This is a genomic window from Burkholderia sp. KCJ3K979 (genome assembly GCF_016759955.1).
GTDB classification, from domain to species: Bacteria; Pseudomonadota; Gammaproteobacteria; order Burkholderiales; family Burkholderiaceae; genus Burkholderia; species Burkholderia orbicola.
In genome coordinates this window covers 1-44,922 of record NZ_JACFYV010000032.1, presented here as the reverse complement: position 1 = coordinate 44,922, position 44,922 = coordinate 1, and the positions used below count along the sequence as shown (strand labels likewise).

40 protein-coding genes are annotated in these 44,922 nt (G+C 64.1%); 14 read left to right on the top strand and 26 right to left on the bottom strand.

Going from position 1 to position 44,922, the window contains the following annotated elements; translation table 11 throughout:
* Together H3O04_RS10450 and H3O04_RS10445 are read left to right on the top strand one after the other, a co-directional pair.
* Positions 1–1,347, top strand: a 1,347-nt coding sequence (locus H3O04_RS10450) for an aminotransferase-like domain-containing protein (protein ID WP_237666242.1), incomplete at its 5' end; no start/stop codon positions are given.
* 377 nt (positions 1,348–1,724) lie between these two features.
* Positions 1,725–2,357 carry a hypothetical protein gene (locus H3O04_RS10445; RefSeq protein WP_202587640.1) on the top strand — a complete coding sequence of 211 codons (633 nt, stop codon included), beginning with the start codon at positions 1,725–1,727 and terminating at the stop codon, positions 2,355–2,357.
* A gap of 46 nt (positions 2,358–2,403) precedes the next feature.
* On the opposite strand, the gene H3O04_RS10440 is transcribed toward H3O04_RS10445, so the two are convergent.
* The 7 genes from H3O04_RS10440 to fdhD all read right to left on the bottom strand — a co-directional run bounded on the left by H3O04_RS10440 (position 2,404) and on the right by fdhD (position 8,518).
* The gene (locus H3O04_RS10440) at positions 2,404–2,946 is read right to left on the bottom strand and encodes a hypothetical protein (RefSeq protein WP_202587639.1); all 543 of its coding nucleotides are present in this window, start codon (positions 2,944–2,946) and stop codon (positions 2,404–2,406) included.
* Positions 2,947–3,314: 368 nt separating this feature from the next.
* Entirely contained in the window at positions 3,315–3,881 is a 567-nt protein-coding gene (locus tag H3O04_RS10435) for a nucleotidyltransferase family protein (protein ID WP_080289195.1), read from the bottom strand.
* A 224-nt stretch (positions 3,882–4,105) separates the two neighbouring features.
* Entirely contained in the window at positions 4,106–4,363 is a 258-nt protein-coding gene (moaD, locus tag H3O04_RS10430; protein WP_006498429.1) for a molybdopterin converting factor subunit 1, read from the bottom strand.
* Positions 4,364–4,421: 58 nt separating this feature from the next.
* Positions 4,422–4,994: a molybdenum cofactor biosynthesis protein MoaE gene (locus H3O04_RS10425; protein ID WP_202587638.1), complete on the bottom strand. Its 573-nt coding sequence runs from the start codon at positions 4,992–4,994 to the stop codon at positions 4,422–4,424.
* A gap of 47 nt (positions 4,995–5,041) precedes the next feature.
* Positions 5,042–6,166, bottom strand: a complete 1,125-nt coding sequence (gene moaA, locus H3O04_RS10420) for a GTP 3',8-cyclase MoaA (protein ID WP_202587637.1) — start codon at positions 6,164–6,166, stop codon at positions 5,042–5,044.
* Positions 6,167–6,419: 253 nt separating this feature from the next.
* Positions 6,420–7,634 (bottom strand): molybdopterin molybdotransferase MoeA, encoded by a 1,215-nt coding sequence (locus H3O04_RS10415; protein WP_202587636.1) that lies wholly within the window; start codon positions 7,632–7,634, stop codon positions 6,420–6,422.
* Complete coding sequence (gene fdhD, locus H3O04_RS10410; protein WP_124478285.1) at positions 7,631–8,518, bottom strand: formate dehydrogenase accessory sulfurtransferase FdhD; 888 nt, start codon at positions 8,516–8,518, stop codon at positions 7,631–7,633. The genes H3O04_RS10415 and fdhD overlap by 4 nt, the downstream gene beginning before the upstream one ends.
* 422 nt (positions 8,519–8,940) lie before the next feature.
* Here fdhD and H3O04_RS10405 point away from each other — a divergent pair, with 422 nt between their 5' ends.
* From H3O04_RS10405 to H3O04_RS10390, 4 genes are all read left to right on the top strand, one after another.
* Positions 8,941–10,341 carry a cytochrome ubiquinol oxidase subunit I gene (locus H3O04_RS10405; RefSeq protein WP_027807757.1) on the top strand — a complete coding sequence of 467 codons (1,401 nt, stop codon included), beginning with the start codon at positions 8,941–8,943 and terminating at the stop codon, positions 10,339–10,341.
* Positions 10,342–10,343: 2 nt separating this feature from the next.
* Positions 10,344–11,351: a cytochrome d ubiquinol oxidase subunit II gene (cydB, locus tag H3O04_RS10400; RefSeq protein ID WP_027807756.1), complete on the top strand. Its 1,008-nt coding sequence runs from the start codon at positions 10,344–10,346 to the stop codon at positions 11,349–11,351.
* Positions 11,352–11,511: 160 nt separating this feature from the next.
* Positions 11,512–12,432 carry a bestrophin family protein gene (locus tag H3O04_RS10395; RefSeq protein WP_011545621.1) on the top strand — a complete coding sequence of 307 codons (921 nt, stop codon included), beginning with the start codon at positions 11,512–11,514 and terminating at the stop codon, positions 12,430–12,432.
* Between the two features lie 93 nt (positions 12,433–12,525).
* The gene (locus H3O04_RS10390; RefSeq protein ID WP_202587635.1) at positions 12,526–12,933 is read left to right on the top strand and encodes a VOC family protein; all 408 of its coding nucleotides are present in this window, start codon (positions 12,526–12,528) and stop codon (positions 12,931–12,933) included.
* A 65-nt stretch (positions 12,934–12,998) separates the two neighbouring features.
* Here the strand turns inward: H3O04_RS10390 and H3O04_RS10385 are convergent, their stop codons facing one another.
* The 13 genes from H3O04_RS10385 to H3O04_RS10325 form a co-directional block, all read right to left on the bottom strand.
* Positions 12,999–13,721 (bottom strand): class II aldolase and adducin N-terminal domain-containing protein, encoded by a 723-nt coding sequence (locus H3O04_RS10385; protein WP_201317338.1) that lies wholly within the window; start codon positions 13,719–13,721, stop codon positions 12,999–13,001.
* Between the two features lie 156 nt (positions 13,722–13,877).
* The gene (locus H3O04_RS10380; protein ID WP_249192343.1) at positions 13,878–14,756 is read right to left on the bottom strand and encodes an amino acid ABC transporter ATP-binding protein; all 879 of its coding nucleotides are present in this window, start codon (positions 14,754–14,756) and stop codon (positions 13,878–13,880) included.
* A 186-nt stretch (positions 14,757–14,942) separates the two neighbouring features.
* Positions 14,943–16,127, bottom strand: a complete 1,185-nt coding sequence (gene argE, locus H3O04_RS10375) for an acetylornithine deacetylase (protein WP_202587634.1) — start codon at positions 16,125–16,127, stop codon at positions 14,943–14,945.
* Positions 16,120–16,797, bottom strand: a complete 678-nt coding sequence (locus H3O04_RS10370; RefSeq protein ID WP_202587633.1) for a DUF1028 domain-containing protein — start codon at positions 16,795–16,797, stop codon at positions 16,120–16,122. Before H3O04_RS10370 ends, argE begins: the two co-directional genes overlap by 8 nt.
* 1 nt (position 16,798) lies before the next feature.
* Positions 16,799–17,245 (bottom strand): RidA family protein, encoded by a 447-nt coding sequence (locus H3O04_RS10365; RefSeq protein WP_202587632.1) that lies wholly within the window; start codon positions 17,243–17,245, stop codon positions 16,799–16,801.
* A gap of 58 nt (positions 17,246–17,303) precedes the next feature.
* Entirely contained in the window at positions 17,304–18,656 is a 1,353-nt protein-coding gene (locus H3O04_RS10360) for a flavin-containing monooxygenase (RefSeq protein ID WP_202587631.1), read from the bottom strand.
* Between the two features lie 405 nt (positions 18,657–19,061).
* Positions 19,062–19,895: an ABC transporter permease gene (locus H3O04_RS10355; protein ID WP_077180490.1), complete on the bottom strand. Its 834-nt coding sequence runs from the start codon at positions 19,893–19,895 to the stop codon at positions 19,062–19,064.
* 25 nt (positions 19,896–19,920) lie between these two features.
* Positions 19,921–21,168 carry an ABC transporter permease gene (locus H3O04_RS10350; RefSeq protein WP_237666243.1) on the bottom strand — a complete coding sequence of 416 codons (1,248 nt, stop codon included), beginning with the start codon at positions 21,166–21,168 and terminating at the stop codon, positions 19,921–19,923.
* Between the two features lie 87 nt (positions 21,169–21,255).
* Positions 21,256–22,320, bottom strand: coding sequence for an ABC transporter substrate-binding protein (locus H3O04_RS10345; protein WP_202587629.1), 1,065 nt, complete (start codon positions 22,318–22,320; stop codon positions 21,256–21,258).
* A gap of 2 nt (positions 22,321–22,322) precedes the next feature.
* Positions 22,323–23,501 carry an ABC transporter ATP-binding protein gene (locus tag H3O04_RS10340; RefSeq protein WP_027812227.1) on the bottom strand — a complete coding sequence of 393 codons (1,179 nt, stop codon included), beginning with the start codon at positions 23,499–23,501 and terminating at the stop codon, positions 22,323–22,325.
* A gap of 49 nt (positions 23,502–23,550) precedes the next feature.
* A complete protein-coding gene (locus H3O04_RS10335) occupies positions 23,551–24,699 on the bottom strand; it encodes an SRPBCC family protein (protein WP_202587628.1) in 1,149 nt (382 codons plus the stop codon).
* Between the two features lie 102 nt (positions 24,700–24,801).
* Complete coding sequence (locus H3O04_RS10330; RefSeq protein WP_027812229.1) at positions 24,802–25,740, bottom strand: LysR family transcriptional regulator; 939 nt, start codon at positions 25,738–25,740, stop codon at positions 24,802–24,804.
* 81 nt (positions 25,741–25,821) lie between these two features.
* The gene (locus tag H3O04_RS10325) at positions 25,822–26,172 is read right to left on the bottom strand and encodes a hypothetical protein (RefSeq protein WP_202587627.1); all 351 of its coding nucleotides are present in this window, start codon (positions 26,170–26,172) and stop codon (positions 25,822–25,824) included.
* Between the two features lie 34 nt (positions 26,173–26,206).
* Between H3O04_RS10325 and H3O04_RS10320 the strand changes: the two genes are divergently transcribed.
* The 3 genes from H3O04_RS10320 (at position 26,207) to H3O04_RS10310 (ending at position 28,438) form a co-directional block, all read left to right on the top strand.
* Complete coding sequence (locus H3O04_RS10320) at positions 26,207–27,034, top strand: transporter substrate-binding domain-containing protein (protein WP_006481303.1); 828 nt, start codon at positions 26,207–26,209, stop codon at positions 27,032–27,034.
* A gap of 63 nt (positions 27,035–27,097) precedes the next feature.
* Positions 27,098–27,748: an amino acid ABC transporter permease gene (locus H3O04_RS10315; RefSeq protein ID WP_034175498.1), complete on the top strand. Its 651-nt coding sequence runs from the start codon at positions 27,098–27,100 to the stop codon at positions 27,746–27,748.
* Positions 27,749–27,775: 27 nt separating this feature from the next.
* Positions 27,776–28,438, top strand: a complete 663-nt coding sequence (locus tag H3O04_RS10310; protein ID WP_027812231.1) for an amino acid ABC transporter permease — start codon at positions 27,776–27,778, stop codon at positions 28,436–28,438.
* Between the two features lie 185 nt (positions 28,439–28,623).
* On the opposite strand, the gene trpS is transcribed toward H3O04_RS10310, so the two are convergent.
* Both trpS and H3O04_RS10300 read right to left on the bottom strand, forming a co-directional pair.
* Positions 28,624–29,637: a tryptophan--tRNA ligase gene (trpS, locus tag H3O04_RS10305; protein WP_202587626.1), complete on the bottom strand. Its 1,014-nt coding sequence runs from the start codon at positions 29,635–29,637 to the stop codon at positions 28,624–28,626.
* Positions 29,638–29,845: 208 nt separating this feature from the next.
* Complete coding sequence (locus H3O04_RS10300) at positions 29,846–30,001, bottom strand: hypothetical protein (protein WP_006481299.1); 156 nt, start codon at positions 29,999–30,001, stop codon at positions 29,846–29,848.
* 509 nt (positions 30,002–30,510) lie between these two features.
* Between H3O04_RS10300 and H3O04_RS10295 the strand changes: the two genes are divergently transcribed.
* The 5 genes from H3O04_RS10295 (at position 30,511) to H3O04_RS10275 (ending at position 37,975) form a co-directional block, all read left to right on the top strand.
* Entirely contained in the window at positions 30,511–33,381 is a 2,871-nt protein-coding gene (locus H3O04_RS10295) for a type VI secretion system Vgr family protein (RefSeq protein ID WP_202587641.1), read from the top strand.
* 35 nt (positions 33,382–33,416) lie between these two features.
* Positions 33,417–35,492, top strand: a complete 2,076-nt coding sequence (locus tag H3O04_RS10290) for a phospholipase D-like domain-containing protein (RefSeq protein ID WP_202587625.1) — start codon at positions 33,417–33,419, stop codon at positions 35,490–35,492.
* Between the two features lie 107 nt (positions 35,493–35,599).
* Positions 35,600–37,162: a tetratricopeptide repeat protein gene (locus H3O04_RS10285; protein ID WP_202587624.1), complete on the top strand. Its 1,563-nt coding sequence runs from the start codon at positions 35,600–35,602 to the stop codon at positions 37,160–37,162.
* Between the two features lie 10 nt (positions 37,163–37,172).
* Positions 37,173–37,475: a hypothetical protein gene (locus H3O04_RS10280; RefSeq protein WP_062885687.1), complete on the top strand. Its 303-nt coding sequence runs from the start codon at positions 37,173–37,175 to the stop codon at positions 37,473–37,475.
* Positions 37,472–37,975: a pentapeptide repeat-containing protein gene (locus H3O04_RS10275; RefSeq protein WP_202587623.1), complete on the top strand. Its 504-nt coding sequence runs from the start codon at positions 37,472–37,474 to the stop codon at positions 37,973–37,975. The genes H3O04_RS10280 and H3O04_RS10275 overlap by 4 nt, the downstream gene beginning before the upstream one ends.
* Positions 37,976–38,195: 220 nt before the next feature.
* Here H3O04_RS10275 and H3O04_RS10270 read toward each other — a convergent pair whose 3' ends face one another.
* From H3O04_RS10270 to H3O04_RS10255, 4 genes are all read right to left on the bottom strand, one after another.
* Positions 38,196–40,475 carry an FdhF/YdeP family oxidoreductase gene (locus tag H3O04_RS10270; RefSeq protein WP_202587622.1) on the bottom strand — a complete coding sequence of 760 codons (2,280 nt, stop codon included), beginning with the start codon at positions 40,473–40,475 and terminating at the stop codon, positions 38,196–38,198.
* 124 nt (positions 40,476–40,599) lie between these two features.
* Positions 40,600–43,440: an ATP-dependent Clp protease ATP-binding subunit gene (locus H3O04_RS10265; RefSeq protein ID WP_202587621.1), complete on the bottom strand. Its 2,841-nt coding sequence runs from the start codon at positions 43,438–43,440 to the stop codon at positions 40,600–40,602.
* A gap of 634 nt (positions 43,441–44,074) precedes the next feature.
* Entirely contained in the window at positions 44,075–44,344 is a 270-nt protein-coding gene (locus H3O04_RS10260; protein WP_027812234.1) for a hypothetical protein, read from the bottom strand.
* A 104-nt stretch (positions 44,345–44,448) separates the two neighbouring features.
* Positions 44,449–44,922: family 1 encapsulin nanocompartment shell protein (locus tag H3O04_RS10255; protein WP_202587620.1), on the bottom strand; the 474-nt coding region annotated here is incomplete at its 5' end.

The window sequence follows — 44,922 nt, the reverse complement described above, 5'->3', positions numbered from 1 at the left end:
CCGTCGGTGCGGCAGGCGAGCCAGCAGCACCGGATCAGCATCACGACCGTGCTGCATGCGTATCTGCTGCTGGAAAGCCGCGGGCTGCTCGAAAGCCGGCCGCAGTCGGGCTATTTCGTGAACCTGCGGCGCGACGACAGTCATGCGCCGGTACGCGAGCTGCGGCCGTCGAAGCCGATCGCGATCTCGTCGTCGGTGGACGTGAGCCGGCTCGTGCTGTCGACGCTGCGCTCGATCGGCACGGACGACGCGGTGCCGCTCGGCTCGCCGTACCCGGACCCGAGCCTGTTTCCGTTCGAGAAGCTGAACCGCTACGCGTACGCGGCTGGCCGCGACAAGTCGCTGTGGGGCGTGACCGACGGGCTGCCGCCGGGCCATCCGCGGCTGATCCGGCAGATCGCGCGGCGCTACCTGGAAAACGGGATGTCGGTGGACCCGAACGAGATCATCGTGACGGTCGGCGCGACGGAGGCGATCAACCTGTGCCTGCAGGCGGTCGCGAAGCCGGGCGACACGATCGCGGTGGAGTCGCCGACGTTCTACGCGATGCTGCACGCGATCGAGCGGATGGGGATGAAGGCGATCGAGGTGGCGACGCACCCGGAATATGGAATCGACATCGCGGCGCTGGCCGCGATCGCGAAATCGCAGCCGATCGCCGCGTGCATGGTGATGCCGAACTTCCAGAACCCACTGGGTTTCCAGATGCCGGATGAGCGCAAGCGCGAACTGGTTGAGTTCGCAACGAAGGCCGCCATACCGATCATCGAGAACGGTGTGTATAACGAACTGTATTTCGGCGATACGCATCCGAGTTCGCTGAAATCCTACGACCGGACCGGGATCGTGCTGCATTGTTCGTCGTTCTCGAAGAGCCTGACGGCCGCGTACCGGATCGGCTGGGCGCTGCCGGGCCGCTATCGCGATCAGGTGGAGAAGTTGAAGTTCCTGAATACGCTCGCGACGCCGTCGTTGCCGCAACTGGCGATCGCGGAGTTTCTCGAACGCGACGGCTACGAGCATCACCTGCGGCGCCTGCGCAAGGCGTATGCGCAGCAGGCGAACCTGATGCGCGCGATGGTGTCGCGGTTCTTTCCCGAGGGCACGCGCATTTCGAGCCCGGCAGGCGGGTACGTGCTGTGGGTCGAGCTGCCCGCGCAGGTCGATGCGATGCGGCTGTACCAGCTCGCGCTGGAGCAGGGGATCACGATCGGGCCCGGCTACATGTTTTCGATCGCGGATACTTACCGGAACTTCATCCGGTTGAACTACAGCAGCCCGTGGTCGCCGGAGATCGAGCAGGCGGTGATCACGGTCGGGAAGCTGGCCGCGGCGTGCATGCGGTGAACGGGTGCACGGTACGTTGCGCGTCGATGACGAAGCCGGCCTCGCGCCGGCTTTGTTTGGGTTCTTCGTGGATTTCGTGGGTGTCGCTGGCCGACCCACAACTGCTCCTCGATCCGCATACACCTTACGGCGGCTTCCTAGATACAACGGCCGTTCTAGTATCGTGTCAGTCTCGACGTCCGGCTCCGCCTTGGCGTCGACACCGCCGTGCGACCGGTTCGGAGGTGCGACGCAATCCGCAATGATCCGATCGAAATTGGATCCATTAGTAAATTCGGGAAGTAGGTCTGATCTGTTGCCGTCCGATGCCAGACTGCCATGTGGGTCAAAATCTTATAATGGTCGTCCGTCTACTAATTAGCGTTTCGCTACAAGAAATGACGAATCCAATGTTGGCGAACAGGAAACAGTTTGTCCAAGATCCGGCAGGCTACAGCCGTTCCGCGTGGATGCGCTGGGCGATGATCGCGTCGGTGAATGGCGCCGAGCTTGATCCTTTCAAGCAGCCAACTAGTGAAGATCTGAAGAACCCGCTATTGTGGCTGACGCAGGCAGAAGCGATGTCGCAAGCTGCATTCGTTTTAATCAAAGCTGAGCCGTCCTTCGATAACGTGCCGGCGGAAATGCGAGGCATTTGCGACAGCCAATATTGTGCCGTTGCTCTCATGTTGGTGGGCTACAGCCTAGAGGTATGCCTGAAGGCAATGATCATCGTTAAAGAAGGTGTTGAGGCGTATTCGGATGCCGAGCGAAAGTATCTGACCCATGACCTAAAGAAACTCGCAACATTCATTGCCGATCTCAACGCGAAGGATCTCGCGACTCTCGAACTGTTGACACACTTTGTCGCATGGGCCGGACGATACCCTGACCCAGGTAGCAGGTATATCGACAAACACGACAACGTCTTCGATCTCGCCGAACAGAATCAAATTTCGGGACATGACCTCTTCAAGCTCGCCGCAAAGGTAATGCAACACGTAAGCACCCTAACGGAGGCGAAGGGGTAGCGCTTAAGGCCGAATGAGCACTCGTTCGGCGACGCAGCTTGCCGTGCTATTCAATTGGCTTGATTAATTGGCGCGCCAGCTTGACAATATCGTGCGCATCATATTCGGAAAGGTGATCGATAAGCGCTATTTTCTTTCCAATACCGTTCAGCGACGTTCCCATGACAATGCCGACGTTTTTCTCTGCGTCAATCCAAAATCGATCGTGAAATTCGTCGGTTACGACATCATCGATCGAAACCTTTGGTGCGACTTCCTGCAAGACTGAATACATCGCCGACTTCTTGTTCACTTTTCTGCCATTCGTGAAGAAGGTGACGGATCTGAGTTGTTCGGAAAGTGTAGACATCATCTTCGCAAAAAGGGCAACACAGTCCGGATCATCTGAATAGAAGTATGGGTCAATAATGAATAGGTCTTTTACGCCTTTCAATTTTCCGATAAATTGCAGTATGATCTCCGAAATTTCATCGACGTGAATTCCACCATGCATCACCGCGTCGCAAGTCATAGAAAAATTGAATAACGATGAAATTCCGTTCTCAACAATATATTCGCGAAAATATTCTCTAACGTGGATTGCGTCCATCCTTGTGACGAGGAAGTGCGAAAGCTCGGGATGCTTATAGACCTCCTTTATAAAGTCCACAACATCCGATCCTTCCTTATAGATTTTGACGTAAATGATGCCGGAGTCAATAATCGTTTCCTTATTTTTTTTGACGTCGAAGTTTCAATCTGTTCGCAAGACATAGTGCGGAGCCTCGATCGCTCAATCGTTCGCGAGGCTACTCCGACCAGGGCTTCGCTGACTCACGTCCGAAATGTCGCTTAGCGGCATTTCGTCGGCGCTTGGCCCGGTGACCACTTTGGCCGACTTCCTCGCTCGCCGAACGGCAGGTTGAATCCGCAGCCGACTTCGGTCGGTAACACGCCACTTCACTGCCGGCGGCATTTCTAAACGATTATGGTCACACGGGGCCAGCGGTCCTTGTATCTTTTCTGCTGGACTCGCCGAAGATAGGTATCAATGCTGACACGCGCTGGATTGCGTCGTACCACCATGGAAAAAAGATCGTCGAGTCCGTATGGTGCGCAGACCTCTATTGTCCCGTCACTATGCAAAGTCAGTCCTACCGTCGTCGCGTACTCCGGCCACGACGCAACGGCTTGGGCCAGTGAACTGAAGGGGGACACCGGATGCCCAAAGGTGCTCTCAAACCAGAGATGAACAGCGGCCTGATTTGTGACCTCCCATGGAATTTCGGGACATGCCGCCGTGAGGCTGCGTTGGATTTCGGCATCGCGAATCGACGACAAATCGGACGCGTCGAAGTAGGCCAAATCGACATCGGCCAGGCGTGTCGGAGTCACATATCCGTGAAGTGAGTCCCAGACCAAATTGCGAATGGCCCCTGCGCCAATGCACCAGGATTTCAGGCCAAGCGCACCTGCCGCCGACAGCGCAGACATACACCAGGACGACTGTCGGGCAATTTCGATTAATCTTTCGTTGAGATTCATCGCGGATCTACGTGGCCTAAACGAGCAGAACGGCTGAGATTGTCACCAAATCCGGCCGCACCGTCGAGTGACCGGACCTGGCCGCCCGCCGGCGTTCCTCCCTGGCTGTCGCCGAGGAACCCGCGAAGAACCGTTGTTTTTCCAGACTGGCGCCGATGACCGCGTTCACGGTCGATACGCCGATCGAAATGACTGCATCGAGGCGCGCAGCCCCGCGCGTCGCCTCATCCCCCCGTCACCGGCGGAAAGAACGCGACCTCGCTATCCTCCCGCACGACGAATTCCCCGGTCACCATTTCGAGGTTCACGGCCGCCCGCACCGGGCGGTCCATCCGCAACGCGTCCGCGCTGCGCGCGTCGCGCGCGGCCAGCGTGCCGCGCAGCGCGTCGACGGTGAGTTCGCGGGCATCGATCTCGACGGTTTCCTCGTCGAGCGCCAGTTGTTCGCGAATGCTCGCGAAGTATTTGATCGTCAGTTTCATTGGAATGTCTCGAGCAAGAGCGGCAGCGGCGGAATCGGAACACACGAAGCGAACGCGCTCAGCCCCAGCGCCGCATCGCCTGGTCGTCGTGCGCCTTCGCCTCGACCCAGCCGGATTCGCCGTCGTGCCGGATCTCCTTCTTCCAGAACGGCGCGTGGGTCTTCAGGAAATCCATCAGGAATTCGCACGCATCGAACGCGGACGCGCGATGCGCGGCGGCCACCACGACCAGCACCACCGGCTGGCCGAGCGGAATGCGGCCGACCCGGTGCACGATCCTGACCGCTTCGAGCCGCCAGCGCGCGGTGGCCTCCTCGACGATGCTCCATAGCGCCTGTTCGGTCATTGTCGGGTAGTGCTCGACTTCCAGCGCGACGACGTCGTCGACGTCGCCTTCCTTGCGCACGACCCCGAGAAAATTCACCACCGCACCGACATTCGGATTGCGAACGATCGGTGCAAGCTCCGCGCCCGCGTCGATCGGCGCATGCTGCACGCGCACTTCGAAGCCGGCGGCGATCGCGGGCGCCGATTCGGGGTGCGGGTCGGCCGCGTCGACGTGCGGCGGGGCGCTGCCGGCACGCGGCGGATCGTCCGGCAGCCTGGCGCGGGATTCGGTGAAGGTCGTCATGACAGGTTCTCCAGTGGGCGGCGCATCCTGTATCGCGGGGCGGCCCGTCAGCCGCCGACGAGCGACATGCGCACGGTCGGATAGGTCTTGCCCGGCGCGCGGGCCGGCCGTGCGGCCCGGCGCTCGGAATAGCGGTCGTCGCGCTGCGTCCAGCGTGCGCGCACGGCGGCGGCGAGGTCGGCGGTCGACGCGGCGTCGTCGAGCCACGGCCGCAGGTTGGTGCCTTGCGTCGCGAACAGGCACGTATAAAGCTGGCCGTCGGCCGACACGCGGGCGCGCGAGCAGGTGCCGCAGAACGGATGCGACACGCTCGCGATGAAGCCGACCTCGCCTGCACCGTCGATGTGTGCGCAACGGATCGCGGTGGCGTCGTGCCCCGGTTCGCCGACGAGCACGAGCGGATAGTGTTCGTCGATCAGCTCGCGCATCCTCGCGGCCGGGACGACCTTGTCGCCGGACCAGAAGCTGGCGCCGCCGACGTCCATGTATTCGATGAACCGCACGGCCACGCCCGTATGCCGGAAGTGCCGCACGAGCGGCAGGATCTGGTCGTCGTTCGCGCCGCGCTCGATCACCGCGTTGACCTTGACCGGCGCGAGCCCGGCCGCATGCGCGGCTTCGATGCCGGCCAGCACGCGCGCCACCGGCACGTCGGCGTCGCTCATCCGGCGGAATACCGCGTCGTCGAGCGCATCGAGGCTCACGGTCACGCGCGACAGCCCCGCATCGCGCAACGCGCGTGCCTTCGCGGCGAGCAGCGAGCCGTTGGTCGTCAGCGCGATTTCGACGGGCTTGCCGTCGATGGTCGTCAGCGTGGCCAGCCGTTCGATCAGCGCTTCGAGATTGCGGCGCAGCAGCGGCTCGCCACCCGTGATGCGGATCTTCTCGACGCCGAGCGACGTAAAGGCGCGGGCGATCTTTTCCAGTTGCGCGAACGACAATCGCTCGGACGACGGCATGAACGCGTAGTCGGCGCCGAAGCTCTCGCGCGGCATGCAGTAGCCGCAGCGGAAATTGCACTGGTCGATGACGGACAGGCGCAGGTCGCGCAGCGGGCGGCCGAGCGTGTCGGACGGGCGGGGGACAGCGCCGGGCGATGCGTCGCCGGATGAGGCGGCGGCGGCCGGCGCGGCGGAAACGATGGCATTCACGATCGGGTCGTCGGCCTGCATGAAGTAAGCGAAGAGGCGTCGCCGCTCGGCCGTGCGGATGCCGACGTGTCGGCGCACAGGTCGTGACGAGCCTCATCGTGAGCATAGTCCGCGGCGTTTTGTCGGCAGAGACACAATCCCGCCCGAATTGCAGGAATACAGTTCGCCGCGCGGGACGCGCGACAGGCGCGGCGAATCGGGCGACGAACCGGGCGGCGAACCGGGCGGCGAAAAGAGCGAAGGCGCCGCATCGGGCGGCTATCCGGCGTCGCGCTCATGCGAGCCAGCGCGCGAATTCGTAGTACGGAACAGCGTCGCCGCGCGCGATGGTGCGCCCGGCCGGCAGCCGCGCGAGCCCGCTGGCCAGCACGAGCGACTGCAGCGTGCCGGCGCCTTGCTGGCGCAGTGTGTCGAGCACCGGCGCGCCGTCAGCGCCTACCGTACAGCGCACGCGCACGAAGCGCTCGCGCTGGGCATCCGGCTCGAAGCCGGTGTCGATCGGCAGCGACGGCACGACCGCCAGGCACGCGTCGCGCCCCTGCAGCCGGCGGATCAGCGGCGCGACGAACAGCGCGAACGCCGTCATCGCGGCGCCCGGATTGCCGGGCAGCAATACCACGGGCCGCGCATCGAGCGCCGCGAGCGCGACCGGCTTGCCCGGCTTCATGCGCACGCCCGTGACGATGAACGATGCGCCGAGTTCAGTCAGCGCCGGACGCAGCAGGTCCTTGTCGCCGACCGACGCCCCACCGACGCAGATTACGAGATCGCACTGCGCGTGCAGGTCGCGCAACGCCCGATCGATGGCGGCCGCCGTATCGGCCGCGTGCAGGCTCAGCGCGACGTCGGCACCGGTTCCGCCGACCAGCGCGGCGAGCATCGGCGCGTTGCTGTTGTAGATCTGCTGCGGCGCGCGCGGCTGGCCGCATGCGACCAGCTCGTCGCCGGTCGTCAGGATGCCGACGCGCGGCGCCACGCGCACGTCGATCCGCGCGAACCCTTGCGCGGCGGCCACGCCGACGTGCATCGCGCCCAGGCGCACGCCGGCCGGCACGAGCAGGTCGCCGGCGCGTACTTCCTCGCCGCGGCGGCGGATGTGCGACCCGCTGCGCTGGGGTGCGTCGAACGTGACGTCGCCCGCCTGTTCGTGCGCATGCTCCTGCATCACCACCGTGTCGGCGCCGGGCGGAATCAGGCTGCCGGTGAAGATGCGTGCTGCCGTGCGCGGGGCGAGCGGCGCGGGGGTGTCGCCGGCATAGCAGCGTTGCGCGACGCGCAGCGGCTCGCCGTGCGCGAGGTCGGCGTGGCGCACGGCGTAGCCGTCCATCGCGCTCTGGTCCGCCGGCGGCTGGTCGAGCACCGCGGTCAGCGGCGCGGCCAGTACGTGGCCGGTCGCGTGCGCGAGCGGCACGGACGCGGCGGCCTCGAGCGGTGCGAACGCGCCGGCGAATTGCTGCTGCGCGGTGTCGAAATCGAACAGGTGTTTCATGACGAGTGGGCCGGCTGCGCCGGTGCAAGCGGTGGGTCGAGATGAACGGCGGCGGGCGACACGTATTCGACGAAGCCGTCGTTGCGGCAGAAGCCGAGCAGCCGCACGCCGGCTTCGCGGGCGACGTCGATCGCGAGCGACGTCGGCGCCGAGATCGTCGCGATCATCGGGATGCCGACCCGCGCGGCCTTGCGCACCAGTTCGTAGCTCGCGCGGCTCGACAGGAACACGAAGCCCGCGCGCAGGTCGGCGCGGTGGCGTGCGAGCTGCCCGATCAGCTTGTCGAGCGCGTTGTGGCGGCCGACGTCCTCGAACACGTCGAGCACGGCGCCGTCGCGGTCGCACCACGCGGCCGCGTGGATGCCGCCCGTCTCGCGCATCAGCGTCTGCCGGGCCGGCAACGCATGCGCGGCGCGCGCGATCGCGTCGGCGCCGATGCCCGCGGCCGCGCCGGCGGCCGCGATACGCGGCGGGTGCAGGTCGAGCTGCGCGATGCTTTCGATACCGCACACGCCGCAGCCCGTGCGGCCGGCCAGCGCGCGGCGGTGCGCCTTCAGCGCCATGAACGCCTGCTGCGACACGGTGAGCCGCACTTCGGCGCTGCCCGGCCGGTATTCACTTTCGATGTCGAAGACGTCCGACGCGCGCTCGACGATGCCTTCGCTCAGCGCGAAGCCGAGGCCGAACGCGTCGAGGTCGATCGGCGTCGCCATCATGACCGTGTGCGAGATGCCGTTGAACACGAGTGCAACCGGGGTTTCGTCGACGACGCGATCGACGGTGTCGCCGGTGTCGCCGGTGTCGCGCGCGTCGCCGGCACGGTGGCGCGTCACCTGACACGCGGTGCTGCCGGTCGGATCTTCACGGCGAGTGCAGGACTCCATGCGGTTTTCTCCAGGCGGGGCGGCCGGCGGGCCGGCCGGGCTCGGCGCGCACGCCGAACGACGGGAATCGAGGCTGCCGGACGGGCGCCGAAGGGCGCACTACCGCCGCGGGCAGGCGTTGCATAAGATGTTAAGTGGAGTGAACAGTGCGCCGCAGGCACAGCGCCGCCACGCGGAAAGCAGTACAGCTGAGCGTCCCGCCGGCGCCGAATATGTTTTCCGTGCACACATCTTCGGCGGCGCAAGCAGCACAGTTTCAGCGCACGTTCGAGTGATTGCGAGTATCGTTGCAAACGCGATATCGTCATTCACGCTTCGATGCCGTGCGAGCGATCGCTTGTGTTCGCATGTGTCGTCGCCAAGCCGTCGCGCGATTTCCTGCTTCGAGCGTACGTCCTCACAACCACGAGCAAATTACGGTCATGGAAATCTTCGATGCGTTCCATCTCGCCCGATTGCAATTCGCATTCACGGTGTCGTTCCACATCGTGTTCCCCGCGATCAGCATCGGCATGGCGAGCTTCCTGGCAGTGCTGGAATGGCGCTATCTCGTCACCGGCGACGCCGCCTACAAATCCATGTTTCAGTTCTGGTCGAAGATCTTCGCGATCGGCTTCGGGATGGGCGTGGTTTCCGGCGTCGTGATGGCGTACGAGTTCGGCACCAACTGGGCCGGGTTCTCGCGCGTCGCGGGCAACATCACGGGGCCGCTGCTCACGTATGAAGTCCTGACGGCGTTCTTCCTCGAAGCCGGCTTTCTCGGCGTGATGCTGTTCGGCTGGCAGCGGGTGAGCCCGCGCGCACACTTCTTCGCGACGCTGATGGTCGCGGTCGGCACGCTGATCTCGACGTTCTGGATTCTCGCGTCGAACAGCTTCATGCAGACGCCGCAAGGCTACAAGATCGAGAACGGCCTCGTCGTGCCGGTCGACTGGTTCAAGATCGTCTTCAACCCGTCGTTTCCGTATCGTCTCGTGCACATGACGATCGCGGCGTTCATCGTCGCGGGCTTCATCGTCGCCGCGTGCGGCGCGTGGCACCTGCTGAAGGGGCGCCGCGACGAGCCGGTGAAGCGCAGCTTCTCGATGGCGCTGTGGATGCTGCTGGTGCTCGCGCCGATCCAGATCGTCGTCGGCGACGCGCACGGGCTGAACACGCGCGAATACCAGCCGGCGAAGATCGCGGCGATCGAGGGGCTGTGGGAAACCGAGAAGGGCGGCACCGCGCTGAACCTCGTCGGGCTGCCCGACATGCAGGCCGAAACCACGCGCTATGCAATCCAGGTGCCGCACCTCGGCAGCCTGATCCTCACGCACAGCTGGGACGGCGAGATCCGCGGGCTGAAGGAATTCCCGCCGCAGGACCGCCCGTATTCGCCGATCATCTTCTGGACGTTCCGGATCATGGCCGGCCTCGGGATGCTGATGCTGCTCACCGCGCTGCTCGGGCTGCTGCTGAGAAAGGGCGGGCGCCTGTATGAAACGCGCTGGTTCCAGTGGTTCGTGGTGGCGATGGGGCCGTCGGGCATCGTCGCGCTGCTGGCCGGCTGGATCACGACCGAGGTCGGGCGGCAGCCGTGGACCGTGTACGGCGTGCTGCGCACCATCGACTCGGTCTCCCCGCTCACCGCCCAGCAGGTCGGCGTGTCGCTGCTGGTCTTCGTGGTCGTGTATTTCCTGGTATTCGGAACGGGTATCTACTACATGATGAAACTGATGAAGCGCGGGCCGGCGGCCCAGGCCGGCTACATCGAACTGCACCGGCATCCGGGGCTGCGCAAGAGCGCGCTGTCCACGCCGCTGAACGTCACCGAGGCGGAGTAACCATGCACATCGATCTTCCTGTCGTCTGGGCCGCGATCATCGGCCTCGGCGTATTCATCTACGTGATGCTGGACGGCTTCGATCTCGGCATCGGTCTGCTGTTTCCGTTCTTCGACGCGAAGGCCGAGCGGCAGGTGATGCTCGACACCGTCGCGCCGGTGTGGGACGGCAACGAGACGTTCCTCGTGCTCGGCGGCGCGGGCCTCTATGGCGCGTTCCCGGTCGTGTATTCGACGCTGCTGCCGGCCAACTACCTGCCGCTGGTGCTGATGCTGGTCGGGCTGATCTTCCGGGGCGCGGCGTTCGAGCTGCGTGCGAAAGCCACCCGCACGCAGCACATGTGGGATCTCGCGTTCATCGGCGGCTCGGCGCTGGCGGCGTTCTGCCAAGGGATCGTGCTCGGTTCGCTGCTGCAGGGCATCAAGATCGAGAACAACCAGTTCGCGGGCGGGCCGTTCGACTGGCTGTCGCCGTTCAGCATGATGTGCGGGATCGGCGTGCTCGTCACCTATGCGACGCTCGGCTGCGGCTGGCTGATCCTGAAGGTCGACGGCGAACTGCAGCGCAAGATGCGGCTGCTGATGAAGCCGCTCACGGGCGTGCTGCTCGCGGTGATGGGCGTGGTGAGCCTGTGGACCGTGATCGGGCTGCCGGCCGTCGCGCACCGCTGGTTCGGCAGCGGCAACCTCGGCTGGTTCCTGCCGGTGCCGATCCTGGTCATCGCGTGCGTGTGGGGCATCTTCCACACGGTGAAGCGTGCGCACGAGGCCACGCCGTTCCTGCTGACGCTCGCGCTCGTGTTCCTCGGCTACACGGGGCTCGTGATCAGCATCTGGCCGAACATCGTGCCGCCGTCGCTGACGATCTGGGACGCGTCGTCGAGCCATTCGAGCCAGTTGTTCGCGCTGGTCGGCACCGTGATCGTGCTGCCGATCATCCTCGTGTACAACGCGATGCAGTACCGCGTGTTCCGCGGCAAGGTGCGCGAGGGCGATATCGGCTATCACTGAGCGGCAAGCGAGGTGACGGGGCGCGGCGGTCGCGTATCATCACGCGCAGCGCGGCGCCCGGCACCCGATAGAAAGCGGCCCGCCACGCGCGGGCCGTTGCACATCGGGTGAGCGCGCAACGGATTGCGTTGCGTATTCCTTTGGCAGTCGAGAAAACATCATGATCGTCAGACCACGACAGAACTGGCTCAGGATGCTGTTCGTATGGAACGGCTCCGTGCTGCAATCCATCATTCCGCAGCTCGTGTTCATGGCGATCGTCAGCACGCTGGCGGTCTTCACGAACGGGCGCATCTTCGGCGAGAAGATTCCGCTGAACACCGCGCCGTTCACGCTGTTCGGGCTCGCGCTCGCGATCTTCCTCGGGTTTCGCAACAACGCGAGCTTCGAGCGCTTCAAGGAGGCGCGGCATCTGTGGGGCAACCTGCTGATCGCCGCACGCGCCGTGACGTCGCAACTGCATCGCTACCTGCCCGACAGCGTGAGCGACGCCGAGCGCAACCGGCTCGCCGATCTGCTGATCGCGCTCGCGTATGCGCTGAAGCACCAACTGCGTCACACTGATCCCACCGACGACCTGGTGCGCATTCTCGGGGCGGAGCGCACGGCCGCGCTCGGGGGAAAATGCTACAAGCCGGTCGCGATCCTCGACGAACTGCGCGGCGGCATCGTTGGTGCGCTGGGGCGCGCGCCCGGCAGCGACGCGACCTGCTGGATGTTCGAGACGCAACTCGATGAACTCGGCAAGTCCGTCGGTGGTTGCGAGCGCATCCTGTCGACGCCGATTCCGTTTTCGTACAGCGTGCTGCTCCATCGCACCGTGTATGCGTATTGCGTGCTGCTGCCGTTCGGGCTCGTCGATTCGACGGAGTTCTTCACGCCGCTGATCTGCGTGTTCATTTCCTACACGCTGATCGCGCTCGAAGCGATCGCGAACGAAGTGGCCGAGCCGTTCGGCCTCGCGCCGAATGCGCTCGCGCTCGATGCGATCACGCGCACGATCGAGCGGTCGGTGCTCGAACTCGGCGATCGGCCGCTGCCGGAGGAGTTCGTGCCGGCGTCGACGTATCAGATCACGTAGGCGGCGTGGCCGGTAGTGTAGTCGCCCGTAAGGTTGATCGGCCGGACCGGGGAGAGGTGTGTAGACTCGGGCTCGTTCAACGGAGCCCACACCATGCAATTGCTTGATCACGTGTCGATCGGCGTGCCGGATATCGACCAGGCACGCCCTTTCTACGATGCCGTCATGGCTGCGCTGGGCGCAGCGAAGGTCTACGACCGGCCCACTGCGCTCGGTTACGGCGAACGTTGCCATGCGAACGACGTCACATCGACCTTTCTGGCGGTGTATCTGGATCCCGCCGAAGTCGGGACGAGCAAGCGGCACTGGTGTTTCAAGGCCGCATCGCGCGAGCAGGTGCATGCGTTTTTCGAGGCCGGCCTCGCGACGGGCGGCCAGTCCGACGGCGAGCCCGGATTGCGGCCGCAGTACCACGGCGACTACTACGCGGCTTTTCTGATCGATCCGGCCGGCAACCGGGTCGAGGCCGTGTGTCATGCGGCGGAGCGCGGGCGGCCGTGATGGCGGCGATGCCCTGCGGTCAGTGAATGTGTCAGGATTACCCGCGCCTGCCGATTCCCACCTTTTCAATCCCGATACGACGGCTCCTCGACGTCCAGGATGCGCTTCATCTCGTCGAAATGCGCGATCGAGAAGTCACGGAAGCCTTCCCAGTCACGCGCGGTCTTCTCGGCCACTTCGTCGGACAGCACGTTGAGCGGCTTGCCGGTCGCGTACGCGTTGACGAGAATCCGGCACGCGCGTTCGAGCGTGTACATGTCGTCGAACGCCTCGCCGATCGTCGATGCGGTCACCAGTACGCCGTGATTGCCCATCAGCAGACGGGACTTGTCCTTGAGCAGCGACACGAGGCGGGCGCCTTCGTCTTCGGTATCCGCCATGCCCGAGAATGCGGTGTCCAGCGCGACACGATTGAAATAGCGGGCGGTGTTCTGCTCGATGGGCGGGATGGTCGGATCGGACAACGTCGAGATCGCGGTGACATGGACGGGGTGCAGGTGCATGGCGACGCGTACGTGCGGCAGTTGCTGGTGCAACCGACCATGGATTGCCCACGCGGTCGGATCGATGCTGCCGTTTTCAAGGCTCGAGCGATCATCGGCATCCAGCAGCACCAGGTCGCTCGCGCGGATTCGCGAGAAGTGCATCCATTTGGGGTTCATCAGGAAGCGACGGCCGTCGTCGGAAACGGCGACGCTGAAGTGGTTCGCGACCGCTTCATGCATGCCGAGGCGGGCGAAGCAGCGGAAGGCGGCGGCGAGATCGGTGCGAAGCCGGGTTTCGTTCATATCGAAGTACGTGAGCGCAAGCGTTTCAAAAAGGGGGCGCCGGCAGGGGCGCGGGCCGCAAGTTCATGGATGGGCGCAGCGGAGTTGCCGAAAAGGTTCGACCGGTCGGGCGGCCGAGCGCCGGCCACGCCTCGATGCGTCGACCCGCTTGCCGTCTCAGGGCGGTCCTTCCGCGTCGGCCGTTGCGTCGTCCGATTTCCAGAACGCGTTGCGATCGCGATAGTTCTGCAGGAACTGCTGCAGCCGGGGGTTCGTGGAGCGGCGGAACACCTCGCCGGGCGCGCCGCTCACCGCGATCCGGCCATGGTCGAGAAACACGACGCGATCGGCCATCTGAGCGGCGAAGCCCATCTCGTGCGTGACGACGACCATCGTCATCCCGTCGCGCGCGAGCTGTTTCATGACCTGCAGCACTTCGCCGACGAGTTCCGGGTCCAGTGCGGAGGTCGGCTCGTCGAACAGCATCAGGTTCGGCTCCATCGCCAACGCGCGGGCGATCGCCACACGCTGCTGCTGGCCACCGGACAGTTTCGACGGATGGGTATCCGCCTTGTGGGACATGCCGACCATTTCGAGCATGCGGCCGCCGATGGCGTTCGCCTCGGTAACCGGCAGGCGGCGCACCCGCCGCAGCGCTTCGGTGACGTTGCCGAGCACGCTCATGTGCGGCCACAGGTTGAACTGCTGAAACACCATGCCGATGTTGCGGCGCACGCGGTTGATCTCGGCGTTCGACGCGCGCACGCGCGCGCCGTTGCGTTCGACGTAGCCGAGCATCTCGCCCCCGATCCGGATCTCGCCGTGATCGTAGGTTTCGAGGGCGGCCATGCAGCGCAGCAGCGTGCTCTTGCCGGACCCGGACGGGCCAATCAGGCAGACCACTTCGGATTGCGCGATCGACACATCGATTCCGCGCAGCACGTCGGTCTCGCCGAAACGTTTGTGCAGACCCTTGATTTCGACGAGCGGCATTGCGGACGCCCGGGCGAGCATGGCGGCAGGTACGCTTGCGGGGATGTCGCTGACTGCGTTCATGATTGCCTCGATCGGTTCGGGTCGTCGCGCCGTATTCACTCGTGTCGCGCGAAGGACGCAATGCAAGTTCGATGAGCGGACTTTACGTGGCCAATATTGAGTGGGAAAAAACTCTTTTCGAATGTCATTCGCAGTTTTTTCCAATGCAGCGCACCGGTGCCCGCCGTGCGCTCGACGGAATCGAAATCAGTCGGTGTCGCGATCGGTCGCTTCGGACGGGGCGAGATGTTCGGCCAGCCGCCGCAGCATCGCGTCGCAACCCTGCAGTTGGTCGACGCTCACGAACTCGTCCGGCTTGTGCCCCTGGTCCATGCTGCCCGGTCCGCACACGATGGTCGGAATGCCCGCCTGCTCGAACAGTCCGCCTTCCGTGCCGAACGCAACGGTGCCGAACGCGCTCGATCCGCTGAGTATCGACAGCAGGCGGGCCGCGTCGCCATCGTCCGGTGTCGACAGGCCCGGGTAGGCGGACAGCGGCTGCATCCGGATATCGCAATCCGCGTGAACCGCGCGCATCTTCGGCGTCAAGTGTTGCTCCGCATAGGCCTGCAATTCACTGGTCACTTCATCGGCGTCGAAGCCGGGCAGCGTGCGGACCTCGAAATCGAATTCGCATGCGTCGGGCACGATGTTCAACGCCTTGCCGCCGTGGATCAGACCCGTCTGGACCGTCGAGAACGGCGGATCGAAGCGAGGGTCGTGATGCTCCGGTTGCGCGAGGCGCTCGCCGATTTCCTCCAGCCGGTTGACCAGACGCGAAGCATACTGAATCGCATTGACGCCATACGGCGCATACGCGGAATGACACGCGGCGCCTTTGACGTGGCAGCGCATCGCCAGTTTGCCCTTGTGGCCGAGCACCGGTTTCAATTCGGTCGGCTCGCCGATCACGCACAGCACCGGCCGATGCGGGCGCTTCGCGAGTTCGGCCAGCATCGGCCGCACGCCGAGGCAGCCGATCTCCTCGTCGTACGAGAACGCGAGATGGATCGGCAACGACAATCGACGCGCGACGAACATCGGTACCGCGGCCAGTACCGACGCGAGAAAGCCCTTCATGTCCGCGGTGCCGCGGCCATACAGCCGGCCGTCGCGTTCGCTCATCCGAAACGGCTCGACGGTCCATGCCTGGCCGTCGGCGGGCACCACGTCCGTATGACCCGAAAGCACGATACCGCCGCGCTCGCGTGGTCCGATCGTGGCGAACAGGTTCGCTTTGCTGCGCGCGTCGTTGTAGAACAGTTCGCTGTCTACGCCGTAGCCCGCCAGATAGTCGCGGATGAACTCGATCATCGCGAGGTTCGAGTGCCGACTGACCGTATCGAAGCCGATCAGTTCGGCGAGCAGCGTGCGGCTGGTCGGGTCACTCATCGCCGGGTACGCCGTATTTCGGTGCGGTCGTCGGATCGAGTGCACGCGTCACGTAGTCCTGCATCTGCGGACGGTATGCATGCCACAGCGCGACGAGCGCCGCGATCGGGGCGTCGTCGGTCCAGTCGACCCGCAGATCGACGAGCGGCCATACCTGCGTATCGACGATCTGCAACGCGGCCGAATGCACCGGGCCGGCTTCTCCGCCTGCGTCGATCGCCGCCTGCATCGCCGCGAGCAGACGGTCGGCGAGCGGGCCGGGCGTCGTCTCGAATGCAGGCACCATCGCGGAGATCACGTCCTGACTGGCGAGCATGTTGCCCGCGGCGACACACTGTCTGCCCGCCACCGCGTGATGCAGGCCCAGCGCTTGCGCGCCGGTCTGGAATGCCGTGCGGCCCTGCGCATCGACGACCGTGACCTGCCGATAGTCGCGCCAGCGATCGGTGGCGAGCGCGGCTTCGAGCGCCTGCGCGGGATCGGTCGCGCAGGCGCCGAGCAGGTCGAGCACCTGTGGGCCGAGCGACGGCAGCGTGACGTTCTGCGTCGCCACGGCGCCCGCCCCGGTGCGAACCCACGGGCAGCGTGCGCCCACTGCGATGCTCGAGGAGCTGATTGCGACGCCGAGTTGTCCGGTTTCGGCACATCTTCCGACGATCGAGAATGTCATGTCAGGCTCCGGCAGCAGGGGTCGGCTGCCAGTTGTCGGGAATCACGGCGATGACGTCGATTTCCATCAGCCACTCCGGCTGGCCGAGCGCGCTGACCACGAGGCCGGTCGAGATCGGATAGACGCCCTTGAGCCACTTGCCGACGACCTGATAGACCGGCTCGCGATAACGCGGATCGATCAGATACGTGGTGGTCTTGACGATATGCGAGAGGTCGCTGCCGGCTTCCTCGAGCAGTTGCTTGACGTTCTTCATGGCCTGTTCGGTCTGCGCGCGCGGATCGCCCAGGCCGATCAGATTGCCGTCGAAGTCGGTGCCGATCTGGCCGCGCACATAGACCGTGTTGCCGGCCCGGACGGCCTGGCACAGATCGTTGTCCAGCGTCTGGTTCGGATAGGTATCTTTCGTGTTGAACATCCGGATACGGGTGTGGGTCGGCTGGCTCATCGTCATGCATTCCTGAAGGAGGGTTCGGTGGGCGGTACGGTGCGCACCGGTCGGGCGTTCAGTGCGCGGCGGCGCTGGTCGGCATCGGGCTCGGGACTACCTGCTCGACACCATGATCGCCGGCGGGCGGCGCGGCGGGGATGTTCCGTTGCGCGGCGGCCTCGTGATAGTGCTGGTAGCTGCGCTGCGTCGCGATATGTCCGGCCACATGTTTGGCGTCGTGCCAGACGCCCCAGATGAACGCGGAGCCGCGCCGCGATAGCCACGGCAGACCGAGGAAATAGAGTCCGGGCTCGCTTGCGACGCCGCGCTGATGTTTCGGCTTGCCGTTCTCGTCGAAGGCGTCGACCTGCAGCCAGCCGAAGTCGTTCGCGTAGCCGGTTGCCCAGATGATCGACGTGACGCCTGCCGCGGCGAGGTCGAGTTGCGTGAGCGGTTCGGTGAGGCATGGCGGGTCGGCGGGAATGCGACGGGCTTCGGGCTCCTCCGGCAGATCGAGACCGTTGCTGGCGGCGTACGCGTCGGCAGCGTCCAGCAGCGACAGATAGTTTTCGTCGCCGGCCGCGATGTTGGCCGCGAGATCCGCTTCGAACGTGACGGTGCCCCGATCGAAGGCGCGGGTCACGCCGACCAGCGTCACACCGTCGTGCGCGAGACGGCGGAAGTCGACCGTGTGACCGCCGTCCGCGCCGCTCACGGCGATCGTCACGTGCGACCGGCCGGGGCGCATCGTTTCCATGTCCCACAGACCCAGTACGCCAAGCCACCAGCAGAAATCGCGACCGCGATACGCGCGCGGCGGACGGTCGTGAGGACCGACGGACAGATAGACCTGACGGCCCGAGCGTTGCAGTTCGGCCGCGATCTGGACGCCCGACGAACCCGCGCCGACGACGAGCACGTTGCCGGCGGGTAGTTGCGCGGGATTGCGGTAGTCGGCGGAATGAATCTGCGTCAGGCGCGCGTCGGTGGGTGCGATGGCCGGAATGACCGGGCACTGGAACGGGCCGGTCGCGACCACGACGCGGTTCGCATGGAAGGTGCCATCCGATGTCTCGACGACAAAGCCCTGCCGGCCGCTCTCGCGAACCACGCGCTTGACGTCGACGCCGGTGCGAATCGGCGCGTCGATCATGCGCGCGTAGTCGACGAAATACTCGGCCATCTGATCCTTCGTTGCGAACCCGTCCGCATCGACGCCGCGGATATGCATGTTGGGAAAGCGGTCATGCCATGCCGGGCCGTTCGCCACCAGCGAATCCCAGCGCGCGGTGCGCCAACGCTCCGCGATGCGATCGCGTTCCAGCACGAGATGCGGCACGCCGAGCGCACCGAGGTGTTCGCTCATCGCAACACCGGCCTGTCCGGCGCCGACCACCAGCGTATCGATTGATGTGACTTCGACGGTCATGTTGGTTCTTCCTGGTGCGTATCGATTTGGTATTCATGGACTGACAAGTCCGTTTCACCGCAATTTGCCGCAATGGTCGCGATACGATCGCGTGACGCAATCGTGCCGTTCAGGCGCAGAATCTGAAATGCCTCGGTAGTCCGAAGCGATGTGCGTCGTGTTGAAGAAAATCTACGCCGGTACACTGAATCTGAAAAATATATTTAAAAAATGAATTGCATCCGGTTTGCCTATGCAGATGCGTGCGTATCGACCGGTAATGAACGGAACGCAGGCGCGTGGCCGCGGCAAAAAGACGCCGGGGTCGCCATCGAATCAGGGAAAAGGAAGGAGGCGGACGCAACCCAACGTACGACACCGACGGCATTGGCTCAGGGTGACTTTCACCTGCGCGGCAGACGGCGGCTAGGCCGCTTCGCGCGCCGCGCTCGAGGCCTGCGCGCGGCCACGCAGCCAGTTGATGCTGGTGAAGAGCAGAATCGCGAACACGATCAACACGGTGGCGACGGCGAGGATCGACGGATCGATCTGGTCGCGAATGCCGCTCCACATCTGCCGGGGCACGGTGCGTTGATCGGGACCGCCGATGAAGAGGATCACGATCACTTCGTCGAACGACGTCGCGAATGCGAACACGGCGCCAGTGGCAACCGCCGGCAGGATCAGCGGCAGCGTCACGCGGCGAAAGGTCGTCCACGGCGCGGCCCCGAGATTGGCGGCGGCGCGCAGCAGGCTCTGGTCGAACGACAGCAACGACGCGGTCACGGTAATCACGACAAACGGCGTGCCGAGTGCCGCATGCGCAAGGATCACACCCGGGTAGGAGTTGACGAGCCCGAGCGGCGCGAAGATCAGATAGAAGCCGGCCGCGACCACGACGATCGGTATGATCATGGGCGAAATCAGGATCGGCATGATCAGCGAGCGGAACGGAAAGTTGTCGCGCGCGAGACCGATCGCGGCGAGCGTGCCGAGACTCGTTGCAATCGCGGTCGACGCCGCGCCGATGGCCATGCTGTTCAGAAATGCCCGCTGCCAGTCAGGGCTTCCGAATGCCTGCGCGTACCAGCGCAGCGAGAAGCCTTCCATCGGGTATGAAAAATACGCGCCCGAATTGAACGACAGCGGAATGATCACGAGGATCGGCGCAACCAGGAAGAACAGCACGATCGCGCAGTGGATGCGCACACCGGCAGTAGCAATGCGCGTCGACGGCAGGCTGTTGGGATTCACGGACACGATGCGGCTCCAGTGACGCCGGGCGTCAGCCGAACCGGAGCCGGTCGATGCCGACGAGCCGGTTGAAGATGAAATAGAACACGGCGGTGAAGATCACGAGATACGCGGACAGCGCACCGGCCAGCCCCCAGTTGAGCAGATCGTTGGTTTGCGACGCGATCAGCTGGCTGATCATCTCGTCGCCAGCGCCGCCGAGCAGGGCGGGCGTAATGTAGTAACCGAGCGCCAGCACGAACACGAGAAAGCACCCGGCGCCGATGCCCGGCAGCGTCTGGGGCACGTACACGCGAAAGAACGCGACGACCGGGTGCGCCCCGAGCGATTGCGCGGCGCGCATGTAGATCGGCGGCACGCTTTTCATCACCGAGTAAATCGCGAGAATCATGTAGGGCAACAGCACGTGCGTCATGCCGATCAGCACCCCGGCGCGGTTGAAGATCAACGGCAGCGGATGGTCGACGACATGCAGCGCGAGCAGTACGCGGTTGACCACACCGCCCGGTTGCAGCAGTACGTACCACGCGGTCGTGCGGACCAGCAGCGAGGTCCAGAACGGCACGATCACGAACAGCATCAGCAGGTTGCCCTGCTTCGCAGGCAGGTTGGCGAGCAGCCACGATACCGGGTACGCGAGCAGCAGGCACAGCAGCGTGACCGTGGCGCTGATCGACACCGTGCGCATGAACGCGGTGCGGTAGACCGCGCTGTTCGCAGGCACCGAATGGACGGCGCCGTCGGGGGATACCTGTGCGTCGAGCCCGTTCAACAGATAGTCCGGCGTCCATGACGATGCCGCGCGTTTCAGCAGGCGCCAGGTTTCGGGCTGGTTCCAGCGCTCGTCGGCGGCCAGCAGGACGGGCTTCCATGCCGTGACCGCATCCTGAGCGCGTACCGTGCGTGCCGACTTCAGCAGCAGCGTGCGGAACTCGGGCTGGTAGAAGTTCATCCGGCGCGCCACGTCGCCGAGCGTGCCGGCGTCGCCGGCGCTTTTCAGTCCGCCGGCGAGGGCGGCGAATACCGGCTCGTCCGGCACGCCGTGGCCGTCCCAGTGTCGCAGCGTTTGCGCGAACGACGGCATCGCGCCGGACAGTTCCGGATTGCGCACGCTGCGGGCCAGCAGCGAAGCGATCGGCGCGATGAACGTGGCGAGCAGGAACACGAGCAGGGGCAGCGTCAATAGCAGCGCGCGTAACGCCGCCTTGCGCCGCGCCTGCCGGTATTTGACGGCGTGCTCTGTCGCGAGCGCGGGGCCTGCCGCCGTCATGGGAAGCATTGACGAGTTGTTCATCTGGACTCCGGAGCGACGCGCCCGGCACGGGACGCGTCGCGTAATACCACTACGACGTCATGGAGCGGCGCATTACTGGCCGAGCCATGTCTGGAAGCGCTTGGTCAGCGCATCGCCGCTGTCGGCCCAGAAATTCGCGTCGATCTGGATCGGTCGCTTGAAGTTGGCGGGCGCGGTCGGCAGGTCGGCAAGGCGCGCCTTGTCGATCAACGGCAACGATGCCTTGCGCGGCGGCGCGTAAGCGATGTACTTCGACAGATCCGCGTATGCCTGCGGCTGCGCCGATGCAGCGATGAACTGCTTCGCGGCCGCGGCGTGCTTCGCACCCTTCGGCACACCCCACCATTCATAGTCGTACACCTGCGCGTCCCAGACGATCTTGAACGGCTTCTTGTCCTGGTGAACGGCGCTGTCGATGCGGCCGTTGTAGGCCTGCACCATCGTCACCGCGCCGTCCGCGAGCAACTGCGGGGCTTGCGCACCGGCTTCCCACCACACGATGTTCGACTTGATCGTATCGAGCTTCGCAAACGCACGGTCGACGCCGGCCGGGGTCGCGAGCACCTTGTAGACGTCGGCCGGGGCCACGCCGTCGGCGACCAGCGCCCATTCGAGCGTGACCTTCGGCGACTTTCTCAGGCCGCGCTTGCCCGGGAATTTCTTCAGGTCGAAGAAGTCCGCGATGCGGGTCGGGGCGGTCTTCAGCTTGGACGCATCGTACGCATACACGGTCGACCAGACCATCGCGGCCACCGAGCATTCGCGCAGCGCGCCCGGCAGGAAATCCGACGTGTTGCCGATCGTCTTGCTGTCCAGCTTGTCGAGCAGACCTTCGTCGCAGGCGTTGATCGCGTCGTTGATCTCCATGTCGATCAGGTCCCAAGTCGGGTTCTTCGCCTGTTCCATGGCCTGCAGCTTGGCCAGGCCGCCGTCGTACGACTCGGTCTGGAACTGGGTGCCGGTCTTCGCGGTGAACGGCTCGAACCATGCGTGGCGAGCGGCCGTTTCATAGGCGCCGCCGAATGTCACGACGGACAGCGTATCCGCGGCGTGAGCGGCAGACAGCGCGGAAAAGGCGCCGAGTGCGGCGACAGCCGCGATCGTGCGGGGCAGGGACGCGTAGCGAGGGTTTTGCATTATCAGGCTCCAGAGGCGATGGGCACGGCAACAGGCGGGATGGGTAAGCGAACGGCGGAGCTTGCGACGCGGGGGATGGCGGATGGCGACAGCACCTTGCAGTCGTCCGGGCGCCATACGATCGTCGCGGTTGCGCCGATCGGCGGCAGCGCGACGAGGCGCGTGTTGGGGACCTTGACGACCATCGTGTCGCCGCTGTCGAGTTGCAGCTGCACGCGATGATGATCGCCGCAATACACGATGTCGCGCACGGTCGCGGCGAGTGCGTTCGATCCCGCCGGCACGTTCGCGGTTTCGGCGATACCGAGGACCTGCGCGCGCTCGGGGCGCAGCGCGAGCGTGGCGTCGTCGCCTGCCTCGACCTGGTTGCCGCGGCGACCGCGGATCGTGATACCGCCACGAAGCTGAAGCACGGCCCATTCGCCATCGAGCGCGCTGACGCGCCCGGCGAGACCGTTGTTCTCGCCGACGAAGTTCGCGACGAAGGCGTTCTGCGCGTTTTCGTACAGCTCGGTCGGCGTCGCGGCCTGCTGGATGCGTCCGTCGGAGAACACGGCGACGCGATTCGACATGGTCAGCGCTTCGTTCTGATCGTGCGTCACATAGACGATCGTGAGCGACAGATCGCGATGCAGCCGCATGATTTCGTACTGCATCGTTTCGCGGAGCCGTTTGTCGAGCGCGCCGAGCGGTTCGTCCATCAGCACCACGCGAGGCTCGAATACCAGGGCGCGGGCCAGCGCAACGCGCTGCTGCTGGCCGCCCGACAACTGCGCGGGACGTCGCGATGCGAGATGCGACAACTCCACCATGTCGAGCGCGCGTTGCACGCGCTGTTTGCGCTCCTCGCGAGCGGTCTTGCGCACCGATAGCGGAAACGCGACGTTCTCGGCGATCGTCAGGTGCGGGAACAGCGCGTAGTTCTGGAACACCATGCCGATGTCGCGCTGGTGCGGCGGCTTGTCATCGAGGCGATGACCGTCGAGCAGGATGGTGCCGTCGGTCGGGGTCTCGAAACCGGCGAGCATCATCAGCGTGGTGGTCTTGCCGGAGCCGGACGGTCCCAGCAGCGAGACGAATTCACCCCGGGCGATGTCGAGATCGAGACCGTCGACAACCGCATGCCGGCCGTCGTAGGACTTGCTGACGCCGACGAACGAAATGTAGGGTTGACTGGTCATCGTGAGCTTCAATGAGGTGACGTGGGTGGCGAGTCGTTTGCGTGCGGCTTCAGACGGCGACGTGCGACGCCAGATAGCGCGCGAAGTCGTAGTTCGGCCGTTCCAGATGACTCAGGTGACCGGGCTTCGCAAGCGGGGCATGCACGCCGCGGAACACGGCCTCGACGCCGCGCCGGTCTTCGAGATTGACTTCGTCGAGCAGCTTCTTCAGCGCCGCCATGTATTCGGCTGCCTTCGGGTCGTCGATGAATTCCGGCGACAGGCCGCCGCCGAAGCGGATATGCACGCGATCCACGCCCAGCGGCTGAAGCACGAGATACCAGAAATAGCCCGGCGTCAGCGTGACGAGATGGGTCGGGTAGATCGCGAGGAGCGCTGTCGTCTTGCGCCATTGGCCTTGCAGGCGGGTATTGTCCGGATGCGCATTGCCGATCGGCAGCGAGGCCTCTTTCGTGATCCAGTGATAGTTGAATGCAGGAAGTCCGGGCGGGCACTCCATCTCGTCGAGCCTCGAATGCGGGCCCACCGTCGCGCGATGCAGCATCGGCAGGTGATAGCTCTCCATGAAATTTTCCGCGAGGATCTTCCAGTTGGTGTCCCACACGTGTTCTTCGTGGAAGGTCTCGACATACGACGCCATGTCGTAATTGACGATCAATTCGTCGAGCTCCTTCAATCGGGCGGCGACAGGTGACGCCTCCTCATTGAGCGTGACGTAGACCCAGCCCTGCCAGATCTCGCAGCGAACCTGCGGAAGCTTGTAGCTGTCCTTACAGAAACCGTCCTGCCTGTCCATCATCGGTGCAGCGCGCAGATCGCCGTCCAGCGAGTAATTCCACGCGTGATACGGACAAACGATCCGGCGCACATTGCCCCGGCCTTCGAGCAGGGTGGACATGCGGTGCAGGCATACGTTCGACATTGCACGCAGTGTGCCGTCGTCGCGGCGGATCACGATAATCGGCTGGCCGGCGATCTCCGCGGTCAGGTAGTCGCCCGGATTCGGCAGTGCGCTCGCGCGGCCCATGCACAGCCATTCGTTGCGAAAGAGGGTTTGCTGTTCCCGCTCGAGGAATTCGGGTGATGTGTAGACTCCCGGTGGCATCGCACGAGCGTCGCCGAAGTCGCGTTCACAATTGGTTTTCAGGTCGCGGACGATCACGTCGATAGACCGCGCTGCCGTAGGGATGGAACGCATCGTGCCTCCTGGAAACGTTGAAACCGATCACATTGAAGACCAATTTAACAAGTCCAATAAAGAGTCGAAATATTCTTTTCGGATGCAACAAGAAGTTTTTCCCTATGCAGTCGGCGTTGCCTGGACGTGCACCTGAGGGATGTAGGTTTCGCAGAATTGCGCGAAGCGCGTGACGAGCTGGCGGGGTTTCATGCTGCGCGACATCGCGATGCCGAGGGTGATCGCCGCGACCTCGTCGCGAAACGGACGGACCGCGAAAGTCGCACCATCGACGGTGCGGGTCGAACGAAGCGGGAAGTTCAGGATGCTGTAGCCGAGGCCGTTGGCCACCATGCCGCGCACGACTTCCGGCTGCGAGGAACGGAACGTCGGCGACGGGCGGCGGCCAAGCGGATCGAACAATCCGGCAAAGTACTCGCGACTGTGCGGCAGGTCGAGCAGAACATACGGTTCGTTGAGCAAATCGGCGAGGGCGACTTTCTTGCTGCGCGCGAGCTTGTGTTCGAGCGGCAGAATGGCATACGGCGGCAGCGTGACGAGCGGCGTGAACGAAATGTCGTCGGCAATATCGAGGCTATAAGTGAGCGCCATGTCCAGCGTGCCGTTGCTCAGTGCCGACAGCAGGTCGTCCTGGTTTGCCTCCATCGTGCGGAAGCCGATACCGCTGTGCTCGGAAACGAAGCGGCTCATCAATGCCGGCATCAACGGCGGCGCCAGCGAGACGAGGCAGCCCAGCGCGATCGTGCCCGACATGCCGCCATCCATCTCGCGTGCCATCGTCTGCAGTTCTTCCGCGTTCTTCAGCAGGTTGCGAACCTGACCGAGCACGTCGCGTCCCGCGGGCGTCAACGACACACCGCTCGCACGATGGCGGATAAAGAGCTGAATGCCGAATGAAGATTCCAGTTCGCCTATCGATGTGGAGATCGACGGCTGGGAGATGTGCAACTGGCGTGCGGCGGCGGTAAACGACAGGGTTTCCGCGGTGACCACGAAGTAGCGCAATTGGCGCAACGAATAGCGCAACGCAATGTTTTCCATGAAGCGTGGCTCGCAAAGTATCGGATCGGAAACGGCTCGCAACGCGAGGCGCGCTGCCATTTTGCATAGTCAAAAAGAGGGTTATCGAAAATCTGCATCATTTTTTTCCATGCGCATTGGGGCGGGCGTTCGAGGGGCGGCTGGACGCTTCTGTTCGTGCACCGTGTGATCAAAGGGATGAGTCGCGCTGGTGCATGGCGCGACAAAACCGTGCAAGCCGTTCACCACGCAATGAATCGGCAGACGATTGACGGCATGTGCGATCCGCGTCGCCGACACCGCGAGGCGGCGCAGCGTCGTTGAAAACAGCGTGCATAGGGAAAAGCTTTTCGGTGGATCGGAAAACAATATTTCTGGCGATAAATTGACCGCATAAATTGCGTTGACGGCGGATGCGCCGGGCGATGACCGGGCAGGCGTCAATCCGGTCATCCAGTCACTTTTCGATTCGAACGGAACACGTCAGATGAAACGATCCAAGTCCTGTACTTCGCTGTTCGTGGCATTGATCCTCGCGGCAGCCAGCGTGGCCGCACATGCCGAGAGCCTGCTCGATCGCGTCAAGCAGCACGGCGAGCTGGTGGTGGGGACCGAAATGCAGTTCGCGCCGTTCGATTTCCTCGAAAACGGCCAGCAGGCCGGCTTCAACAAGGCGCTGTTCGCGGCCGTGGGCCAGATCATCGGCGTGAAAGTACGCTTCATCGATCTGCCGTGGGAAAGCGTGCTGCCCGGGCTCGACGCGGGCAAGTTCGACATGGTCGCGGGGCCGCTGACCGTCACGAAGGCGCGCATGGAGCGCTATGCGTTCTCGTTGCCGATCGCGGAAGCCACCGATGCATTGCTGAAGCGAACCGGCGACGGCAGTCTCAAGACCTCTGCCGATATCGCGGGTAAAGTGGTTGGCGCAGGCAAGGGCAGCGCGCAGCTCGAGCAGTTGAAGAGCTACGCGGCGACGCTGCCGAAGCCGCCGACGATCCGCGAATACGTCGACAACAACCAGGCGTATGCAGACCTCGCAACCGGGCGCATCGTCGCCGTCGCCAACTCGCTGACCAACATCGCGTATGTCGCGAAGCAGCGCCCGGCGGTGTTCTCGGTGGTGCAACCCGCGTTCGGCGCAAAAGTCTACTTCGCCTATGCGCTGCGCAAGGATGCGGACAGCGCGTCGCTGGCCAATGCGTTCAACGCGGCGCTCGTCGCGTTGAACAAGAACGGCACGCTTGCGACACTGCAGCACAAATGGCTCGGCGTCGCGACCGCAATGCCGGCCGAGATGCCCACGCCGAACTATTGAGTGCCACGTCCGGGCAGCAGCATCGATACGCTACCGCCGGGCAACCCTACCGGGCAACCTGCCATGTTCAGCCTGAACACCTTCATCGACGGCCTGCCGTTGCTGTTCCACGCGGCGCTGATGACGCTCGAAGTCTCCGCAGCCGGGCTGGTGCTTGGCTTCTGCATCGGCCTCGTGGTCTGCTGCGGACGGCTTGCACCGCACGTTGCGATTCGTACCGCTGCCGGTGCGTATGTCCGGGTGTTTCGCGGGGTGCCGCTGCTCGTGCAACTGCTGCTCGTCTACTACTTCCTGCCGTTCGTGGGCCTCAATGTGCCGCCCGTGATGGCGGCCGTCAGTGCCGTGTCGCTGTGCTCTGCCGCGTATATCGCCGAAATTCTCCGTGGCGGATTCGCGAATCTCCCGAAGGGCCAGCTCGAGGCGGCGACGATGCTCGGGTTCTCGGCAACAGATCGTCTGTGGAGGATCCAGGTGCCGCAGGCCGTGCGGATGACTCTGCCCTCGCTCGTCAACGAAATGGTGCTGCTGATCAAGGCGTCGTCGCTCGTCTCCGTGGTCGGGGTGGCGGAGATCACGCGAACCGCGCAGAACATCGCCGCCAGCACGTATCAGCCGCTCGAGGCTTATGTTGCGGCCGGGATGATCTATTTTCTGCTCTGCGGTTCGCTGGCATTGATCGCGCATGGCGCGGAGCGACGCCTGCGCGCGGCATGACGCGTCAGTGACTTGCCGGAGACCCTCATGCTGACTTTCCATCCCGATGTACTCGTGAACAACTTGCCGGAGATCGGCGCGGGTCTCGCGATGACCGTGGCGACCTGGGCGGCGAGTACGCTCGCCGGGGCGGCGATCGGTTTCGGTGCGGCGCTTGCGCAGCAGGCGGGCGGCCGCTTCGTACGCGCGGCGATTCGCGTCTATGTGGAGCTGTTCCGCGGCACGCCGTTTCTCGTGCAGCTCTTTCTGCTGTACTACGGCGGCCCCGCATTCGGATTGACGTTCGGTCCGTTGACGGCAGGTGTGGTCGGCCTTGCGCTCTATGCGGGTGCCTATTTCACCGAGGCATTTCGTTCCGGATTTTCAGCCGTGCCGCAGGGGCATGTCGAAGCGGCATCCTGTCTCGGCCTGAGCCGCTGGCAAACGACCTTTCGCGTGCAATTGCCGCAGATGATGGTGCTGATCCTGCCGGCGCTCACCAATCTGGCCATCGTGCTGAGCAAGGAAACCGCCGTCCTGTCGATCGTCACCGTACCGGAACTGACATTCGTGCTGACCGGTATCGGCTCGGCGAGCTTCGCGTTCGTCGAGACATTGCTCGCACTATCCGTGTGCTACCTGTTGCTTGTCGAAATGGCGACGTGGGCCGGCACGGCCGTCGAGCGTCGCGTCGCGCGACGGCTTGCATGATGCGATACACCGCGTCGCTTTGCTTCCCTTGATCCGGGCCGATTGCAGCATCGCGCAGCCGATCTTTTGCTTCGACGGAATGCCCGCGACGGAAGGTGTTCGAATCGTTGCCGGTTACGCTCCCTGTCGATGTTCATGTCGGGCGTGCATGGCGCGGTGGGTGCAATGCACGCCGGCATCGCCGCTCAATCGAAATACGTCAACCCCATCGCCCCCTTCACCTCCGCGAGCGTCGCCCCCGCCACTTCCCGTGCATGCAGCGTGCCGCGTTTCAGGATCGCCATCACTTCGGCCTTGTCGGCCTCGAACTCGCGACGGCGCGTACGGATCGGCTCGATCAGTGCCTGCAGCCGCTCGTTCAGCACGCGCTTGACGACGCTGTCGCCGAGGCCGCCGCGGCGATAGTGCGCCTTCAGCTCGTCGACCTTCGCCACGTCCGGCTCGAACGCATCGAGGAACGTGAACACGACGTTGCCCTCGATCTGGCCCGGGTCGCTCACGCGCAGGTGGTTCGGGTCGGTGTACATGTCCTTCACGGCCTGCGCGATCTCGTCCGGTGTCGAGCCGAGCGTGATCGCGTTGCCGAGCGACTTGCTCATCTTCGCCTTGCCGTCGATCCCCGGCAGCCGCGTGACCGCCGACAGCACGGCCTCGCACTCGACCAGCACCGGCTGCTCGACGGTCGCGTTGAAGCGGCGCACAAGTTCGTTGGTCTGCTCGATCATCGGCAACTGATCGTCGCCGACCGGCACGTGGGTCGCCTTGAACGCGGTGATGTCGGCCGCCTGGCTCACCGGGTAGGTCAGGAAGCCGGCCGGGATGTCGCGTTCGAACCCGCGCAGGCGGATTTCTTCCTTGATGGTCGGATTGCGTTCGAGGCGCGCGACCGTGACGAGGTTGAGCAGGTATTGCGACAGTTCGGCAAGCTCGGGCACCTGCGACTGTACGACGATCGTCGAGATCGCCGGATCGATGCCGACGGCGAGATAGTCGAGCGCGACCTCGATCACGTTTTCGGTGACGCGCTGGCGGCGGCCCATGTTGTCGGTCAGCGCCTGCGTATCGGCGAGCAGCAGGAATTGCGTCGCCTCGTGCTGTATCTGCACGCGTGCGCGCAGCGAGCCGATGTAGTGGCCGAGATGCAGCGGGCCGGTCGTGCGGTCGCCGGTGAGGATGATCGGGCGGGTGGGTTGCGTCATGGTCGTCGTTGGCTCCGGGTTGTCGAAGCCGCCAGCCATGACGTCAGCGCAGAAACGCAAATGCCGCCATGGCTGGCGGCATCACGTTTGGGACATGCAAAGGAAACGGGCCGCCTGGGTCAGGCGCGCCACCAGCAATGCACGATCGGCGAGGCAGGTTGGGTTTCCATCGCGGCAGTATAGCGTAGTGTGCGGTTGGCCGCGCGCGTCAGCGGATCACCGACTCCATCGCGAGGTAGGCGGTTTCGGCGGACGGCCACAGCAAATACAGCAGGCCGGCCATCAGCAGCCACGCGCCGGCGCGTACGAGCGGCGTGCGGTCTTTGTCGCGTGGGGGACGGGTGGGCTGCTTCGATTTCTTCATGCTTGCAGGCGCGGGGTGCGCCACTCCAACGGTTACTGCAACGGGTCGCGCGGGGGCGAGCCGGGGTGTTGCGGGGAAATGGGACATAAGTCCGTGGTTCGCCGTTTGACTGCAGTCGGTATGTGTGTCAGCCCGGCGCGCGACGATCCCGGTGGATCGGTCATGCGACACGCATGCTATCAGCTAGGCTGGCCGCGAACCGTAAAGAATTGTCCGGCAATGGCCTAGGCGCTGTGCGTTGAGATATGACGGCGTTTGCCGTCAATCATCCGAAAGAACATTAAAAGTTAATAAAATCAATGGATTGGTATTTATTTTATTGAAGGGGACGGATCGGCCGGCAACACATCGAGCATTCGTTGCACCTTCCATCGCGCTAACTAGCACGGCGCGATTGTTTTTGTGTGAACGTTGCACTTAAAATCGGTGACCAAATAATTAAGCGCAGGTGGCTTGGCGGTCTGAGAGCGCCGTTGCCGAATGCCCATTGACAAGTGAACGTGACCGAAATGCTGCGCGCCTTCGTTGGCGCGCTCGATCAGAACAATCGTGCGATCCGGTTTCATTGGGGCCGTCATCAGGATGCGCTGGCGCATGTCCTGGTGCCACAGAGCATCGATTTGACGGAAGGTCTCTGTGTCGGCATCGAAGGGCACCTGACCTGCCTGTCGTCACGCCCGGATCTGCCGCTCTCCGTCTTTCTGGGGTTGCCGCTTTCGGTGCAACTGATGACGGATCGAGGCAAGCCATATCCGATCAATGGGATCATCACAGATGTCCGCGCCGGTCAATCGGACGGCTCCCTCACGTGCGTACAACTGACATTGAGAGATGCGCTGAGTATTCTCGATCAGCGGATCAACAGCAGAACGTTCCGTTCGATGAGTGTTCCGGACATTCTGGAGACACTGCTGCACGAATGGCAGCAACGCAGTTCCGCGTTGGCGCAGGCTTTCGATTTCGAACTCGTGCTGGATCGCAACCAGTATCCAAAGCGCGAGCAGACGCGCCAGGCGGGTGAATCGGATGCGGCCTTCATTCGACGGCTGTGTCGACGCGACGGTATTTTCTGGTACACCCGGGCTGGCAAGCATGATGGTGCGGCCGCCGACACGCCGGTCCATACGCTCGTGTTCTGCGACGATCCGACGAAGCTGCCACAGGCGGCGGCAGGCCATGTGCCTTACCACCGGGGTACGCAGTCGCGGGAGCGTGACTCGGTCACGCTATGGTCCGCGGCCCGTGCGTTGACGCCCGGAAGTGTGCGGCGTGCCAGTTGGGATTACAAGACCGGCAGGATCGCGCAGTCTGAGCAGGAGACGATCGTCGATCAGGGCGAGGCGGGCAACGATCTTGCGAAGCTGCTGGCCGACTCGGTCATCGACGTTCCGCATGCGGCGGACTCGGATGCCGACCACGAGCGTTTGGCGAAGGCTCGGATTCTGGCACATGAGCATCGCGCCGAATGCGTGCATGCGTCGAGCGATGTCCGGGATGTCTCGCCGGGCTTCTGGTTCACGCTGGCTGGGCATCCGGAGGTCGATACCCGGCCCGAGGAGCAGCGGCAGTTCGTCGTTACCAGCTTGCACCACCGGGCGACCAACAATTTTTCGAAGGCGCTCGACGAGCGGGCCCAAGTGCTGTTTGCCGCGAGTCGCTGGAGTTTCGACGCGTTGCCGGTCGAAGAGGGGGCCGGGGTTCGCTACGAGAACACATTCGTTTGCGTGCGCCGCGGTGTGCCGCTGACACCTGCCTACGATCCGCGCGTCGATTTGCCGCCCGTGCATCCGTTTACCGCGAAAGTGGTTGGACAGGACGGCGAGGAAGTGCATTGCGACGAATTGGGGCGCATCAAGGTGCAGATTCTCGGTTTGCGCGCCGACGATCATGCCCATGCGCAAGGTGCCGGCACCAGCGGAACCGAGCGGGACAGCGCGTGGGTGAGATGGGTCAGCCCCTGGGCCGGGCCGAACTACGGCATGGACATGCTGCCGCGCGCGGGAATGGAAGTGCTGATCGACCATTTGCACGGCGACCCCGACAAGATGGTCGTGACCGGGGTGCTGCACGGCGGTCCCAACATGCCGACCACGTTCAGCCATACCGGTTCGCTTCCGGGCAATCGATATCTTTCCGGCATCAAGACCAAGGAGGTCAAGGCGGATCGCTACAACCAGTTGCGTTTCGACGATACACCTGGCCAGATCAGCAGTCAGCTTGCTAGCGAACATACCTATACCCAGCTGAACCTGGGCTACCTTACGGAGCCTCGAAACGATGGCAAGGGAGCGCCTCGCGGTGACGGTTTGGAGGCCAGAACCGATGCCCAGGCGGTCATTCGTGCCGCGAAGGGCGTCTACGTGACCGCGCAGCAGCAGGGGCGTGCCGAAGGCAAGATGCTCGAACGCACGGCATTGCAGACGTTGATCGAACAATTGCAGGAACTGGTACGAAACCTCGGTGATGCGTCCGCCGCGAACGACGCCGACAACACCGACCTCGCACGCATCGAGAAGATCACCTCGCAGATCAAAGGCTGGGATGCTGGCAGCAACGTTGATCAAGGTGGCGGCGGCTCCGGCGGTGCGCCGATGGTGGCAATCGAGGGGCCGGCCGGCGTGACCGTGGTTAGCCAGGACGCGATGGTGCTCGGGGCACAGACCAACATCGATGCGGTGAGTGCCGGCAACACGCAGATCAGCGTGGGACGTCGTCTGTTGATGCGCGTCGGCGATTGGATGAGCGCTTTCGCGGCCAAGGGCATGACGCTGGTGACGGCAGACGGGAAGCTGCGTATCGAGGCGCACAAGGAGGACGTGGTTGTGAAGGCCGCCAAGCGCATCATCCTGGAGGCAGGCGAAGAGATCGTGTTCCGCTCGCCGAAGGTCAATACGCAGGCGAGCGACGAAGCGTCGATCAATGGCGGGTCGAGCTACAGCCAGTGGAATGGCGGTGGCGTCGTGCATGGCACGAGCGGCGTATGGCGCGAACACGCGGCGTCGCACAGTCTCGTCGGGCCGGACAACAAGCCTGTGAAAGCGCCCGACCCCCTGACGTTCAAGGAGCTGGAGCAACAAGACAGCCTCGCGGTGGTGCTCCGTTCCCATCCCAACGACGGGCGGCCGCTTGCTTACGAGCCGTACACCCTTTACAAGGGAGCGGCCAAGATTGCGGACGGCGTGACCGACGAGCATGGTCAACTGATCATTGCGAATCACCAGAAGGGCACGTCTTCCTATACGGTCAAGCTGCACAACGGGCACGAGATCGAGGTGCCCGTGATGGAGGGAGGGTTGAGCGACGATGATCAACTGGCCGCGCAGGGATGGCGGGCAGTCGACGGCGATCCGGAATCGCGCCAGCGCCACGCACAGGGCTGACCGGCGATTCGCTACAGTTTTCGACGAGAAACGTGATGTCCGATACCAATACTCAAAACAAATCGAAGGCGCCGGTCGATGTCGACAAGCGTCAGGCGGTCGCCAGTGCGCAGTGGTTTCTGGAAAAGCAGGCGGACTACTACGCGCCGCCGTATGAAAAGAACAATATCGACGTATTCATTTGCGGAGAGGACGCGTTTACGCAGATTGCGGCCGACTTGAAGGCGGCCAAGCATAGTGTCGAAATCATTTGCTGGGGCTTTGACCCCGGGATGGAACTGATCCGCAAGGGCACGGTCTGGCCGCGAGGAGATACCTGGGGCGGGCTGCTGCGCGATGTCGCGGCCGGGAAATTCAATAACGGCAAGCCGGTGCAAGTTCGCTTGCTCTCGTGGTATGGCTTCATCGGTAGTCTCGGTTCGAACAACATGCCGGGCCACAGCAGCGGGCGTTTGAACTATGAAGAAAAGATGGCCATGATGGTCGGCGCCGCAGGTGGCATCTATTTGCCGACCGACAAGTCACCTCAACCGCAGACGCCTCAGGAGCGACGTGAGGACTTCAATGCGCGGTGGTACGACGATGCGTTTGCGGGGCGATTGCCCAACCTGTCGGTGCGCACCCGAGATGGCAACAGCAAGGCGGTTCACGAAAGTCTGGCGGGCGAGCCGGGCAAACGCGATTTCACGGAAGTGCTGGGCTTGGAGAAAGTGGCCACGGATCACCAGAAGACCATTCTGATCGACTACGAGTACGAAGGCGGTGCGCACGCAGTCGGCTATGTAATGGGTTTGAACAGTGTGACCGACTATTGGGACACCCAGCAGCACCTTTTCTGTGATCCACGTCGCGGTGAGTCATGGGAAGGGGCAAACGATGCTCAGCCGGGTCTGAAGCCTTTCCAGGATTACGCTAGCCGTATTCGGGGTGAAGCGTTGGTGGCGGTGAGCAAGAACTTCACCGATGCATGGAATCGCGCCAAGGGCAAGGGCGCGAACGTGTCGAGAACGCACGATTTCAAAAAGGTTCCTGCGCGCTTGACGCAGAATCTCGGTACGCCGTGCCAGCGGGCGCAAATCGTCCGTACCCAACCCGAAGAAAAGGACAAATCCGTCAAGGCGTTGTATGAGCAGGCGACGTCCTTTGCAAGAAGCTATATCTACGTCGAGAACCAGTATTTTCAGTACACGGAGTGGCCGAAAAAGCTGAAGGAATGGCGAGCCGAGTTCCTTTCGCGCAGCCAGGCAGCCGGACGGGGGCCGAAGGACATACCGAACCTGCACGTGATGGTTGTCATTCCGACGCCTGAGCGGATACAAATGGTGCCCCGTACTTACGATACGGTTAAGGTTCTGGGTCACGGTACCTCCATGCCCAATCAGGACAAGGCGGTCGAGGACGAGCTCGCCCGCAATCGACAGCAGCAGGCGGACTGGGATGCCTATGTCAAACGGCAGAAGGCGAGTGGCGAGGGAATTGATCCCGATCGCTACCCTGTACCGCTTTCGCCTGCGGCGCAAAGCGCCAAGGATCTTGGCGATAAAGCGTCTCTTGCGAAATCGCTCGATCAAATGGGCATTCGCACGCTAGTGGGTAGCCTGTGGACCTTTGATCGCAATTGGCGCAATTCCAAATTGAATACCGAGACGGCGAAGCAGCAGGCTGGTTGGGATGAATATGTGAAGAAGCAGCAAGCTAAGGGCGAATTGCCTGATCCGGATCTGGCGCCGATGCTGCCGCTGCCGGCGCAGTCGATTGCGGCTCGGTACAGAGAAATCTATATCCACAGCAAACTGTTGCTGATCGACGATAGTTTCTTCACGCTGGGTAGCGCCAACTTGAATTTGCGGAGCATGGCGGTTGATGCGGAGATCAATGTGGGCAGTGATGATCGTGCCAAGAGTACCGATTTGCGTAAGCGGGTTTGGAAGCTTCATACCGGCGGCAAACATGATGGCAGCGACGGTAGCCCCGATGCCGTCAAGGAAACATTCATGAAGTGGCAGAAGCTCATGGATTCCAATGCCATGCAAAGAAAGCGAGGTCTGGAACTGTCGGGTTTCCTAATGGCGTTCCAAGACGAGCGTACGTCGAGCGTTCGGCTGGCTTAATGCGCGACCAAATCATGCGAGTTTCGATGAGTTCTACAACTTCTATGTGTTTGCGCCTGGCGGGCGCGCTTTCTCTTTCTCTGTTTTTTGCATGTACGGCTTGCTCGATGAACGATTCTCTTCCACGAAATATGTCGCTCGACGCTTTCAATCCACATCGCGAATCGTTTGAGTGCGTGCATGAAGCTGCCGTGGTTCCGCCTGTTGATCCGGAGGCCGATCGCTGGAATCAGCAGGCGATGGAAAAGACGAGTGCGTTGCTGTGGCCGAACCAGCGCGATTATGCGGGTGCCGTCGCGCTGTGGAGCAAGGCTGCCGAGCGCAAGCACTGGAAAGCCATGCTGAACCTGGCAAATGCCTATGCGCAGGGGCTGGGTGTCGATCGCAACAGTGAGCGTGCCGTGCAGATCACTGAGCAGGCGATGAAATTGGGTATTCCTGCGGCCTACGATCTGATGGGGACTTATCACATGAACGGGGTCGGGGTGAAGCAGGATCCCAGCCGTGCGTTCGCGTTCTGGCAACTTGCTGCGGACAAAGGCAGCCCAAGCGCTATGGCTTATTTGGGTAGCAAGCTTGACGCTGTCTACGATGACCCGAAGTCCGGTTTCTGGGGCAATCGGAAGGTTGCCCTCAAAATGCTTGAATGTGCATTCGCTCAAGGGAGCGGAGACGCGGCGTATGCTCTTGGAACCACGCTCGTTGGTTCCGACAAATCGCTCGGCGAAGACAACGTGCGAGCTCTCAAGGTTCTGCACGAAGGCGTGAAATACGGGAGTGCCAAGAGTGCGGCGTATCTCTTCGGTGCATTTGACGATGGCGATCCCGTCGTCGGCAATGTGAAGGATCGTGCCCGCGCCGAACGCTACAGCGTCCTTGCCGACCGCCTCGAGCGCGACCCCGACCTGCGTCTGCCGAATCTGGACAAGGTCGTGCCGCTGCCGCCCGCCAAGCTGCCCAAGTGGGATGGCAACAAAGAGACGTTGATCGACGCGGCGAAAGCGGTGACGTCCGTGCCGGTATCGCCGGTCAAACCTGCGGCGCACCCCGTGTCGCTGCGTACGGGGCGCGCGCACGTGCCTGATGGCTACATGCTGCCGGAGAAGCCGCAGGTTGCCGTTCCTCCGCAGGCGGAAACGACGGCTGCTCCTGTCGGTGGTTACTGGCTCGCTCAGCTGAAGTATCCGAGCGCCGAACGTCACTTCGCATGGAATGCGGCTCAGGTACCGATGCATTACCGGAATGATGAACTGTTCGATCGGAGTCGCCCCGGCCTGATGCCCGAGGACGGTCGCATCTTCTTCCACTATGTCGGCGATGCGATTCCGATGCCCGTGCAATCGGCGGAATCGCATCCGCGTGTGACACAGGGCATTGCGCGCGCCGCCGAATTTCCCGACCCGGCTATCCGGTGTCGCGGCATCCGCACGTGCCCGGTGACCGGTATTTGGCAGGCTGTGGTGGCGGACGATCATCCTCGGGCGGCCACGTTCAATCAGTGGTATCGCCAGGCCTATGTGTTGCAAGGTGACGCGTTTCCCGATCCACGGGTCATGCATCTGGACGTATCGCCGGCGGACGTGACGTGGACGTGGTGGAACGAAGCCAATCACCTTGGATTTGCGAAGCTGCCTCAGGTCAGCCTCGGCAACCCTTCCGAGAACGCTTGACGGAGCAGAGATGCGCAAATCGACGATTGCCGCGACGGTGTGTGTCGGAGGGATGATCTTGGCTGCCTGGGGGGCGGTTGCAACAATGGGGGCCGTGGCCCAGATCAGCGGAGGTAGCTACGGTTCGCACGATGTAGGCGATTTCGCGATCGAGAATTTCCTGTTTCTCGGTCCGTTACTGGCGTTGGGTGGGCTGGTCGCATGGTTCGCCAGCCGGAGTTCGGCAACCTCCGACGACGAGGGCGGTGAACAGCCTTCGGGCAAGGATGAGCGCGATCCGGCTGCTCTCGCGCACCGGGACGCAGACCGATGAGCAGTGCTGACATCATCTACAAGCACGATCAGTGGCGCAAGGGCGCGGGCGGTATACCCGCAGGACTGTCTGGTCAGGCAGACAGCTCGGCCTATGCCGGCCTCGATCTGGGTCTCGCGCAATTTGCCGATAGCAGTTTCAGCGGTAGCAGCTTCGCCGGAACGTCATTCCGGCAGGCCGGCTGGACGGGTTGCCGGTTCTCGGCATGCACGTTTACCGGTTGCGATTTTGCAGAGATTGCGATTTCCGGATGTACATTCATGGATTGTAGCTTCAATGACGCCGCTTTTCAGGGCAGCACTTTCAACGGTGTGAAATTTCTCGGATGCAAGTGGAACGGCGTCAGGTTCGACGGCAACACATGGCATTCGGTGCAGGTGCTGGACTGTACCGGCACCACGGTTGAAGCTCATGGCCTCAAGGGACTCGACGTCGACTTCACCGGAAGCTATTTCGAGCATCTGGCTTTCGAGGATACGGAAATCAACGGCGGACATTGAGTTGAGACGGCTACCGTTGCGGGGGGCGTCGACACAGTGGTGAGTCGGCCAGCGACGGTTACCTGCTCCATCTGGGCGGCGCGATAAGCCCGTCGTCGTCCGACGCGATCAAATGAAACGGCCGCCGCATCGGTTACGATGCGACGGCCGCGAGCGCGAAGCGCAGGGTAGCAGGCGGGCCGAAGGAGCGACATGTGCCGCACCCCCGCCCGCCCGTGGATCACACCACCGCCGAGCGCGCGACGCGCACCGGCACCGACTTGTACGACGGCGTGCCGCTTTCCTTGTCGATGTAGTCCAGCGGCACGAGCACGTTCGCTTCCGGGTAGTACGCGCCGACCGAGCCCGGCGCGATGTCGTACTCGATCGCGGTGATCTTCTCGAGGCGCAGCGTGCGGCCCGACGCCGTGACCGTCTCGATGTCGACGAGGTCGCCGTGTTCGAGCCCGTACTTCTCGAGATCGGCTGCGTTCATGAACAGCACGTCACGCCGGCCGAACACGCCGCGATAGCGATCGTCGAGCCCGTAGATCGTCGTGTTGTACTGATCGTGGCTGCGCAGCGTGATCAAACGCAGCACCTGCTCGGCGCCGAGCACGTCCGCGTCCTCCTTCACGCCCTTGTAGACCGAGAACATCGCCTTGCCGGTCGGCGTCGGCCACACGCGCTCGGTGGGCGGCAGCGGCAGGCGGAAGCCGCCCGGCGTGCGGATGCGCTCGTTGAAGGCCTCGAAGCCGGATACGGTCTTGTCGATCAGGTCGCGGATGCGGTCGTAGTCGGCGATCAGGTCGAGCCACGCGACCTTGCTGTTCGGCAGCGTCGCATGCGCGATGCCGGCCACGATCGCGGGCTCCGAGCGCAACTGGTCCGACGCGGGCTTGAGCTTGCCGGCCGACGCATGGACCATCGACATCGAATCCTCGACGGTGATCGACTGCCGGCCGGTGGCCTGCATGTCGAGCTCGGTGCGGCCGAGCACCGGCAGGATGAAGGTTTCCTTGCCGACCAGCAGGTGCGAGCGGTTCAGCTTGGTGCCGAGATGCACGCTCAGGTCGAGCTTCGCCATCGCGGGGAACGACAGCTCGGGATCAGGCAGCGCGACCGCGAAGTTGCCGCCGAGGCACAGCAGCGCCTTCGCGGTGCCGTCGATCATCGCCTGCATGGCCTGCACCGTGTCGTGCCCGTGCTGCGCGGGCGGCGTGAAGCCGCACACGTCCTCGATCTTCTTCAGGAATTCGGCCGACGGCTTCTCGGTGATGCCGACCGTGCGGTTGCCCTGCACGTTCGAATGGCCGCGCAGCGGGCACACGCCGGCACCGGGCTTGCCGATGTTGCCGCGCATCAGCAGCAGGTCGGCGATCAGGCGTACGGTGGCCGTGCCCTTGTTGTGCTGCGTGACGCCCATCCCGTACGTGACGATCGTCGCGTTCGACTTCGCATACGCGAGCGCGACCTGTTCGAGCTGTTCCTGGCTCAGGCCGCTCGCGCGCTCGATGTCGTCCCACGACGTGGCTTCGAGGTCGGCCGAGAACGCGTCGAAGCCGTTGGTGTGCTGCGCGATGAAGTCGCGGTCGAGCACGCCGCCTTGCTCGGCTTCGAGCTTCAGCAGCGCCTTCATGATGCCCTTCAGCGCGGCCGCGTCACCGCCCGCGTCCACCTGGTAGTACGTCGACGCGATCCGCGTGGAGCCGAACGACGCCATCTCGATCATGTCCTGCGGATCGGCAAAGCGTTCGAGCGCGCGCTCGCGCAGCGGGTTGAACACGATGATCGGCACGTTGCGGCGCGCGCACTCGTGCAGCGTGCCCATCATCCGCGGATGGTTCGTGCCGGGATTGTGGCCGATCGAGATGATCAGCTCGCAGTGGTCGAAATCCTCCAGCGACACGGTGCCCTTGCCGATGCCGATCGACTGCGGCAGGCCGACGCTGGTCGGCTCGTGGCACATGTTCGAGCAATCCGGGAAGTTGTTGGTGCCGAGCTCGCGCGCGAACAACTGATACAGGTACGCGGCTTCGTTCGACGCGCGGCCCGACGTGTAGAACTCGACCTGCTCGGGCGGCAGCGCGCGCAGCACTTCGCCGATGCGCGCGAAGGCGTCGTCCCATTCGATCGCGCGGAACGTGTCGGTCGCGCGGTCGTAGACGAGCGGATGCGTGAGCCGGCCCATGTTCTCCAGTTCGTAGTCCGACATGCGCAGCAGCGACGACACGGTGTTCGCCGCGAAGAACTCGGGCGTCACGCGCTTGGTCGTCGCTTCCCACGTGACGGCCTTCGCGCCGTTCTCGCAGAACTGGAACGTCGACTTGTGTTCCTTGTCCGGCCACGCGCAGCCGGGGCAGTCGAAGCCGTCGGGCTGGTTGGTCCGCATCAGCACGATCGGCGCCTCGATGGTTTCCATCTGCGTGCGCACCGCATCGGCTGTCGCGCGAAGCGCGCCCCAACCGCCGGCGGGCCCATCGTATTTCCTGATGCCTGGCACTTCGCGTCGATTTGTCATGGTGAATCTCCAATAGCCGGGCCCGGTGCGGGTGGCTCGGTTGCGCCGTGTCGCGGCGTGGGGCGGCTCCGTCCGGCGGACGGAGCCGATCATGCGTGCCCCGGGTTGCAGGGCAAGCGTTGTTTTAGTGTGCGTCCTTCTTCGCGCCGGACGACTTCTTGCCGGGCTTCGCCGCGGGCGGCGGAGCGTCGGCGGGCGTGTCGTCCTTCTTCGCGTCTGCTGCTGCCTTGGCGCCCTTGCCGTTGGGTTTGGCCTTGCCGTCGGCGTCCGGTTTCGCGTCCTTCGTATCCTTCGCTTCAGGCGCGGCGAGCGTGTTGAACTTCACTTCGTCGCTGTCCTTGTCGTAGTCGACCTCGCACTTGTCGCCCGATTTCAGCCGGTCGGCGAGGATCTCCTTCGCGAGCCGCGTCTCGATCGTCTGGCGGATCTGGCGTTTCAACTCGCGCGCGCCGAATTCCGGCTGGTAGCCGACTTCGGTCAGGTGGTCGACGAGCGAGCTGCCCATCACGAGCGTGATGTCCTGCGCGGCGGCGGTACGCACCACGCGATCGAGCTGGATCTGCACGATCGAGCGGATGTTGTCCTTCGACAGCGCGTGGAAGACGATCACCTCGTCGATCCGGTTCAGGAACTCGGGCCGGAAATGCCCTTTCAGCACCTGCATCAGTTCCTCGCGGATCGCCTTGTCGGTCTTGCGCGCGGCTTCCGGCTGCGTGAGGTTGTCCATGATGATCGCCGCGCCGAGGTTGCTGGTCGCGATGATGATCGTGTTGCTGAAATCGACCACGCGACCCTTGCCGTCGGTGAGACGCCCGTCGTCGAACACCTGCAGCAGCACGTTGTAGACGTCCGGATGCGCCTTCTCGATCTCGTCGAGCAGGATCACGCTGTACGGGCGGCGCCGCACGCGCTCGGTGAGCTGGCCGCCTTCGTCGTAGCCGACGTAGCCGGGCGGCGCGCCGATCAGCCGCGCGACCGCGTGGCGCTCCATGTATTCGGACATGTCGATGCGGATGATCGCCTGCTCGTCGCCGAACACGGTCTCGGCCAGCGCCTTCGCGAGCTCGGTCTTGCCGACCCCCGTCGGCCCGAGGAACAGGAACGTCGCGATCGGCCGGTGGGTCTGGCCGAGCCCCGCGCGCGACAGCCGCACGGCATCGCTGACGGCGACCACCGCATCGCTCTGGCCGACCACGCGCTCGCGCAACTGCTCTTCCATCTTCAGCAGCTTCTGGCGTTCTTCCTGCGTGAGTTCGGACACCGGGATGCCGGTGAGCCGCGACACGACCTCGGCCACCGATTCGACGGTCACCTCGAGCGTCTCCGAGCCGGTCTTGCGCTGCCACGCCTCCATCATCTCGTCCACGGCCTTCCGCTTCGCATTGATCTGCTCTTCGAACTGCTTCGCTTCGTCGAAGCGCTTGCGCGAGGTCGCGTAGTCCTGCTCGCGCTTCAGTTGCGCGATCTGCGCTTCGCCTTCCTGAATGTCGACCGGGCGCGAGGTCGCGCCGATCCGCACGCGCGCGGCGGCCTGGTCGATTAGGTCAATCGCCTTGTCGGGCAGGAAGCGCGACGTGATGTAGCGGTCGGCGAATTCGGCGGCCGCGACGAACGCGTCGTCGGCGAACGTCACCTGGTGGTGCGCCTCGAGGCTGTCGCGCAGCCCGCGCAGGATCACGATCGTCTGCTCGACGCTCGGCTCCGGCACGAACACGGGCTGGAAGCGGCGTTCGAGCGCGGCGTCCTTCTCGATGTATTTCTGGTATTCGTTGAGCGTCGTCGCGCCGATCAGGCTCAGTTCGCCGCGCGCGAGCGCGGGCTTCAGCACGTTCGCGATGTCGAGGCCGCCTTCGCCGCCGCCCTGGCCCGCGCCGACGATCGTGTGCAGCTCGTCGATGAACAGGATCAGTTCGTCCTGCTTCGCGGTCACCTCGTCGATCAGCTGCTTCGCGCGTTCCTCGAATTCGCCGCGATACTTCGCGCCGGCCACCATCGAGTTGATGTTGACTTCGACGAGCCGCTTGTCGCGCAGCACTTCGGGCACGTCGCCGTTGACGATCCGCTGCGCGAGGCCCTCGACGATCGCCGTCTTGCCGACGCCTGGCTCGCCGATCAGCACCGGGTTGTTCTTCTTGCGGCGCGCGAGCACCTCGATCGTGCTCTCGATTTCCTGCGCGCGGCCGAGCACCGGATCGAGCTTGCCCTGGCGCGCGATCGCGGTGAGGTCGCGGCCGAACTTGTCGAGATTCGGCGTGCCGGTCGGCGCATCGACGCGGCCGTCCTCCGCGCCCTTGCCGACCACTTTCACGACCTTCTGGCGCAGCGCCTCGGGCGTCACGCCGTATTTCTTCAGCAGCGTGCCGGCGACGCTGTCCGGCACCGATGCGAGCCCGATCAGCAGGTGTTCGGGGCCGATGTACGAGTGGCCGAGATCGCGCGACGCCTGGAACGCGTACTGCACGGCCTTCTTCACGCGCGGCGAGATCGACAGCTTGTCGAGCGGCGCATCGGGGTCGGCCGTGCCGGTGTGCGCATGCGCGTCGATGTACGACTTGATGTCCTCCGGCGACAGCTTCAGTTCCTTCAGCAGCGCGGCGCACACGTCGGTGTCCGCGAGCGCGTACAGCAGGTGTTCGGAATCGAGCTCGCTGCGGCGCAGTTCATGCGCCTTCTCGGCCGCGCGCTGCAGCAGTTCGAGCGTCTGTTCGCTGAATGCGTCGGTCGGGTCGACCGATTCGCGCGGAATCTCCGCGGCGAGCGGCGAGTCGTCGCCGAGGCCGCCGAACAGCGACGACGGTCCGCCACCGCCCAGCAGCGAATCGAACGGATTCAGCATGCTCTGATGCCGCATCAGCTGTCGGAAGTGGTAATCGCAGATCGAGATCGTCTTGCGCTCGCCGTCCTGCATCACGGTGGCGCGCGCGACGGCCGGCCGGGCGTGACAGATATCGCAAAGTGCGGGCATGGTGGTCTGGCTCCTGTCGGTGAAGGTGGGTCGAAGGGTGAAGCCCGATGCGGTGCGGCGCTCGCGCGTCCGGATCGCGACCGCACGACGCGCACGGCACACACCGCGGCGGCGCGCGTGCCGCACCGGTGCGATCGCGCAGCGCGCGCCGGCGTGGCGTACGGTCGCGGTCGGGGCGGGAGGCGCGAGCGCTGAGAGGAGCCCACGGCATCGCTTCGACTGCGTTCAAAATAGCGAATCGGCGCGGGCCATCCAAGACACAGTTCCCTGCCGGGCCGGCCGTGAATTGCACCCTCACATGGGCGTGCGATCCGGCGCCAAGGAGTACAGACGCGCACGCGCGCGGCGGCGCGGGCATGCGCGGCGCGTACGGCTTGCGATGGAAGGGGACAGCAAGGGGTGGCGCGCGAACAGGGCGAGGTGCGACATCGGCGCGCAGGGCGCAGGCAGCCGGCAAACGGGGGAGACGGGACGCAGGACGCGACGCAAGCCGGTGCGCGACGCGCGGGGCTGGCGCGAAGCGGTTACGGCCGGCTCCGCACGCACCGCAGCCGATGCGTGCCGGGGGGGCGGCGAGGGCGAAGACGGGTTGCACGGTACGCGCCGGACATCGCGCAACCGTGGTGAACCGCGATCAGTCCGACAGATTCATCGCGAGCCGTTGCCGGGCGATCTGCTTCACGTCGGCCGACAGCGCCGCATTCTGCAGACCATTGGCCCAGACGGAGAACGAATCCTCGATCAGGTTGCGCGTGTCGGGCGGCAGCTCGGCCAGCATCAGCGACACGACGGTAAACAGCACGGCGGTGTCGCCGGCCTGGCTGCCCGCATTCGCGTCGACCGTCTGCTTCAGGGTAGCGACGGACGCCTGCAGCGCCTGTAATGCGTCATTCGATTCGCTCATGACATCCTCCATGCAAGATGGGCTGGATCGGCGACGAACCCGCGGCCGGCGGTGCGGGCGTCGCGCGCGACGCCCGGGCGGGCATCGCGCGCCGGCAACCGCGCTCAGGCGGCCGCGTTGCCCTGCGGCGCCACGGCCACCGATGCTTCGCTCGTCAGCATCAGGAACGTGAACGTTTCGCGCAGGTACAGGCGGACGCCCTTGTCGGTGTGGCTCGTGTAGCCGATCGACACGTCTTCCCCGAGGTGCAGCTCGTAATCGCCGCCGCGCGTGGACAGCACGCAGCCGCCGCTGATCGCCGGCGCCCAGATGATCTCGCCGCTGACGATGCGTTTGATATGGCCGAGGACCGGATAGCCCTGGTCGCGCGCTTCGCTGAGCGCGGTGTATGCGTCCGAACCGAGCACGACCGAGTACGGGCCGTCGACGCCGGCGAGGCGCAGCGCTTCCAGCGCGTCGCTGATCGCGTCCGGATAGGCGCCGACGTCGGCCGGCAGCGTGAGCCGGCGGTTCGACGTGCCTTCGCGGATGCCGACGATGCCGGCTGCCGGGTAGCCGTCGAAGATTGCGTTGTCTTC

Excerpts from the sequence above, each read along its gene's own strand:
- H3O04_RS10445 (WP_202587640.1), top strand. The coding sequence starts at position 1,725 with ATGACGAATCCAATGTTGGCGAACAGGAAACAGTTTGTCCAAGATCCG.
- H3O04_RS10440 (WP_202587639.1), bottom strand. The coding sequence starts at position 2,946 with ATGGACGCAATCCACGTTAGAGAATATTTTCGCGAATATATTGTTGAG.
- H3O04_RS10435 (WP_080289195.1), bottom strand. The coding sequence starts at position 3,881 with ATGAATCTCAACGAAAGATTAATCGAAATTGCCCGACAGTCGTCCTGG.
- moaD (WP_006498429.1), bottom strand. The coding sequence starts at position 4,363 with ATGAAACTGACGATCAAATACTTCGCGAGCATTCGCGAACAACTGGCG.
- H3O04_RS10425 (WP_202587638.1), bottom strand. The coding sequence starts at position 4,994 with ATGACGACCTTCACCGAATCCCGCGCCAGGCTGCCGGACGATCCGCCG.
- moaA (WP_202587637.1), bottom strand. The coding sequence starts at position 6,166 with ATGCAGGCCGACGACCCGATCGTGAATGCCATCGTTTCCGCCGCGCCG.
- H3O04_RS10415 (WP_202587636.1), bottom strand. The coding sequence starts at position 7,634 with ATGAAACACCTGTTCGATTTCGACACCGCGCAGCAGCAATTCGCCGGC.
- fdhD (WP_124478285.1), bottom strand. The coding sequence starts at position 8,518 with ATGGAGTCCTGCACTCGCCGTGAAGATCCGACCGGCAGCACCGCGTGT.
- H3O04_RS10405 (WP_027807757.1), top strand. The coding sequence starts at position 8,941 with ATGGAAATCTTCGATGCGTTCCATCTCGCCCGATTGCAATTCGCATTC.
- cydB (WP_027807756.1), top strand. The coding sequence starts at position 10,344 with ATGCACATCGATCTTCCTGTCGTCTGGGCCGCGATCATCGGCCTCGGC.
- H3O04_RS10395 (WP_011545621.1), top strand. The coding sequence starts at position 11,512 with ATGATCGTCAGACCACGACAGAACTGGCTCAGGATGCTGTTCGTATGG.
- H3O04_RS10390 (WP_202587635.1), top strand. The coding sequence starts at position 12,526 with ATGCAATTGCTTGATCACGTGTCGATCGGCGTGCCGGATATCGACCAG.
- H3O04_RS10385 (WP_201317338.1), bottom strand. The coding sequence starts at position 13,721 with ATGAACGAAACCCGGCTTCGCACCGATCTCGCCGCCGCCTTCCGCTGC.
- H3O04_RS10380 (WP_249192343.1), bottom strand. The coding sequence starts at position 14,756 with ATGAACGCAGTCAGCGACATCCCCGCAAGCGTACCTGCCGCCATGCTC.
- argE (WP_202587634.1), bottom strand. The coding sequence starts at position 16,127 with ATGAGTGACCCGACCAGCCGCACGCTGCTCGCCGAACTGATCGGCTTC.
- H3O04_RS10370 (WP_202587633.1), bottom strand. The coding sequence starts at position 16,797 with ATGACATTCTCGATCGTCGGAAGATGTGCCGAAACCGGACAACTCGGC.
- H3O04_RS10365 (WP_202587632.1), bottom strand. The coding sequence starts at position 17,245 with ATGAGCCAGCCGACCCACACCCGTATCCGGATGTTCAACACGAAAGAT.
- H3O04_RS10360 (WP_202587631.1), bottom strand. The coding sequence starts at position 18,656 with ATGACCGTCGAAGTCACATCAATCGATACGCTGGTGGTCGGCGCCGGA.
- H3O04_RS10350 (WP_237666243.1), bottom strand. The coding sequence starts at position 21,168 with ATGCTTCCCATGACGGCGGCAGGCCCCGCGCTCGCGACAGAGCACGCC.
- H3O04_RS10345 (WP_202587629.1), bottom strand. The coding sequence starts at position 22,320 with ATGCAAAACCCTCGCTACGCGTCCCTGCCCCGCACGATCGCGGCTGTC.
- H3O04_RS10340 (WP_027812227.1), bottom strand. The coding sequence starts at position 23,501 with ATGACCAGTCAACCCTACATTTCGTTCGTCGGCGTCAGCAAGTCCTAC.
- H3O04_RS10335 (WP_202587628.1), bottom strand. The coding sequence starts at position 24,699 with ATGCGTTCCATCCCTACGGCAGCGCGGTCTATCGACGTGATCGTCCGC.
- H3O04_RS10330 (WP_027812229.1), bottom strand. The coding sequence starts at position 25,740 with ATGGAAAACATTGCGTTGCGCTATTCGTTGCGCCAATTGCGCTACTTC.
- H3O04_RS10325 (WP_202587627.1), bottom strand. The coding sequence starts at position 26,172 with ATGACCGGATTGACGCCTGCCCGGTCATCGCCCGGCGCATCCGCCGTC.
- H3O04_RS10320 (WP_006481303.1), top strand. The coding sequence starts at position 26,207 with ATGAAACGATCCAAGTCCTGTACTTCGCTGTTCGTGGCATTGATCCTC.
- H3O04_RS10315 (WP_034175498.1), top strand. The coding sequence starts at position 27,098 with ATGTTCAGCCTGAACACCTTCATCGACGGCCTGCCGTTGCTGTTCCAC.
- H3O04_RS10310 (WP_027812231.1), top strand. The coding sequence starts at position 27,776 with ATGCTGACTTTCCATCCCGATGTACTCGTGAACAACTTGCCGGAGATC.
- trpS (WP_202587626.1), bottom strand. The coding sequence starts at position 29,637 with ATGACGCAACCCACCCGCCCGATCATCCTCACCGGCGACCGCACGACC.
- H3O04_RS10300 (WP_006481299.1), bottom strand. The coding sequence starts at position 30,001 with ATGAAGAAATCGAAGCAGCCCACCCGTCCCCCACGCGACAAAGACCGC.
- H3O04_RS10295 (WP_202587641.1), top strand. The coding sequence starts at position 30,511 with ATGCTGCGCGCCTTCGTTGGCGCGCTCGATCAGAACAATCGTGCGATC.
- H3O04_RS10290 (WP_202587625.1), top strand. The coding sequence starts at position 33,417 with ATGTCCGATACCAATACTCAAAACAAATCGAAGGCGCCGGTCGATGTC.
- H3O04_RS10285 (WP_202587624.1), top strand. The coding sequence starts at position 35,600 with ATGAACGATTCTCTTCCACGAAATATGTCGCTCGACGCTTTCAATCCA.
- H3O04_RS10280 (WP_062885687.1), top strand. The coding sequence starts at position 37,173 with ATGCGCAAATCGACGATTGCCGCGACGGTGTGTGTCGGAGGGATGATC.
- H3O04_RS10275 (WP_202587623.1), top strand. The coding sequence starts at position 37,472 with ATGAGCAGTGCTGACATCATCTACAAGCACGATCAGTGGCGCAAGGGC.
- H3O04_RS10270 (WP_202587622.1), bottom strand. The coding sequence starts at position 40,475 with ATGACAAATCGACGCGAAGTGCCAGGCATCAGGAAATACGATGGGCCC.
- H3O04_RS10265 (WP_202587621.1), bottom strand. The coding sequence starts at position 43,440 with ATGCCCGCACTTTGCGATATCTGTCACGCCCGGCCGGCCGTCGCGCGC.
- H3O04_RS10260 (WP_027812234.1), bottom strand. The coding sequence starts at position 44,344 with ATGAGCGAATCGAATGACGCATTACAGGCGCTGCAGGCGTCCGTCGCT.